Annotated in this window: 48 protein-coding genes, 1 pseudogene and 1 riboswitch (1 of these 50 only partly in view); of the genes and pseudogenes, 32 read left to right on the top strand and 17 right to left on the bottom strand. The window is 72.3% G+C overall.

The genetic code is table 11. From position 1 onward, the window contains the following. Positions 1-439: 439 nt before the first annotated feature. Positions 440-1,327, bottom strand: coding sequence for an RNA polymerase sigma-70 factor (locus AC07F0_RS33635; protein WP_478983725.1), 888 nt, complete (start codon positions 1,325-1,327; stop codon positions 440-442). Positions 1,328-1,629: 302 nt separating this feature from the next. Beyond that, a riboswitch (FMN riboswitch) is annotated at positions 1,630-1,760 on the top strand. Between the two features lie 144 nt (positions 1,761-1,904). On the opposite strand from AC07F0_RS33635, the gene AC07F0_RS33640 reads away from it, so the two are divergent. From AC07F0_RS33640 to AC07F0_RS33680, 9 genes are all read left to right on the top strand, one after another. Beyond that, a complete protein-coding gene (locus AC07F0_RS33640; protein WP_478983726.1) occupies positions 1,905-2,513 on the top strand; it encodes a riboflavin synthase in 609 nt (202 codons plus the stop codon). Further along, positions 2,510-3,154, top strand: coding sequence for a nicotinamide mononucleotide transporter family protein (locus AC07F0_RS33645; RefSeq protein WP_478983727.1), 645 nt, complete (start codon positions 2,510-2,512; stop codon positions 3,152-3,154). Before AC07F0_RS33640 ends, AC07F0_RS33645 begins: the two co-directional genes overlap by 4 nt. Further along, the gene (locus tag AC07F0_RS33650) at positions 3,151-4,440 is read left to right on the top strand and encodes a bifunctional 3,4-dihydroxy-2-butanone-4-phosphate synthase/GTP cyclohydrolase II (RefSeq protein WP_436726012.1); all 1,290 of its coding nucleotides are present in this window, start codon (positions 3,151-3,153) and stop codon (positions 4,438-4,440) included. Before AC07F0_RS33645 ends, AC07F0_RS33650 begins: the two co-directional genes overlap by 4 nt. A gap of 20 nt (positions 4,441-4,460) precedes the next feature. Further along, positions 4,461-4,946 (top strand): 6,7-dimethyl-8-ribityllumazine synthase, encoded by a 486-nt coding sequence (gene ribH / locus AC07F0_RS33655; RefSeq protein ID WP_356578558.1) that lies wholly within the window; start codon positions 4,461-4,463, stop codon positions 4,944-4,946. 34 nt (positions 4,947-4,980) lie between these two features. Next, entirely contained in the window at positions 4,981-5,253 is a 273-nt protein-coding gene (locus tag AC07F0_RS33660) for a phosphoribosyl-ATP diphosphatase (protein WP_436726013.1), read from the top strand. Between the two features lie 45 nt (positions 5,254-5,298). Then, on the top strand, positions 5,299-6,147 hold the full coding sequence (gene hisG, locus AC07F0_RS33665) for an ATP phosphoribosyltransferase (protein ID WP_020273518.1): 849 nt from the start codon (positions 5,299-5,301) through the stop codon (positions 6,145-6,147). 13 nt (positions 6,148-6,160) lie between these two features. After that, positions 6,161-6,616 (top strand): PH domain-containing protein, encoded by a 456-nt coding sequence (locus AC07F0_RS33670; protein ID WP_478983728.1) that lies wholly within the window; start codon positions 6,161-6,163, stop codon positions 6,614-6,616. A gap of 238 nt (positions 6,617-6,854) precedes the next feature. Then, positions 6,855-8,186, top strand: a complete 1,332-nt coding sequence (locus AC07F0_RS33675) for a hemolysin family protein (RefSeq protein ID WP_478983729.1) — start codon at positions 6,855-6,857, stop codon at positions 8,184-8,186. Next, entirely contained in the window at positions 8,183-9,259 is a 1,077-nt protein-coding gene (locus AC07F0_RS33680; RefSeq protein ID WP_478983730.1) for a hemolysin family protein, read from the top strand. Before AC07F0_RS33675 ends, AC07F0_RS33680 begins: the two co-directional genes overlap by 4 nt. Before the next feature lie 123 nt (positions 9,260-9,382). Here AC07F0_RS33680 and AC07F0_RS33685 read toward each other — a convergent pair whose 3' ends face one another. Both AC07F0_RS33685 and AC07F0_RS33690 read right to left on the bottom strand, forming a co-directional pair. Further along, entirely contained in the window at positions 9,383-11,245 is a 1,863-nt protein-coding gene (locus tag AC07F0_RS33685; RefSeq protein ID WP_478983770.1) for an AAA family ATPase, read from the bottom strand. 432 nt (positions 11,246-11,677) lie between these two features. After that, the gene (locus tag AC07F0_RS33690) at positions 11,678-12,334 is read right to left on the bottom strand and encodes a uridine kinase family protein (RefSeq protein WP_478983731.1); all 657 of its coding nucleotides are present in this window, start codon (positions 12,332-12,334) and stop codon (positions 11,678-11,680) included. 224 nt (positions 12,335-12,558) lie between these two features. On the opposite strand from AC07F0_RS33690, the gene AC07F0_RS33695 reads away from it, so the two are divergent. From AC07F0_RS33695 to AC07F0_RS33705, 3 genes are all read left to right on the top strand, one after another. Next, positions 12,559-13,938 carry a peptidase C39 family protein gene (locus tag AC07F0_RS33695; protein WP_478983732.1) on the top strand — a complete coding sequence of 460 codons (1,380 nt, stop codon included), beginning with the start codon at positions 12,559-12,561 and terminating at the stop codon, positions 13,936-13,938. 105 nt (positions 13,939-14,043) lie between these two features. Continuing rightward, positions 14,044-14,184 carry an SCO1431 family membrane protein gene (locus AC07F0_RS33700; protein WP_355856427.1) on the top strand — a complete coding sequence of 47 codons (141 nt, stop codon included), beginning with the start codon at positions 14,044-14,046 and terminating at the stop codon, positions 14,182-14,184. A 96-nt stretch (positions 14,185-14,280) separates the two neighbouring features. Continuing rightward, complete coding sequence (locus AC07F0_RS33705) at positions 14,281-14,937, top strand: TetR/AcrR family transcriptional regulator (protein ID WP_478983733.1); 657 nt, start codon at positions 14,281-14,283, stop codon at positions 14,935-14,937. A 51-nt stretch (positions 14,938-14,988) separates the two neighbouring features. Here AC07F0_RS33705 and AC07F0_RS33710 read toward each other — a convergent pair whose 3' ends face one another. Further along, positions 14,989-16,257 carry a glycoside hydrolase family 18 protein gene (locus AC07F0_RS33710; RefSeq protein WP_478983734.1) on the bottom strand — a complete coding sequence of 423 codons (1,269 nt, stop codon included), beginning with the start codon at positions 16,255-16,257 and terminating at the stop codon, positions 14,989-14,991. Positions 16,258-16,588: 331 nt separating this feature from the next. On the opposite strand from AC07F0_RS33710, the gene AC07F0_RS33715 reads away from it, so the two are divergent. Next, positions 16,589-17,761, top strand: a complete 1,173-nt coding sequence (locus AC07F0_RS33715) for an acyl-CoA dehydrogenase family protein (RefSeq protein WP_478983735.1) — start codon at positions 16,589-16,591, stop codon at positions 17,759-17,761. Positions 17,762-18,189: 428 nt separating this feature from the next. Here AC07F0_RS33715 and AC07F0_RS33720 read toward each other — a convergent pair whose 3' ends face one another. Further along, positions 18,190-18,624 carry a hypothetical protein gene (locus AC07F0_RS33720; protein ID WP_478983736.1) on the bottom strand — a complete coding sequence of 145 codons (435 nt, stop codon included), beginning with the start codon at positions 18,622-18,624 and terminating at the stop codon, positions 18,190-18,192. A gap of 269 nt (positions 18,625-18,893) precedes the next feature. On the opposite strand from AC07F0_RS33720, the gene AC07F0_RS33725 reads away from it, so the two are divergent. The 4 genes from AC07F0_RS33725 (at position 18,894) to fxsA (ending at position 23,023) form a co-directional block, all read left to right on the top strand. Then, the gene (locus tag AC07F0_RS33725; RefSeq protein ID WP_010046337.1) at positions 18,894-19,334 is read left to right on the top strand and encodes an Lrp/AsnC family transcriptional regulator; all 441 of its coding nucleotides are present in this window, start codon (positions 18,894-18,896) and stop codon (positions 19,332-19,334) included. Positions 19,335-19,411: 77 nt separating this feature from the next. Next, positions 19,412-21,013 (top strand): amidohydrolase, encoded by a 1,602-nt coding sequence (locus AC07F0_RS33730; RefSeq protein WP_478983737.1) that lies wholly within the window; start codon positions 19,412-19,414, stop codon positions 21,011-21,013. A 535-nt stretch (positions 21,014-21,548) separates the two neighbouring features. Next, entirely contained in the window at positions 21,549-22,352 is an 804-nt protein-coding gene (locus AC07F0_RS33735; RefSeq protein WP_478983738.1) for a polyprenol monophosphomannose synthase, read from the top strand. A gap of 95 nt (positions 22,353-22,447) precedes the next feature. Then, on the top strand, positions 22,448-23,023 hold the full coding sequence (gene fxsA, locus AC07F0_RS33740; RefSeq protein ID WP_478983739.1) for an FxsA family membrane protein: 576 nt from the start codon (positions 22,448-22,450) through the stop codon (positions 23,021-23,023). A 124-nt stretch (positions 23,024-23,147) separates the two neighbouring features. Here the strand turns inward: fxsA and AC07F0_RS33745 are convergent, their stop codons facing one another. The 4 genes from AC07F0_RS33745 to yczE all read right to left on the bottom strand — a co-directional run bounded on the left by AC07F0_RS33745 (position 23,148) and on the right by yczE (position 26,602). Further along, a complete protein-coding gene (locus tag AC07F0_RS33745) occupies positions 23,148-23,522 on the bottom strand; it encodes an RNA polymerase-binding protein RbpA (RefSeq protein WP_003977404.1) in 375 nt (124 codons plus the stop codon). A gap of 266 nt (positions 23,523-23,788) precedes the next feature. After that, on the bottom strand, positions 23,789-25,135 hold the full coding sequence (locus AC07F0_RS33750; RefSeq protein ID WP_478983740.1) for an MFS transporter: 1,347 nt from the start codon (positions 25,133-25,135) through the stop codon (positions 23,789-23,791). Between the two features lie 49 nt (positions 25,136-25,184). Then, entirely contained in the window at positions 25,185-25,952 is a 768-nt protein-coding gene (locus tag AC07F0_RS33755) for a glycerophosphodiester phosphodiesterase family protein (protein WP_478983741.1), read from the bottom strand. Beyond that, a complete protein-coding gene (gene yczE / locus AC07F0_RS33760; RefSeq protein ID WP_478983742.1) occupies positions 25,949-26,602 on the bottom strand; it encodes a membrane protein YczE in 654 nt (217 codons plus the stop codon). The genes AC07F0_RS33755 and yczE overlap by 4 nt, the downstream gene beginning before the upstream one ends. Before the next feature lie 98 nt (positions 26,603-26,700). On the opposite strand from yczE, the gene AC07F0_RS33765 reads away from it, so the two are divergent. After that, positions 26,701-28,200 carry an SCO1417 family PLP biosynthesis transcription factor gene (locus AC07F0_RS33765; RefSeq protein ID WP_478983744.1) on the top strand — a complete coding sequence of 500 codons (1,500 nt, stop codon included), beginning with the start codon at positions 26,701-26,703 and terminating at the stop codon, positions 28,198-28,200. A gap of 66 nt (positions 28,201-28,266) precedes the next feature. On the opposite strand, the gene AC07F0_RS33770 is transcribed toward AC07F0_RS33765, so the two are convergent. Together AC07F0_RS33770 and AC07F0_RS33775 are read right to left on the bottom strand one after the other, a co-directional pair. After that, complete coding sequence (locus AC07F0_RS33770) at positions 28,267-29,997, bottom strand: hypothetical protein (RefSeq protein ID WP_478983745.1); 1,731 nt, start codon at positions 29,995-29,997, stop codon at positions 28,267-28,269. 52 nt (positions 29,998-30,049) lie between these two features. Continuing rightward, positions 30,050-30,244 (bottom strand): hypothetical protein, encoded by a 195-nt coding sequence (locus tag AC07F0_RS33775; RefSeq protein WP_030843336.1) that lies wholly within the window; start codon positions 30,242-30,244, stop codon positions 30,050-30,052. 299 nt (positions 30,245-30,543) lie between these two features. Here AC07F0_RS33775 and AC07F0_RS33780 point away from each other — a divergent pair, with 299 nt between their 5' ends. The 6 genes and pseudogenes from AC07F0_RS33780 (at position 30,544) to AC07F0_RS33805 (ending at position 36,133) form a co-directional block, all read left to right on the top strand. Continuing rightward, the gene (locus AC07F0_RS33780; RefSeq protein WP_478983746.1) at positions 30,544-30,936 is read left to right on the top strand and encodes an ankyrin repeat domain-containing protein; all 393 of its coding nucleotides are present in this window, start codon (positions 30,544-30,546) and stop codon (positions 30,934-30,936) included. Positions 30,937-31,235: 299 nt separating this feature from the next. Continuing rightward, the gene (locus AC07F0_RS33785) at positions 31,236-32,654 is read left to right on the top strand and encodes a HEAT repeat domain-containing protein (RefSeq protein WP_478983747.1); all 1,419 of its coding nucleotides are present in this window, start codon (positions 31,236-31,238) and stop codon (positions 32,652-32,654) included. Positions 32,655-32,863: 209 nt separating this feature from the next. Next, complete coding sequence (locus AC07F0_RS33790) at positions 32,864-33,856, top strand: glycosyltransferase (protein WP_478983748.1); 993 nt, start codon at positions 32,864-32,866, stop codon at positions 33,854-33,856. Next, positions 33,853-35,103, top strand: a complete 1,251-nt coding sequence (locus tag AC07F0_RS33795; RefSeq protein ID WP_478983771.1) for a glycosyltransferase — start codon at positions 33,853-33,855, stop codon at positions 35,101-35,103. The genes AC07F0_RS33790 and AC07F0_RS33795 overlap by 4 nt, the downstream gene beginning before the upstream one ends. Then, positions 35,090-35,428: a hypothetical protein gene (locus tag AC07F0_RS33800; RefSeq protein WP_478983773.1), complete on the top strand. Its 339-nt coding sequence runs from the start codon at positions 35,090-35,092 to the stop codon at positions 35,426-35,428. The genes AC07F0_RS33795 and AC07F0_RS33800 overlap by 14 nt, the downstream gene beginning before the upstream one ends. Next, a pseudogene (locus AC07F0_RS33805) lies at positions 35,353-36,133 on the top strand (SGNH/GDSL hydrolase family protein). The gene AC07F0_RS33800 and the pseudogene AC07F0_RS33805 overlap by 76 nt, the downstream one beginning before the upstream one ends. A 33-nt stretch (positions 36,134-36,166) precedes the next feature. Here AC07F0_RS33805 and AC07F0_RS33810 read toward each other — a convergent pair. Genes AC07F0_RS33810 through AC07F0_RS33830 form a run of 5 tightly spaced genes read right to left on the bottom strand, consistent with a single transcriptional unit; the run spans position 36,167 to position 40,563 of the window. Beyond that, positions 36,167-37,036: a 5-oxoprolinase subunit C family protein gene (locus AC07F0_RS33810; RefSeq protein ID WP_478983749.1), complete on the bottom strand. Its 870-nt coding sequence runs from the start codon at positions 37,034-37,036 to the stop codon at positions 36,167-36,169. Beyond that, the gene (locus AC07F0_RS33815) at positions 37,033-37,659 is read right to left on the bottom strand and encodes a 5-oxoprolinase subunit B family protein (RefSeq protein WP_478983750.1); all 627 of its coding nucleotides are present in this window, start codon (positions 37,657-37,659) and stop codon (positions 37,033-37,035) included. The genes AC07F0_RS33810 and AC07F0_RS33815 overlap by 4 nt, the downstream gene beginning before the upstream one ends. Next, positions 37,656-38,414 carry a LamB/YcsF family protein gene (locus AC07F0_RS33820; protein ID WP_436726035.1) on the bottom strand — a complete coding sequence of 253 codons (759 nt, stop codon included), beginning with the start codon at positions 38,412-38,414 and terminating at the stop codon, positions 37,656-37,658. Before AC07F0_RS33820 ends, AC07F0_RS33815 begins: the two co-directional genes overlap by 4 nt. A 17-nt stretch (positions 38,415-38,431) precedes the next feature. Further along, positions 38,432-39,265 carry a putative hydro-lyase gene (locus AC07F0_RS33825; protein WP_478983751.1) on the bottom strand — a complete coding sequence of 278 codons (834 nt, stop codon included), beginning with the start codon at positions 39,263-39,265 and terminating at the stop codon, positions 38,432-38,434. Continuing rightward, positions 39,262-40,563 (bottom strand): MFS transporter, encoded by a 1,302-nt coding sequence (locus AC07F0_RS33830; RefSeq protein WP_478983752.1) that lies wholly within the window; start codon positions 40,561-40,563, stop codon positions 39,262-39,264. Before AC07F0_RS33830 ends, AC07F0_RS33825 begins: the two co-directional genes overlap by 4 nt. A gap of 171 nt (positions 40,564-40,734) precedes the next feature. Between AC07F0_RS33830 and AC07F0_RS33835 the strand changes: the two genes are divergently transcribed. The 4 genes from AC07F0_RS33835 to AC07F0_RS33850 are packed head-to-tail and all read left to right on the top strand — an operon-like array spanning position 40,735 to position 48,601. Then, entirely contained in the window at positions 40,735-41,430 is a 696-nt protein-coding gene (locus AC07F0_RS33835; RefSeq protein WP_478983753.1) for a GntR family transcriptional regulator, read from the top strand. Between the two features lie 58 nt (positions 41,431-41,488). Beyond that, positions 41,489-43,015 (top strand): hypothetical protein, encoded by a 1,527-nt coding sequence (locus AC07F0_RS33840; RefSeq protein ID WP_436726039.1) that lies wholly within the window; start codon positions 41,489-41,491, stop codon positions 43,013-43,015. Positions 43,016-43,046: 31 nt separating this feature from the next. Next, the gene (locus tag AC07F0_RS33845; RefSeq protein ID WP_436726040.1) at positions 43,047-43,928 is read left to right on the top strand and encodes a hypothetical protein; all 882 of its coding nucleotides are present in this window, start codon (positions 43,047-43,049) and stop codon (positions 43,926-43,928) included. A 35-nt stretch (positions 43,929-43,963) separates the two neighbouring features. Then, positions 43,964-48,601, top strand: coding sequence for a hypothetical protein (locus AC07F0_RS33850; RefSeq protein WP_478983754.1), 4,638 nt, complete (start codon positions 43,964-43,966; stop codon positions 48,599-48,601). A 164-nt stretch (positions 48,602-48,765) separates the two neighbouring features. Here AC07F0_RS33850 and AC07F0_RS33855 read toward each other — a convergent pair whose 3' ends face one another. After that, positions 48,766-49,368 carry a hypothetical protein gene (locus AC07F0_RS33855; RefSeq protein ID WP_478983755.1) on the bottom strand — a complete coding sequence of 201 codons (603 nt, stop codon included), beginning with the start codon at positions 49,366-49,368 and terminating at the stop codon, positions 48,766-48,768. Between the two features lie 378 nt (positions 49,369-49,746). Between AC07F0_RS33855 and AC07F0_RS33860 the strand changes: the two genes are divergently transcribed. The 4 genes in view from AC07F0_RS33860 to AC07F0_RS33875 are tightly spaced (at most 24 nt apart) and all read left to right on the top strand, a layout consistent with a single transcriptional unit that may run on beyond the window. Further along, a complete protein-coding gene (locus AC07F0_RS33860; protein WP_478983756.1) occupies positions 49,747-52,848 on the top strand; it encodes a sensor histidine kinase in 3,102 nt (1,033 codons plus the stop codon). Then, positions 52,845-53,279, top strand: a complete 435-nt coding sequence (locus AC07F0_RS33865; protein ID WP_020275952.1) for a roadblock/LC7 domain-containing protein — start codon at positions 52,845-52,847, stop codon at positions 53,277-53,279. The genes AC07F0_RS33860 and AC07F0_RS33865 overlap by 4 nt, the downstream gene beginning before the upstream one ends. Before the next feature lie 9 nt (positions 53,280-53,288). Further along, positions 53,289-53,684, top strand: coding sequence for a DUF742 domain-containing protein (locus AC07F0_RS33870; protein ID WP_478983757.1), 396 nt, complete (start codon positions 53,289-53,291; stop codon positions 53,682-53,684). A 24-nt stretch (positions 53,685-53,708) separates the two neighbouring features. Beyond that, on the top strand, positions 53,709-56,946 hold the 5' portion of the coding sequence (locus AC07F0_RS33875; RefSeq protein ID WP_478983758.1) for a hydantoinase B/oxoprolinase family protein. It continues 413 nt past the right edge of the window; only the first 3,238 of its 3,651 coding nucleotides appear in the window; the start codon lies at positions 53,709-53,711; its stop codon lies off the right edge, out of view.

Raw genomic sequence — 56,946 nt, forward strand, 5'->3', positions numbered from 1 at the left:
ATCCGCGTCCCCGCGCCGGTGACCCGCGACCGGCTCGATGTTCCGCGGGCCGCGCCGGCGATCTGCGACCGGCTCGACGTTCCGCGACCGTGCCTGGTGTTCGTGGTTCGTGCCTGGCGTGACTGGTTTCCGGGTCGGCGATCCGCGTCCCCGCGCCGGTGACCCGCGACCGGCTCGATGTTCCGCGGGCCGCGCCGGCGATCTGCGACCGGCTCGACGTTCCGCGACCGTGCCTGGCGTTCGTGGTTCGTGCCTGGCGCGACTGCGTCCCGCGCCGGTGATCCGCGACCCGCCCAACGCCCCCCGACCGCGCCCTTCGATTCCCGCCTGGTGCCCGGCATGACCGGCATCCCGTGCCCGGCGACCCACGTCCCGTGCCAGACGACTCACGGCCGGTGTCCCGCTCCCGCCGGTTATCCCACACCCCCGCCCCGACGGCCTACGGCCGGCTGAGCTGGCGTCGCGCGAACGCCAGTTTCTCCGGGTTGACCACGGCCCGCACGCCCACGACCAGCCCGTCGCGCACCTCGAACGCTGCCAGGCCGACGAGGGTGTCGCCCGACCAAGTGGCAAGCCCCGGCGCGCCGTTGACCTCGGTGACGGTGAACTCCAGGCCCACCGAGAACTTCGGGCCCCCGCCCGACAGGAACTGCGCGACCCTCGGCCCGCCCTCGATCGGCCACCGGGCCGCGGTGACCTTGCCGCCCCCGTCGCTCCACCAGGTCGCGTCGGCCGCGAGCAGCTTCTCCAGCCCGGCCAGGTCGCCCTCGCGGGCCGCCGTGATGAACGACGTGACCAGCTCCTCCTGCCGCTCGGACGCGGCCTCGAACCGGGCCTGCGGCTCGCCAACCCGCCGTACGGCCCGCCGGTACAGCTGGCGGCAGTTGGCCTCACTCAGATCCAGCACGCCGGCGATCTCCCGGTGCCCGTAGCCGAACGCCTCCCGCAGCACGTACACCGCCCGCTCGGCCGGCGTGAGCCGCTCCAGCAGCACCAGCATCGCCATCGAGACGGAGTCCCGCTGCTCGGCCGACTCCAGGGGGCCGAGCGTGCCGTCCGCGGTCACCACCGGCTCGGGCAGCCAGGTGCCGACGTACGTCTCGCGCCGGGCCCGCGCCGAGGTCAGCCGGTTGAGGCAGAGGTTGGTGACGACCTTGGCGAGCCAGGCCGCAGGATGCTCGATCTCCGCGCGGTCCGCGCCGCTGAAGCGCAGATAGGCGTCCTGGACCGCGTCCTCCGCCTCCTGCGCGGAACCCAACAGCCGGTAGGCGAGGGAGAACAGCCGGGGCCGGTGGGTCTCGAACTCCTCGGCGAGCGTGGTGGTCATACGCCTCACCCTGCCAGAAGACCGTCCGTGCGGCGTGGGAAGGCCCGACGGCGGGCAAGGGCCGTCGTCACCGCCGCCGGGCCGGTCTGCGAGGGATGCGCACGACCCTAGAAAGGACTAGACCACAGCGTCAATAGGTGTGTACCAACGCGAGGGCCCATCGAGCAAGGGGGAGCGCACGCACGGGAGTTGCCTCGCCCTGTCGCGCTCGGGAGGGGCGGTGACACGTTCTGTGAGGCACCCCACACCGCTCGCCCGTCTGGACGTCGATCAGGCGTGGCACACTGGCCTTGTATCAGCAGCAGCGCACTCCGGGGTCGGTGAAAGTCCGAACCGGCGGTTACAGTCCGCGACCCGGTCGCCTCCAGCGGCCGGTTGACCAGGTGAAATTCCTGGACCGACGGTTAAAGTCCGGATGGGAGGCAGTGCGCGGCGAGCGGGCATACGTGCGCGCCGCCCAAGAAGTCCGCCCTCCGGGCGGACTCCGTCCGGCGTCGTTCCCGGTGTCCTCGCTCGTAGATCTGTCGTCATCGACAGCCCCGGAGTCCGTGCCCGAAGAGGCAGGAGGACCCGGGAAGTGTTCACCGGAATCGTCGAAGAGCTGGGCGAGGTCACCGCCGTCGAGACCCTCGACGACGCCTGTCGCTTCCGCCTGCGAGGCCCCGTCGTCACCCAGGGCGCGAAACACGGCGACTCCATCGCCGTCAACGGCGTCTGCCTCACGGTCGTCGACCACGAGGGCGACGAGTTCACCGCCGACGTGATGGCGGAGACCCTCAACCGCTCCAGCCTCGGCGCGCTCAAGGCCGGCTCCCGCGTCAACCTCGAACGCCCCATGGCCGTCGGCGAACGCCTCGGCGGGCACATCGTGCAGGGCCATGTGGACGGCACTGGCGAGATCCTGGAGCGCAAGCCCTCCGACAACTGGGAGATCGTGAAGATCTCCCTCCCCGCGGACCTCACCCGGTACGTCGTCGAGAAGGGCTCCATCACCGTCGACGGCATCAGCCTCACCGTCGTCGACGCCGGCCCCGACTACTTCACGGTCAGCCTCATCCCCACCACCCTCGACCTGAGCACGCTCGGCCACAAGCAGCCCGGCGACCCGGTCAACCTAGAGGTGGACGTCATCGCCAAGTACGTCGAGCGGATGCTGGGCGACCGTGCGCAGGGGGCGGCCCAGTGAACTGGCTCAACTCCGAGGCCTTCACGCTCTTCGGCCAGCACATCAAGTGGTCGGACATGATCGGCAACGTGATCGGTCTGGTCGGCCTCGCCCTCGGCTGGCGGCGCTCGCTGTGGACCTGGCCCGCCCAGTTCGTCTCCGGCCTGGTCCTCTTCGCCGCCTTCGCCACCGCCCACCTCTCCGGCAGCGCAGGCAAGCAGATCGTCGTGATGCTCGTCGCCACGTACGGCTTCTGGCAGTGGAACCGCGGCCGGCAGCAGGCGCAGGACGGCTCCATCGCCGTACGGTTCGCGACCTGGCGCGAGCGCGGGGTGCTGGCCGGCGCCGCCGCCCTCGGCACCCTCGCGGTCGGCGGCCTGTTCACGGCCTTCCCGACCCTGTCCTGGGACCCCTGGCCGGACGCGTACATCTTCGTCGGCACGATCGTCGCGATGTACGCCCAGGCCCGCGGCATGGTCGAGTTCTGGTTCGCCTGGCTGCTGGTCGACCTGGTCGGCGTCCCGCTGAACTTCGCCAACGGCTTCGCCTTCTCCGGCTTCGTCTACGTCATCTACGGCGCGCTCGTCCTGTGGGGCCTGCGCGACTGGTGGCTGCGCTCCCGCGCGGCAGCGCAGCCCGCCCTGGAAGGAGCGCCGGCATGAGCACGGCACCGATCCTGTACGGCACCGACGGCTTCGAGGACCTCACGCTCGACCCGGTCGAGCAGGCCATCGCCGACATCGCGGCCGGCCGCCCGGTCGTGGTCGTCGACGACGAGGACCGGGAGAACGAGGGCGACCTCGTCATCGCCGCCGAGAAGGCGACCCCCGAGATCGTCGCCTTCATGATGAGCGAGTGCCGCGGTCTGATCTGCGCGCCCATGGAGGGCGACGAACTCGACCGGCTGCGCCTGCCGCAGATGGTCGAGGACAACACCGAGTCGATGAAGACGGCGTTCACGGTCTCCGTCGACGCCTCCGCCGCGCACGGCGTGGGCACCGGCATCTCGGCGGCCGACCGCGCCACCACCCTCCAGCTGCTCGCCGACGGCGCAGCCCAGCCCGACGACTTCGTCCGCCCCGGCCATGTCTTCCCGCTGCGCGCCCGGCCCGGCGGGGTCCTCACGCGCAACGGCCACACCGAGGCCGCCGTCGACCTCGCCCGCCTCGCGGGCCTGCGCCCGGCCGGCGCCATCGTCGAGATCGCCGGCGAGGACGGCACGATGCTGCGCCTGCCCGAGCTGATCCCCTTCGCCCGCAAGCACGGCCTGACGATCATCTCCATCGAGGACCTGATCGCCTACCGCCGCGGCAGCGAACCCACCGTCCGCCGCGAAGCCAGGACCCAACTGCCCACGGCTCACGGCACCTTCACGGCCTACGGCTACCGCTCCACCGTCGACGGCGTCGAGCACGTCGCCCTGGTGCACGGCGAGATCGGCGACGGCCAGGACGTCCTCGTCCGCGTCCACTCCGAATGCCTCACCGGCGACGTCTTCGGCTCCGCCCGCTGCGACTGCGGCCCCCAGCTGGACGCCTCGCTGGCCCGAATCCAGGCCGAGGGCCGCGGAGTCGTGGTCTACCTGCGCGGACACGAGGGCCGCGGCATCGGCCTGATGTCCAAGCTGCGCGCCTACGAACTCCAGGAGCGCGGCCGCGACACCCTCGACGCCAACCTCGAACTCGGCCTGCCCGCCGACGCCCGCGACTACGGCGCCGGAGCCCAGATCCTCGCCGACCTCGGCGTGCGCGGCGTCCGCCTGCTGACCAACAACCCCGACAAGACGGATGCGCTCACCCGCCACGGCATCGTGGTGAAGGCGCGCGTGCCGATGCCCGTGAGCGCCGGCGAGCACAACCTCCGCTACCTGCGCACCAAGCGGGACCGGATGGGCCACGACCTGCCCTGGCTGGACACGACCACCGTGCCGGCCTGCGGCAACCAGTAAGAGAGCACAGAGGGAGAGACGTGAGCGGCAAGGGTGCACCGGAGCTGTCCGTACGCAATGTGGGTGACCTCAGGGTCGCCGTCGTCGCGGCACAGTGGCACGAGAAGGTGATGGACGGTCTGGTCGACGGCGCCCTGCGCGCCCTGCACGACCTGGGCATCGACGAGCCGACCCTCCTCAGGGTCCCCGGCAGCTGGGAGCTCCCTGTCGTCGCCAAGGTCCTCGCGGGCCGCGGCTACGACGCGATCGTCGCCCTCGGCGTCGTCATCCGCGGCGGCACCCCCCACTTCGAGTACGTGTGCCAGGGCGTGACCCAGGGCCTCACCCAGGTCTCCGTCGACACCGGCGTCCCCGTCGGCTTCGGCGTGCTGACCTGCGACACGGAGGAGCAGGCCCTGGACCGCGCCGGCCTGGAGGGCTCCAACGAGGACAAGGGACACGAGGCGGTGACGGCGGCGGTGGCGACCGCGGCCACCCTCCGCTCAGTATCCGAACCCTGGCGCTGACGAAAGGCACCTGTGGCATAGGCTGAGCGTCACCATGTCCAAGAAGACGTTCGAGGAGCTCTTCACCGAGCTCCAGCACAAGGCCGCCCATGGCGACCCCGCCACTTCCCGCACCGCAGAACTGGTCGAGAAGGGCGTCCATGCCATCGGCAAGAAGGTCGTCGAAGAGGCCGCCGAGGTCTGGATGGCCGCCGAGCACGAGGGCAAGGAGGCGGCCGCCGAGGAGATCTCGCAGCTGCTGTACCACGTCCAGGTGATGATGATCGCCCGCGGCATCTCCCTCGACGACGTCTACGCCCACCTGTAAGCCGCCCCGTTCCCGTAAGACACCCACGCGAAGGAAGCCGACCTCATGCTGCGCATCGCCGTCCCCAACAAGGGTTCCCTGTCAGGCCCTGCGGCGGAGATGCTGCATGAGGCCGGCTACCAGCAGCGCAGGGAGTCCAAGGAACTGCGGATCGTCGACCCGACGAACGAGGTCGAGTTCTTCTACCTCCGCCCCCGCGACATCGCGATCTACGTCGCCTCCGGCCAGCTGGACATCGGCCTCACCGGCCGGGACCTGCTCATCGACTCCGGCGCCGACGCGGAGGAGATCCTCGCCCTCGGCTTCGCCCGCTCCACGTTCCGCTACGCCGGCAAGCCCGGCACCATCAGCGGCCTGGCGGACCTGGCGGGCAAGACCGTCGCCACCTCCTATGAGGGGATCGTCGCGGCCCACCTCGCCGAGCACGGCATCGACGCCTCCGTCGTCCACCTCGACGGCGCCGTCGAGACCGCCATCCAGCTCGGCGTCGCCCAGGTCATCGCGGACGTCGTCGAGACCGGCACCTCGCTGCGCAACGCGGGCCTTGAGGTCGTCGGCGAGCCGATCATGCAGTCCGAGGCCGTCGTGATCCGCCGCACCGGCGCGGACGGCGACGACCCCAAGGTGCAGCAGTTCCTGCGCCGCCTCCAGGGCGTCCTGGTCGCCCGGACGTACGTGATGATGGACTACGACTGCCGTGTCGAGCAGCTGGAGAAGGCCGTCGCCCTCACCCCAGGGCTGGAATCGCCGACCGTGTCCCCGCTGCACAACGAGGGCTGGGTCGCCGTCCGCGCGATGGTCCCGGCCAAGGAAGCGCAGCGGATCATGGACGACCTGTACGACATCGGCGCCCGGGCCATCCTGACCACGGCCATCCACGCCTGCCGTCTGTGAGGGGCGCGCACTGATGTCCGATCTGCCCACCCTGCCCGTCACCTTCCGGCCGGGCAGCACTCGTGCGGTGCTGCTCAGCGCGGCCGTCGCGATCCTCGTGGTGATCACGGCCGTCGCGATGCTGCTGGAGCAGCTCAGCCCCGCCGAGCGCCTCAGCTTCATCGTCACGGCGCTGTTGCTGGACGCGGTGCTGCTTCTGCTGGCGCGGCCCAAGGTCGTCGCCGACGAGTCCGGCGTCACTGTGGTCAACCTCACGAACAAGCGCCGGCTGGAATGGGCCGAGATCCTTCAGGTGACCCTCCGGCCGGGCGACCCCTGGGTGTTCCTCAACCTCAGCGACGGCACCAGCCTGCCCGCGCTGGGCATCCAGCCGGGCATCGCCCGGCAGCGCGCGATCGCCGACGCCCGTGCCCTGCGGGCGCTCGCCGAGGCGCGTTCCGTCGCGGACCCCGAGCGGCCTCAGGGCTGACTCGGGGGATCCTCACGGCGGCCACCACTGCCGCACCGGGCCGTGTCTTGATTAATCTGTTGGCGGAGGCGCGAACGGATGCGCCCCCGCCCCTGTTGCCCCGCCCGGTGCGCCAGGGGCTCCTGCTAACCGAGGAGTGACCCCCTCCGGCGATGGACGGATCGTCCTGCAGTACCTGCGCCGCCCCCTGCCGACATAGCGCGGACCGTGTCCGCGACCGTGCGGAGGCGGCGGCATCATGACCATCCCCCTGCTGCTTCTGGCAGCCGCGTTCCTGCTGATTCTGGCCAACGGATTCTTCGTGGCGGCCGAGTTCGGACTCGTGACGGTCGAGCGGCCGGAGGCCGAGAAGGCCGCCGCCGAGGGCGACCGGCGCGCCCACCGCGTGGTCGAGTCGCTCAAGGAGCTGTCCTTCCAGCTCTCCGGCACCCAGCTGGGCATCACCATCACCTCCCTCGTCGTCGGCATGCTCGCCGAACCGGCGCTCGCCGAGCTGCTGCACGGCCCGTTCACCTCGATCGGCGTCCCCGAGGGAGCCGTCTCCGGTGTCACGGTCGTCGTCGGCATGCTGCTGGCCTCCGCCGTGCAGATGGTGATCGGCGAGCTCCTGCCCAAGAACTGGGCGGTCTCCAGGCCGCTCCAGGTCGCGCGCTTCGTCGCCGGCCCGCAGCACGTCTTCGCACGCCTGTTCCGGCCGGTCATCGCCGGCCTCAATGCCGTCGCGAACCGACTCGTGCGCGCCCTGGGCATCGAGCCCGCCGAGGAGCTGGCCTCCGCCCGCACCCCCGGCGAGCTCGTCTCCCTCGCCCGCCACTCGGCCCGGGCCGGCGCCCTGGAACAGGACACGGCCGACCTCTTCGTGAGGACCCTGTCACTGGGCGAGCTGACCGCGCAGCACGTGATGACGCCGCGCGTGAAGGTCAGCGCCCTGCAGTCCTCGGCCACCGCCGAGGACGTGGTCAACCTGACCCGGGCCACCGGCCTGTCCCGCTTCCCCGTCTACCGGGAGAGGATCGACGAGGTCGTCGGCATGGTCCATCTCAAGGACGCCCTGGCGGTACCCGTGCAGGACCGGCTGCGCACCCCCGTCGGCCGCATCTGCCGCCCGGCGCTGCTCGTCCCCGAGACCCTGCCGGTACGGCCGCTGCTCGCCCGCCTGCGCAGCGAGCAGCCCATCGCGGTCGTCGTCGACGAGTACGGCGGGACGGCCGGTGTCGTCACGCTGGAAGACATCGTCGAGGAGATCGTCGGCGAGGTCCGCGACGAGCACGACGGACACGACCTGCCCGAGCTGGCCTCCGCGCCGCCGGAGGACGGCAGGCCCGCCTGGGACGTCGACGGCAGCTGCCGGGTCGACATCCTCCGGCGCATAGGCCTCGAGGTACCCGAAGGCCCGTACGAGACCGTCGCGGGCCTGATCGCCGATCTGCTGGGCCGTATCCCGGCCGTCGGCGACAAGGCGGAACTGCCCGGCTGGCGGCTGTCGGTACGCCAGGTCGGTCATTACCGCGCCGAGCGGGTGCGTCTGGTCAAAACGGCCCCTGTCGTCGTGATGGAGGCCGCCCGATGAGCGTGCTCCAACTGACCTTCGCCGCACTCCTGGTGCTTCTCAACGGCTTCTTCGTCGGTGCCGAGTTCGCGCTCGTCTCCGTACGGCGCAGCCAGATCGAACCCCTCGGCACCGCCCGTTCCCGGCAGGTCCTCTACGGCCTGGAGCGGCTGCCGCAGATGATGGCGGCGGCCCAGTTCGGCATCACGATCTGCTCCCTCACCCTCGGGGCGGTCGCCGAGCCGACCGTCGCGCACCTCCTGGAGCCGGTCTTCGAGTGGGTCCACCTGCCGCATGGCATGATCCACCCGCTGACCTACGTCATCGCCCTCGCCGTCGTCGTCTTCTTCCACCTCGTCATCGGCGAGATGGTCCCGAAGAACCTGGCGATGGCGGCCCCCGAGAAGGCCGCGCTGTGGCTCAGCCCCGGCCTGGTCTGGTTCGCCCGCTTCTGCAAGCCGATCACCGCCGCGCTCGGCGCCGTCTCCCAGGGCATCCTGCGGCTCTTCCACGTCGAGCCCAGGGACGAGGTCGAGGCCGTCTTCACCAGCGAGCAGCTCAACCGGCTCGTGGAGGACGCCGGCCAGGCGGGCCTGCTCGACCCAGAGGAGGCCGAAAGCCTGGAGGACGCCCTGGAGCTGGGTTCCCGCCCGGTGACGGACGTCCTGCTGAAACGCGAGTCACTGGTGACGGTCAGCCCGTCGGTCACCCCCGGCCGCATCGTCGAGCTCACCGCCCGCACCGGGTACTCGCGATTCCCGGTCGTCGCGGACAACGGTGCGTTCATGGGCTACCTGCACGTCAAGGACGTCCTCGACCTGGAGCACTCGGACCGGGCCGTACCGCAGCAGTTGTGGCGCTCCATGACGACGCTGCGGTCCGAGCTGCCGTTGGACGACGCGCTCACGGTGATGAGGCGGGCGGCGACGCATCTGGCCCAGGTGGCCGACGCGTCCGGGAAGGTGCTGGGGCTGGTCGCGCTGGAGGACGTGCTGGAGCTGCTGGTGGGGGAGGTGCGGGATCCCGCGCACCGGGAGGTGCGCGAGGTGAGGCTGACCGAGCCGAGGTCGGGCGAGGAGGTACTGGCGACGTAGCCGGGCGGGTGGGTGCGCGGCCCGGTGTAGCGGGGTGCCGCCGCGCCCACCCGTGTCGCCCTGGGGCACCTCCCAGGCCCTTGAGGCACTGGGGGAGGCACGACTGCCGGCAGTTGGGGGCCGCTACATGGCCGGTGGATCCTGCGGCCCCCGCCCGGACAGCACCTCTCCGTACGCCTGCATCAGATCCGGCAACCGCAGCGTCGCCAGGTCCTCCCTGCCCAGCACCCCGGGACAGACGGACAACCGAAGATCCCGGTACGCGCAGCTCTTCTCGTACAGAGTCCGCAGGAACCGCCCGTTGCCCAGCTCGTCGATCCACCCCTGGTCCACCACATGCCCGGCGATCGACCGCAGCTCGTCGAGGGCCTCCTCGTCCCACAGGTCGCCGTTCTCCGCCGCGAGCACCTTGCCGATCTCGGTGAGTTCGAGGGGCCGGTAGGAGGGGAAGTCGACGCGGGTGGTGAAGCGGGAGGACAGCCCGGGGTTGGCGGCGAGGAGGCGGTCCATGCCCTCGGGGTAGCCGGCCAGGATCACCACGAGGTGGTCGCGGTTGTCCTCCGCCCGCTTCAGCAGCACCTGGAGCGCCTCGTCGCCGTACGCGTCGCCCTTGCCGTAGCCCGAGTTGGACAGCGAGTACGCCTCGTCGACGAAGAGCACGCCCCCGAGCGCCGAGTCGATCAGTTCGTTCGCCTTCACGGCGGTCTGCCCGAGGTACTCGCCGACCAGGTCGGCCCGCTGGGCCTCCACGAGATGGTCGCCGCCGAGCAGGCCGAGCGCGTAGAACACGCGGCCGAGGATGCGGGCGACGGTGGTCTTGCCGGTGCCGGAGGGGCCGGAGAAGACGAAGTGGCGTTTCGGCGGCTGGACCGGCAGGCCCTGCCCGGCCCGGAGCCGGGCCATGTTCAGCTGTGCCGACAACGCCTTGACCTGGCGTTTCACCGGCTCCAGACCTACCATGCGCTCAAGCTCGGCGAGTGCCTCCTCGAGTAAAACCGGGTCGGTGGGCCCCGCGGGCAGCGATGGCGCCGGGCCGGTCCGTGAGCGCACCGAGGGGTCGGTCACCGGCGGCAGGGGAGCGGAGACGGGCGGTGCGGGATCGGGCAGTCTCAGGTCACGGCCCTCGGTGCCGAAGAGCGGGTCGAATCCCTCCGGTCCGTCCACGGCGTCCTGGCCGGCGCCGGTGAGGGTGATCGCCGCGAGGTCTGTGGCCTCGTCGTAGCCGTCGCCCTCGGCGATCGCGGCGAGCCGGGCCGCGGTGTCCATGAAGGCGGGGTCGACCCGGTGCACCGCCCGGTACAGGGGGAGCGCGGCGGCGCTGCGGCCGGTGCCCTCGTGCGCCCTGGCCAGCCAGTAACGCAGTTCCTTGCGCTGGGGCTGCTCGCTGCGGCAGCGCATCAGCGCGGCGGACAGCAGTGGTTCGGCCTGCCCGTACATCTCCAGGCGGACCCGGGCCATGCCGCCGAACAGGCCCGCCTCGATGCCGAGCATCGGGTCGTCGAGGAGCGGGTCGGTGTGGCGGACCAGCTGCTCCCAGTCCTTGACCAGATAGGCGCGGCAGGCGTGCAGGAAACGGACCTGGGCGTCGGTGTCCACCGGCGGCAGCCCGGCAAGGGCGCGGTCCAGCTCGGGGACGTGGCGGCCGTCCAGCCAGTGGGAGGCGTGCGCGAGCAGCAGATCCCGGGGGCTCTCCAGTACGGGCTGCACCCACCAGCCCAGCCAGTACCAGGAGTTGAGGGCGCGACGGTAGCGGGTGCGCTGCTCGCCGAAGCGGTCCCGGTGGCGGAACATCCTGAGCAGTGCGGTCGTCGTGTCGACGCGCAGCGCGTGCAGCCCGAGCCAGGCGTCGGCCATCCCGGAGTCCATGCGCACGGCGGCGCGGAACTCCTCCTCCGCCTGCGGATAGGCGCCCATGGTGTAGGCGTCCACGCCTCGCAGCCAGGCGAGATCGGCCGGGGCCTGTGGGCCCTGCGTGCCGAAGTCCATCACGTCCCCCACGAACCGTGCCCCCGTCGGTATGCCAACGAGCCGTCCCCCGGTCGGCTTCCCTGCTCGAACCGCTGTGCCACGGACCGGAGTTGCAAGGTGTGCGAAGCAACCGTCCGTAGGTCGCAACGAGGGCATCGTACCCGCGCGGGCGGCGCCTCCGTAGGGTGCCGCACGAGGCGTTCGGCGAGGTGGGAGCGGATGCGGCACACTCCCGCACGGTGACCCAGGGTGAGCACATGGCGCCGCGCGGCGCCCGGAAAACCGGAAGAAGACAGAACGAAGCCCCCGATCACGGGGGAACAACCGGGGGCTTCGCGTCTGTGGGCGGCTTCGAATGGCCGCACATTGAGAACGTAAGTCCTGTACGGGCCCCCGGTCAAGCGGAGTTGATGCACTCCGGCAACTTGTCCCGCAAGGCCCTTCACAGGTTCAGCACACTGCGGGCGGCTCGTCACCGTGCGTGAGGGGCTGGTTCGGTCCAACAGTCCCAGCAGGTCCCGGAACCACCTCAAACCCCTTCTCTCGCTGGCGTACCAGGAGGTCGGCGAACGGCCGCGAGGGGTCGCCGGCGAAATGCCGGCGTTCCGCCGGTACCCATGCGTCCCAGAACTCCCGCTGCTCCTCCCCGTCCCGGGACCGTCCTCGCGCCCAGGCCTCCTCACGGGGCAGCTCCATCCACAGCAGCAGGGCCAGGTGGGGCCGCAGCGCCCGGCGTCCCGCGCCCACGCCCTCGACGAGAACCACAGGAGCGGGTGGCAGGGGGCGCGGCGCACCGAAGCGGCGGGCTCGCCAGTCGTAGGGGGCGTAGCGCGCGGTCCGGCCCTGGGTCAAGGGCGCGATCACCTGGTCCAGCAGGCGTCCGGTCCAGTCGAACAGTTCGTCGTGGGTGGCGATGTCGTCGAGGCGCAGCACCGGCGCGCCGCCCAGCGCCACGGCCAGCTGCCCGGCGAACGTGGTCTTTCCGGAGCCGGCGTGCCCGTCGACGCCGACGAGACGGACCGGGCCGCAGGAGGGCGTAAGGCGGCGGATCCGGGAGGCCAGGTCGCGGACGGCGGGGCCCGGTGGGGGGCGGAAGGTCGGATTCATCTCGCGCAGCACTCTAACGACGGTGTCCACGGCGCCTGTCAGTGGTCGACGCCAATATTGGCGGGCGTGGCGCGGGCCGAAGTGCTGGCGGGGCTCGGCGGGCTGTGCTCCTATGTGGCGCATACATGTGTGCTGGCGCCCCATGTGGTGCCTACGCGTGTGCGACCGACCGTGCAATGGACCTGCCCCGCCCCTGCCCGACTCCGACTTCCGGGGGTCCCGCCATGCGCAGAGCCGAACAGCCGTCCCGCAGAACCGTCCTGGCCGCCGCGGTCGCCGCCGCCGTCACGGCAGGCGCGGGCCCGGCGACCGCCGACACCGAGGAGCCCATGACGACCGACACCGCAGAGCCCGCCCGCGTGGTCCCGGCCCGGACCGTGGACAACCGGGCCTGGACCTCCTACGGCGACTGGAGTGGCGGCACCGCCCGGGGCACCCGCGCCGTCGCGGGCGCCCGCCCGGGCGTGGTGATCGCGAAGCCCGCCGGAACCACCGGCTACACGGACCCGCACACCGGCACCACCGCCCGCTGGGAGTACGGCACCTGGACGTCCCCGGCCCACCGGCTCACCGTCCCCGCGACGGAGGCGATCGTCTCCTGGAACGCGCACACCCCGTCCGGTACCTGGCTCCAGACGGAGATCAAGGCCACCTACACCGACGGCACCAGCACTCCCTGGTACGTGATGGGCCGCTGGGCGGCCGGCGACCAGGACATCCGGCGCACCTCGGTCGACGACCAGAGCGACGGCAAGAGCACCGTCTGGACCGACACCCTGGCGATCGACGACCCGTCGACGGGCCTGCGCCTCGCCTCGTACCGGCTGCGCCTCACCCTCTACCGCACGCCCGGCACCAAGGCCACGCCCACGGTGTGGCGGCTCGGCGCGATGGGCTCCGACGTTCCCGACCGGTTCACCGTTCCGGCGTCCGCGCCCGGCCTCGCCGGGGAGCTGGCCGTCCCGCGGTACTCGCAGGAGATCCACAAGGGCCAGTACCCCGAGTACGACAGCGGCGGCGAGGCCTGGTGCAGCCCGACGTCCTCCCAGATGGTCATCGAGTACTGGGGCGGCCGGCTCACCCCGGAGCAACTGGCCTGGGTGGATCCGTCGTACGCCGATCCCCAGGTGTGCCACGCGGCCCGCTTCACCTACGACTACCAGTACGCCGGCTGCGGCAACTGGCCCTTCAACGCCGCCTACGCGGCCACGTTCAAGGACCTCCAGGGCGTGGTCACCCGGCTCGGCTCGCTCACCGACCTGGAGACGCTGATCGCGGCCGGCATCCCGGCCATCACGTCCCAGTCCTTCCTGAAGGAGGAGCTGAGCGGCGCCGGGTACGGCACCGCCGGGCACCTGATGACCGTCATCGGCTTCACCGCCGACGGCGACGTGATCGCCAACGATCCCTTCTCGGAGTCCAACGAGGCCGTGCGGCGCGTCTACCGGCGGCGGGAGTGGGAGAACATCTGGCTGCGGACCAAGCGGTACAACGCCTCCGGCAAGGTCGTCTCCGGCACCGGCGGCGTCTGCTACCTGTACTTCCCGGCCCGCCCGACCGCGGCCCAGCGCAAGGCGCTGACGGCCGTGGGTGTGCGCGTGTGACCAACCTCTCGGCCACGAAAGCCGCTCCCGATGGCAAAGTGGACTGGCCCTCCGAGGAACCGATCCTCGGGGGAGTCCGTCCGCATCACGAATCAGCGAGAATTCATGACCGCTCACTCAGCCACCGCAGCCGGCGTCCGCACCGGCGGTCCTCAGGACGACGGCCCGAAGATCGTCGAGCATGTCGCGGGCTGGACCCTCGTCGTGGTCGTCGCGATGCTCGTGACCCAGCTCGGGCTGCTGTGACCCGACGCGTGGTGCTGTGACCTGACCCACGACCCTGCTCTGCGGCCTGCCATACTGCGGATGTCCCGCCGCCGCCCGTTGGAACCAGGGTCGAAATTGAATATCAGTCAACAGCCTGCCGTGCGTCCCAGAGCCCGCGGCACCGAGCGCTCGCTGGCGCGCCGTGCCGAACTCATCGCGATCGGGCGGAGGTTGTTCGCCGACACGTCCTACGACGCCCTGTCGATGGACGACATCGCCCGGCAGGCGCACGTCGCCAAGGGGCTGATCTACTACTACTTCCAGTCCAAGCGCGGCTACTACCTGGCCATCATCCAGGACTCGGTCACCGACCTGGTCACCCTGGCGGCGAGCGGACACGAACTGCCCCCGGTCGACCGCGTCCAGCGCACCATCGACCTCTATCTGCGCTACGCCGAGCACAACCAGGCCGCGTACCGCACCATCGTCAGCGGCGGCGTCGGCTTCGACACCGAGGTGCACGCCATCCGAGACGGCGTCCGCGAGGCCATCGTCGCCACCATCGCCGAGGGGGCGTACGGCCGCGTCGACATCACCCCGCTGGCGCGCATGGGCCTGCTCGCCTGGGTGTGCGGTGTCGAGGGCACCACCCTCGAATGGATCGACCGCCCCGAACTGCCCCGCGAGACCATGTGCGACCTGTTGGTGAAGGGGCTCGGCGGCGCCCTGCGCGCGATCGAGGAACTCGACCCCGGCTACCCGGCCCCGCAGGCCGCCCGCCAGGGCGCATGAGCGGGGGGCGGAGGGATCCGTCACGGCCCCTCCGCCCCCGGTCGACCAGGCCTACTTGATGGCCTTGATCAGCTCACCGTTCGCCGTGTCGCCGCTCAGCTCCCAGAAGAACGTGCCGCCCAGCCCCTGCTGGTTCTTGTAGTTCATCTTGGTCGCGATGGTCGCCGGCGTGTCATAACTCCACCAGTCGCTGCCGCACTTGGCGTACGCCGTGCCGGCCACCGTCCCCGTCGCCGGGCACTTGGCTTTCAGCACCTTGTAGTCGTCGATGCCCTGCTCGTACGTGCCCGCCGCCGGGCCGGTCGCGGTGCCGCCGGGCGCCGACTGGGTGACGCCGGTCCAGCCGCGGCCGTAGAAGCCGATCCCGAGCAGCAGCTTGGAGGCGGGGATGCCGAGACCCTTGAGCTTCGCGATGGTCGCCGAGCTGTGGTTGTCCGCCTTCGGTATGCCGGAGTACGAGGTCAGCGGGGAGTGCGGGGCCGTCGGTCCGGCGGCGTCCCAGGCGCCGAAGTAGTCGTACGTCATCGGGTTGTACCAGTCGACGTACGGGGCGGCGCCCGCGTAGTCCGCCGCGTCGATCTTGCCGCCCGGGGTGGCGTCGGCGGTGATCGCCGCGGTGACGAGGTTCTTCGGACCGAACTTGGCGCGCAGCGCCTGCATGAGGTTCTTGAAGGCCGCCGTGCCGCTGGTGTCGCAGGTGGCGCCGCAGGCGTTGGGGTACTCCCAGTCGATGTCGATGCCGTCGAAGACGTCGGCCCACTTGGAGTTCTCGACCAGGTCGTAGCAGGACTGCGCGAAGGCGGCCGGGTTCTTCGCGGCCTCGCCGAAGCCGCCGGACCAGGTCCAGCCGCCGAAGGACCACAGCACCCTGAGGTTCGGGTGCTTCCGCTTCAGCTCGCGCAGCTGGTTGAAGTTGCCGCGCAGCGGCTGGTCCCAGGTGTCGGCCTTGCCGTCGACGGACTCGGCGGCGGTGTAGGTCCGGTCGGTGGCGGCGTAGGCGTCGCCCATCGCGCACTTGCCGCCGGTGACATTGCCGAAGGCGTAGTTGATGTGCGTGAGCTTGGCCGCCGAGCCCGACGTCTCGATGTTCTTGACGTAGTACTTGCGGTCGTAGGTGCCCCATTCGGTGAAGTACCCGATGACCTTGGAGCCGGCGGCCCTGACCTGGGGAGCGGCCTTCGTACCGGCGGCGGCCTCCTGAGCCGGGGCCGCCGCCGTCGCGGTGGAGATGCCCGCGCCGGCGAGCAGGCCGGCGCCGAGAACGGCACAACAGGCCGCTGTCACGACGGCCCGGAATCGGGAGCGTTGGGGGTTGTGCATCCGGTGTCTCCTCGGGGGAGAGGGGAGCGCGCGCCGATTGGCATGAACGCGGTGAATCGGTGGTGCGAAACAGTAGGAGGACTAGACCAGTCAGGTCAATGGTTCGGACCAATTTCGCTCGCCGTGGCACACTCGGGTATTTCTTGAAGTAAGCGGTCGTTAACTGGTGACGGGATGCCTCTGATCGGGCATACTCACAGCGCAGAGCCGCTGGTCAGCAGCTTCCGAGACCCGGGGCTGCAAGCATCGGCCAGGCACCAGAACGACCCGGCGGCGCCGCCCCCACCCACGGGCCCGTCCGCCAGTGCCCGACAGGGAGGAGAGCGTCGCCATGCCCGACCGCGCCCCGCAGCCGGTGGACCGGCAACTGCCCACGGAGGAGGCCCGGGACCTGATCTCGCTCGTCCGCGACATCGCGCAGCAGGAGATCGTCCCGAAGGCGGCCGAGGAGGAGGACGCCGGCCGCTTCCCGCGCGAGCTGTTCACCCTGCTCTCGCGCTCCGGCCTGCTCGGCTTGCCGTACGACTCCGAGTACGGCGGCGGCGACCAGCCCTACGAGGTCTACCTCCAGGTCCTGGAAGAACTCGCCGCGGCCCGCCTCACCGTCGGCCTCGGCGTGAGCGTGCACTCCCTCGCCTCCTACGCGCTCGCCGCCTACGGCACGAAGGAGCAGCAGGTCGAGCACCTGCCCGCGATGCTCGGCGGCGGCATGCTCGGTGCCTACTGCCTCTCCGAGCCGCACTCCGGCTCGGACGCGGCCGCCCTGCGCACCAGGGCGGTGCGCGACGGCGACGCCTGGGTGATCACCGGCACCAAGGCCTGGATCACGCACGGCGGGATCGCCGACTTCTACACGGTCATGGCGCGCACCGGCGAGGAGGGCCCGCGCGGGATCACCGCGTTCCTGGTGCCCGGCGACGCGCGGGGGCTGAGCGCCGCACCGCCCGAGAAGAAGATGGGCATGAAGGGCTCACCCACCGCCCAGGTCCACTTCGACGGCGTACGCGTCGGTGACGAACGGCGTATCGGTGAGGAGGGGCAGGGTCTTGCGATCGCCCTGTCCGCGCTCGACTCGGGGCGGCTCGGCATCGCGGCGTGCGCGATCGGCGTGGCGCAGGCGGCGCTCGACGAGGCGCTGGCGTACGCGACCGAGAGGCGCCAGTTCGGCAAGCCGATCGCCGACTTCCAGGGGCTGCGCTTCATGCTCGCCGACATGGCGACGCAGATCGAGGCGGGCCGCGCGCTCTACCTGGCGGCGGCGCGTCTGCGGGACGCGGGCCGGCCGTTCGCCCAGCAGGCGGCCATGGCCAAACTGCACTGCACGGACACGGCGATGCGGGTCACCACCGACGCCGTGCAGATCCTCGGCGGCTACGGCTACACCGCGGACTTCCCGGCGGAGCGCTACATGCGCGAGGCGAAGGTGCTGCAGATCGTCGAGGGCACCAACCAGATCCAGCGGATGGTCATCGCCCGCCATCTCGTGGGTCCAGGGGGACGCTGAACTGGTCGAGGCCCCGCCAGGGCGCCGAGAGCCGCATCCACTCCGGGTCGTGCCGGCCCGGGAGCGTGCGGCCGCGCTCGGCCCAGGCCTGCATCAGGTCACGGTAGATCGGCGGGTCCTGATAGTGCGGCCCGGCAGGCCGAACCGATTCTGCGGGCGGCGGGACGAACAGGAGGCGTTGACGCCCGGTCGCTGAGGAGATGGGGGTCATGCCCGGGCAACGCGGAAGAGGCCGGACAGGTCACCCCAGGGCGGAATCGGGCGTGCGTTCAGAGGCCCAGGGGTGCCCGGTTCCGGAGCCGGGTCTGGGTCCTGGAATCGGGCCCCGGGCCTGGATCCGGACGCACTGATCCCGCACCACGGCGGACTGCGAGCCGTGGTGCGGGGCAGTCACTGGGACGAGGCGAGCGGGCGAAGAGGGCCCGCGCTCAGGCCGCTTGGCGGCGCATGACGGCGACCCTGATGGGGCGTGAGCCCGGGCCGCCGACGTGCGAGAAGGGCTGGGTCCGCCAGTCGAGGCCCTGAGGGAGCGTCAACAGCAGGGCGGTGTCCTGCTCCTGAGGTTCGACGGACTCGTCAGCGGGGCGGGCATCCGTGGCCGCGCGGCCGGTTCCGGCACAGACCGTGAGTCCGAACGGGTTCCACGGCGAGGCGCACAGCGCGTGCTCCGGCAGGACCTCCTCGTCCGCCAGGAGGGCGATGGGCTGAGCGCAGTCCGGGCAGATGACCCGGTACATCTCGAACGTGTCGTAGGCGTCGAGTTCGTCGTCGAAGGTGTCGGGTTCGACGCCCTCCGGCTCGGGCTCGACGACGAGCTGCTGCCGCTTGGGTGCGGTGCGACCTGGGCGCTTAAGACTCTGCATTGGGTTCTCCCCCTCGGGCTGGGCCGTATCAGGCACTGCGGCCTCGACCACAGCAAGCACTTCCCGTCCCCCCTGGGCGGTAATCACGACAACATTACGGAGACTGTTCGAGGCCTGTGGCGTTCGTCACATGCCGCACGCAGGTGCCCACCGCGGCCGGTTTGTCCCCCCGGGCGGCTGACAGTCGCCGCCGGCCGGATCACGAACCGGGCATGCCCCGGGCCGCTCAGGTATCGGAGGAGATCAACCGCACTGTAGGTTCTAGCGCCATGGAGGAGCTGGACCGACAGATCGTGCAGCTGCTCGTCAAGGACGGGCGGATGAGCTACACCGACCTGGGCAAGGCCACAGGCCTGTCCACGTCGGCCGTGCACCAGCGGGTGCGCCGGCTGGAACAGCGTGGCGTCATCCGCGGCTATGCCGCGGTCGTCGACCCGGAGGCCGTCGGTCTGCCCATGACCGCGTTCATCTCGGTCAAGCCCTTCGACCCCAGCGCACCCGACGACATCGCGGACCGCCTCGCGGACGTGCCCGAGATCGAGGCGTGCCACAGCGTCGCGGGCGACGAGAACTACATCCTCAAGGTGCGGGTCGCCACGCCGCACGAGCTGGAGGAACTGCTCGCGCGGGTGCGGTCGTTGGCCGGCGTGTCCACACGGACGACGGTGGTGCTGTCCACGCCCTACGAGGCCCGGCCGCCGCGGATCTGATCGCCGGGCCTCCCCTTTCGGCCGTCGGGGTCACCCCTGGTCGAAAGCGGTCGGAGTGAGGCGCGAGACTGGTCCTCATGAGTGAGTCCAGTGCCCCGCCGAAGACCGTCCTGCTCCGTCGCGGAGAGGTTCACAGTCCTGCCGATCCGTTCGCGACCGCGATGGTCGTGGAGCGGGGACAGGTCGCCTGGGTCGGTTCGGAGGGAGCCGCCGACGCCTTCGCGGACGGGGTCGACGAGGTGATCGACCTGGACGGGGCGCTGGTCACCCCGGCGTTCACGGACGCCCATGTGCACACCACTGCCACCGGCCTCGCGCTCACCGGCCTCGACCTGTCCGCCGCCCCCTCCCTCGAGGCCGCCCTGGCCCTCGTACGGGACTTCGCCGCCGCCCGGCCGCACGACCGTGTGCTGCTCGGGCACGGCTGGGACACCGCCCGCTGGCCCGGCGGCCGTCCCCCGACGCGTGCCGAACTCGACGAGGCGACCGGACACCGGCCCCTCTACCTCAGCCGGATCGACGTCCACTCCGCGGTCGTCACCACGGCCCTGCTCGACATGGTCCCGGGCATGCCCCGCGCGGACGGGCCCCTCACCGCCGATGCCCACCACGCCGTCCGCGCCGCCGCGTTCGCGGCCGTGACGCCCCGCCAGCGCACCGACGCCCAGCGCGCCGCCCTCGCGCACGCCGCCTCGCTCGGCATCGGCACGATCCACGAGTGCGGCGGCCCGGAGATCTCCTCCGAAAACGACTTCACCGGCCTGCTGCGCCTCGCCGCCGAGGAGCCCGGTCCGCGGGTCGTCGGCTACTGGGCCGAGGAGGACGTCACCAAGGCCCGGGAACTGGGCGCGGCCGGCGCCGCGGGCGACCTGTTCGCCGACGGCTCCATCGGCTCGCACACGGCCTGCGTGCACCAGCCGTACGCCGACGCCGACCACACCGGCCGGGCCTATCTGGACACCGCCGCCGTCGCCGCCCACGTCGTGGCCTGTACCGAGGCGGGCATCCAGGCCGGCTTCCACGCCATCGGCGACGCCGCGGTGGACTCCGTGGCCGAGGGTGTGCGGGCCGCCGCCGAGAAGCTCGGTCTCGCCCGCGTCCGGGCCGCCCGTCACCGGATCGAGCACGCCGAGATGCTCACGCCCGAGACCGTCGCGGCCTTCGCCGAGCTCGGTCTCACCGCCTCCGTCCAGCCCGCCTTCGACGCCCTGTGGGGCGGCGAGGACGGCATGTACGCGCAGCGGCTGGGGGTGGAGCGGGCCCGTACGCTGAACCCCTACGCGGCGCTGCTGCGCGCCGGTGTGCCGCTCGCCTTCGGCTCCGACAGCCCGGTCACGCCCCTCGACCCCTGGGGTACGGTGCGCGCCGCCGCCTTCCACCGCACGCCGGAGCACCGCATCTCCGTGCGCGCCGCGTTCACGGCGCACACGCGCGGCGGCTGGCGGGCCGTCGGACGGGACGACGCGGGAGTCCTGGTGCCGGGCGCGCCCGCCGACTACGCGGTGTGGCGCACCGGCGAACTCGTGGTCCAGGCCCCGGACGACCGGGTCGCGCGCTGGTCGACCGATCCCCGCTCCGGCACCCCGGGACTGCCCGACCTGACCCCGGGCCGTGACCTGCCCGTCTGCCTGCGGACCGTGGTGGGCGGACACACGGTGTTCGTACGGCCGGGCGAGTGATCTACGGGGGTGGCGCGCATGCGATCGTGCGCCGCGCCCCCCGGGTACGACCTGCGTATCCTCCGCGCTGACCAGGGCTTTACCGGACGATGCGCAGGTCAAACGGCTGTTGACAGGCGGCCGCGGGGGGCCGGTAGGTTCGGCCGGGTCCACCACCGGACGCCCGACCGGGGAACGTCCGCCCACTCGCCGCAGCGCCGCCGGGTCAGGGACGGTGTGCCGCACCGGGGCACCGCCACTGGGAGCCAGGCTCAGGCCGGCGCAGCGCCGAGGGAACGTTCCGGCCGGTCGGGGAGGTGTGACCCCGGGTGGGGCCCGGGCGCTCAGTAGACAACGGCTTTCGGTCGATTCGCAGCCGGCGGATCCCAGGTCGGCCCGAAGGGCGCCGGGCCCCCATCCGCCGTACGGTCGCGCCCGGAGGCGCACTCTTACCCGCGTCTTGCGGATTCGACACCACCATTCGAACGTCCTGTCACGTCACCGCAGGCCGGGCCCACTATGGTGGACCCCTGCGTACGGACATGAAGGGGCATCAGTGAACGACGGCGACGGAACCCTCGCGGCAGGAGCCCAGGGGAGGAAGTTCGGCCCGCTCGGCACGGCCTTGGTGATCATCCCGACCTACAACGAGGCGGAGAACATCAAGAGCATCGTCGGCCGGGTGCGCGAGGCCGTCCCCGAGGCGCACGTCCTCGTGGCCGACGACAACAGCCCGGACGGCACGGGCAAGCTGGCCGACGAGCTGACCGCCGACGACGACCACGTCCACGTGCTGCACCGCAAGGGCAAGGAAGGCCTGGGCGCCGCCTACCTCGCGGGCTTCCGCTGGGGCCTGGAGCGCGACTACGGCGTGCTGGTCGAGATGGACGCCGACGGCTCCCACCAGCCCGAGGAACTGCCCCGTCTGCTCACCGCCCTGAAGAGCGCCGACCTGGTGCTCGGCTCGCGCTGGGTGCCCGGCGGCCGGGTGGTCAACTGGCCGAAGTCCCGCGAGGTGATCTCCCGCGGCGGCAGCCTCTACTCCCGGCTCGCGCTCGACCTGCCGCTGCGCGACATCACCGGCGGCTACCGCGCCTTCCGCCGGGAGACCCTGGAGGGCCTCGGCCTCGACGAGGTCGCCTCGCAGGGATACTGCTTCCAGGTCGACCTCGCCCGCCGCGCGGTCAGGGCCGGCTATCACGTCGTGGAGGTGCCCATCACCTTCGTCGAGCGTGAACACGGCGACTCCAAGATGAGCCGCGACATCCTCGTCGAGGCGCTGTGGCGGGTCACGGCGTGGGGCGTGGGGGAGCGGGTCGGCAAGGTCACGGGACGCGGCGGCAAGCCGTCGAAGCCGTAGCGGACACCCCGCGCCCTCTCCTCGCCCGCCGCTCGCGGAAAACACCTGATCGGGGCCTTATCCCGCGCTGAGCCGGGCCCAGGCACACTGGAGACATGACGACTGGCGCTCAGACCCCCGGTAATCCCGCACGGCCCCGGCGCTCCCGGCTGCGTACGTTCCTGCCGCTGGGGCTCGCCGCCTGGCTCGTCCTGGAGATCTGGCTGCTCATGATGGTCGCGGGGGCGTCGAGCGGGCTGGTGGTGTTCCTCGTCCTGGTGGCGGGGTTCGTCCTCGGCTCGGTCGTCATCAAGCGGGCCGGCCGGCGGGCCTTCCGTAACCTCTCGGAGACGCTGCAACAGCAGCAGAGCGGCGTGATGCCCGCGTCGGTCAGGCCGAACAGCGAGGGCAACGGCCTGATGATGCTGGGCGGGCTGCTGCTGATGATCCCCGGCCTGGTGACGGACGCGGTGGGTCTGCTCCTGCTGCTGCCCCCGGTCCAGAAGGCCGTGAGCCGCACCGCGGAGCGCACCTTCGAGCGCAAGCTCCGCGAGGCCGACCCGGGCAGCCTGGGCGGCGCCTTCCAGCAGGCACGTATGCACCGCCCCGACGGCAAGGTCGTCCAGGGCGAGGTCATCAGGGACGGCAGGGGCGACGCGCCGCGGGAGCCACGCCCGCCGCTGACGCACTGACCCGCGAGACTGCGGCCGCATACCGACCGCAAGATCGCATGACAAAAACCGCGGGCGCCATACTTCACGTACGGCGCCCGCGGTCCTTGACGCGCTGTAACTTTCGGCCAGGCCCCGGAGGGACTTACGCCGACTTGCGGCTGTCTCGGGGATGAACCGCGATGTTCATCGCCCCGGAGCGCAGAACCGCCAGGCGCTCCTCGAGGACCTCTTCGAGTTCCTCACGGGTGCGCCGCTCCATCAGCATGTCCCAATGCGTACGCGCGGGCTTGGCCTTCTTCTCTTCAGGGCCATCGCCGTCCACGAGGAGTGCCTGGGCCCCACAGACCTTGCACTCCCACTCCGGCGGGATCTCCGCCTCGACCGAGAAGGGCATCTCAAACCGGTGCCCCTTCTCGCATGCGTACTCCACGGCCTGGCGCGGGGCCAGGTCGATGCCGCGGTCCGTCTCGTAGCTGGTCACCACGAGGCGCGTGCCGCGAAGAGCTCGCTCACTCATGAATCGTGCCTCCCGGGCTTGTCGCCCACAGGACAGGTGTCGCTGTCGTCGTCATCCGGTCAACGTCCGGTCGGCGGTAAAGATTCCCGTTCCGAGTCCCGTTCCGGGTCATGCGTCGCCGTCGTAGCCGCCCTTGTTGTACCCACCAGCGCCCGGTTTGTCACATCTGCTAGCAGATGTAACCCAGCGTTTCGGCATCTTTGACGCGCAGTAACGGTACGCCTGGCAGGCCAAACGCGTACACTACAGCCCTTTCGCGCTGAGTGCTAAATCCTGTCAGGAACCGGATTCCCCGCTTCTTCGATCGCACGCCGCACCGGAACCCGCGCGAGCAGGGCGAACCCGATGACGAAGAAGCCCACCAGCGAGATGATCGCGTCCCGGTAACTCCCGGTCAGCTGATAAGTGAGCCCGAACAGCAGTGGCCCGAGCCAGCTCATTCCGCGGTCGCTCATCTCGTACGCGGAGAAGTATTCGGCCTCCTTGCCGGGCGGGACGAGATGGGAGAACAGGGACCGGGACAGTGCCTGACTGCCGCCGAGGACCAGGCCGATGCCGGCGGCCAGGACGAAGAACCACGCGGGTGCCCCGGCCGGCAGGAAGAACCCGGCCGCCAGCGTCACCGTCCACGCCACCAGCGAGCCGAGGATCGTGCGCTTGGCCCCGTAGGTCCGGGCCAGCCTGCCCATCGTCAGCGCTCCCACCACCGCCAGCACCTGCACCAGCAGCACGGCGCCGATCAGAGTGGACTGCCCGAGGCCGAGTTCCTCGGAGCCGTAGACCGAGGCCTGGGAGATCACCGTCTGGATGCCATCGTTGTAGACGAGGTACGCGAGCAGGAAAGCGAGGGTCAGCGGGTGCCGGCGCATGTCGCGGACGGTCGCCGCGAGCTGCCGGAACCCGGGAAGGGGTGCCTCCCGCGCGGTGGACCTGCGATCGCGCAGCCGGGTCAGCGGGATGAGGGAGAACGCGCCCCACCACAGGCCGGCCGAGGCCAGGCAGATGCGGACCGCCGTGCTCTCGGAGACGCCGAAGCCGTCGTGCCCGGTGTAGAGGACCAGGTTGACGACGAGAACCAGCGAGCCCGCCGCGTAGCCGAAGGCCCAGCCGCGGGAGGAGACCGCGTCCCGCTGCTCGGGCGGGGCGATCTGCGGCAGGTAGGAGTTGTAGAGCATCATCGCCACGGACTGCGCGGCGTTCGCGACGATCAGGAGCGCCCCGCCGAGCAGGTAGCGGTCGCCGTCCAGGAAGAACATCGCCGTCGTGGCCGTGGCCCCCAGGTAGGCGGCGGTGGCGAGCAGGGGCTTCTTGCGGCCGGTGCGGTCGGCGGCGGCGCCCACCAGGGGCATCACCAGCACGGCCACGATCACCGACAGGGACACCGAGTACGCGAAGAAGGACCCGGCGCGCACCGGGATCCCCAGAGGGTGGACGTACCCGTCGGCATCGGCCGCCGACTCGGCGACCGACGTCAGATAGGGGCCCAGGAACACGGTGAGCACGCTCGTCGAATAGACGGAGCAGGCCCAGTCGTAGAAGTACCAGCCGCGCTGCTCGCGCCTGAGTCCCGCGGCCCCGTCGGCCGCCTCCGGACGCGCGGTGTCGGTGCCCACCCGTGCCCTCGCCTCCCCGGATACGCGCAGGGGCGACCGGCCGGGGGTCTCAGACCCAGACGCCGCGGTCCTCCATGACCTTGCGCAACGTGTCGATGTGATCGGTCATGATGCCATCCACGCCGAGGTCCAGGAGCCGGTGCATGCTCTCCGGGTCGTTGACGGTCCACACGTGCACCTGGAGCCCGCGCGCGTGGGCGGCGCGGAGGAAACGGTGGTCCACGACCTGGATGCCGGACTGGATCTCGGGCACCTGCGCGGCGACCGCCGAACGGCGCACCGCCGCCGGCAGCCCCCAGGAGCGCAGCCGCAGGTTGAGCACCCCCCGGGTGCCGTACGAGGTGGCCAGGCGCGGGCCGGCCAGCCGCTGGGCGCGCACCACGCGCGCCTCGGAGAACGAGCCGAGGCAGATCCGGTCCCAGGAGTTCGTCCGGCCGACCAGGTCGAGGAAGGGCAGCAGGGCGGCCTCCGCCTTGACGTCGACGTTCCAGCGGACGTCCGGGAAGGTCTCCAGGAGCTCCTCGAAGAGCGGCACCGGCTCCTCGCCCGCCACGCGCGCGTGGCGCACCTCCTGCCAGGGCAGGTCGGCGATCTGGCCCGCGCCGTCCGTCATCCGGTCCAGGGTCGCGTCGTGGAAGGCGACGAGTGCGCCGTCCCGGGTGGCGTGGACGTCGGTCTCGATGTAGCAGTAGCCCGCCTCGACGGCGCACCGGAACTGCCGCACGGTGTTCTCCAGGCCGTCCGCGGCCCCGCCCCGGTGGGCGAAGGCGATCGGACCGGGATGGTCGAGGTAGGGATGGCGTATCCGCGGGGTCACGGACGCAGTATCGCTCCTCGGGGTTGACCTGTGGCAACGACCGTGCTGCCGCCGGATGCCGCGGGAACGGCGAACACGCGCAGGAACAGCTGGGCGAGCGGGCCGATCGCCACCGCGTACAGGAGGGTGCCGACCCCGACGGTGCCGCCCAGCGCGAAGCCGGTCGCCACGACCGTGAGCTCGATGCCCGTGCGCACCAGGCGGATCGAGACGCCCGTGAGCTGGTGCAGCCCCGTCATCAGACCGTCGCGGGGGCCCGGCCCGAAGCGTGCCGCGATGTACAGGCCGGTCGCCGCGCCGTTCAGGACGATCCCCGCCGCCAGCAGGCTCACGCGAAGCGCCCAGCCGTGCGCGTCGGGCACCAGGGCCAGTGTCGCGTCCATCGCCATGCCGATGACCAGCACGTTGGAGATCGTGCCCAGGCCCGGCCGCTGGCGCAGTGGGATCCAGGCGAGCAGCACCGCGGCGCCCACGATGGTCAGTACGACACCGATCGACAGTCCGGTCCGCTCGGCGAGGCCCTGGTGCAGTACGTTCCACGGCTCCAGTCCGAGGCCCGACCGGACGAGCAGCGCCGAACTCGCGCCGTACAGAGCGAGACCGACGTAGAGCTGCGTCAGTCGTCGAGCGAGCCGCCGCTGCGTGGACATGATGTGCCCCCCTGGTGGTAGTGGACTGATGCATGACACCCTGTGGCTTGGATGGAGAGGTCATCCATGGCCAATCCGGGGAAGGTGGACTGATTCTCATGGCACAGTGGACCTCGGCCGTGGGTGCGGCGCAGCTCGCGCGGCTGCTCAATTCCCAGCAGGACCGCCCGGCGGGGCCCGGCACGCGCCGGCCGCCCGCCTATCGCGCGCTCGCCGACGGGATCCGTCTGCTGGTGCTCGAAGGGCGGGTCCCCGTGGCAGCCCGGCTGCCCGCCGAGCGGGAGCTCGCCCTCTCCCTGTCCGTCAGCCGTACGACGGTCGCCGCCGCGTACGAGGCGCTGCGCAGCGAGGGGTTCCTGGAGTCCCGGCGCGGGGCGGGCAGCTGGACCGCCGTACCGGCAGGGAACCCGCTGCCCGCGCGCGGGCTGGAACCCCTGCCGCCGGAGGCTCTCGGCTCGATGATCGACCTGGGCTGTGCGGCGCTTCCGGCCCCCGAGCCGTGGCTCACCCGGGCCGTGCAGGGCGCGCTGGAGGAACTGCCGCCCTACGCGCACACGCACGGCGACTATCCCGCCGGGCTGCCCGCGCTGCGGTCGATGATCGCCGAGCGCTACACCGCGCGCGGGATCCCGACCATGCCCGAGCAGATCATGGTGACCACCGGGGCGATGGGTGCGATCGACGCGATCTGCCACCTGTTCGCCGGGCGGGGCGAGCGCATCGCCGTGGAGTCGCCCTCGTACGCCAACATCCTTCAGCTGATGCGGGAGGCGGGGGCCCGGCTCGTGCCCGTCGCGATGGCCGAGGGGCTCGCAGGCTGGGACATGGACCGCTGGCGGCAGGTCCTGCGGGACGCCGCGCCCCGGATCGCGTACGTCGTCGCCGACTTCCACAACCCGACCGGCGCGCTCGCCGACGAGGACCAGCGGCGGCAGCTGGTGGACGCGGCCAGGTCCGCGGGAACCGTGCTGATCGCCGACGAGACCATGAGCGAGCTGTGGCTCGACCCGGACGTACAGATGCCGCGGGCGGTGTGTGCCTTCGATCCGGCCGGGTCGACGGTGATCACCGTGGGGTCGGCGAGCAAGGCCTTCTGGGCCGGGATGCGCATCGGGTGGGTGCGGGCCGCACCGGACGTGATCCGCAGCCTGGTCGCGGCGCGGGCGTACGCGGATCTCGGCACGCCGGTTCTGGAGCAGCTGGCCGTGAACTGGCTCTTCGGCACGGGGGGTTGGGAGCAGGCCGTGGAGATGCGGCGGGAGCAGGCGCGGGAGAACCGGGACGAGATCGTGGCGGCGGTGCGGCGGGAGTTGCCCACGTGGGAGTTCGAGGTGCCCCGGGGCGGGCTGACGCTGTGGGTGCGCACGGGCGGCCTGTCCGGCTCGCGGCTCGCGGAGGCGGGAGAGCGGGTGGGCCTGCGGGTGCCGTCCGGACCGCGGTTCGGGGTCGACGGGGCGTTCGAGGGGTATGTGCGGTTGCCGTTCACCGTGGGGGGTGCGGTGGCCGAGGAGGCGGCCGCGCGGCTGGCTGCGGCGGCGCGGATCGTGGAGGACGGGGGTGCGGGGGCCGGCGAGTCGCCGCGGACGTTCGTGGCGTAGGGCCGATCCCCGCAGCTGCGGGAGTCGGCCTGACTGACCGCGGCTAGGCGTCCGTCAGCTGCACACCTAGGACGTCTTCGTGGGTTTTGTCAGTACGGGGACCGGCTTTCGTTCCGCCGGTTCCGTCAGTACGGGCACTGGCTTGGACGCCACGGGCTCCTGCACCGCCACCGGCTCCGGTTCCGACGGCTCCGGTTCGACCTGCCCCGGCTCGACCAGCTCCGGCTCGACCAGTTCCGGTTCCCCCTGCGACGGATCCGGGTCGGGCACCGTCTCCCCGTCCGCCGGTGTCGTGCGGGGCGGCAGGAGGTCCAGCACCGCCTGGCGGAGGGCGTCGGACGTCGCGTCGTCGTAGGGGTCGGGTGTGGCCGGGACCTGGAGGCGGTGGACCGGGCCCGTGCCCAGGCGGGCATAGCCGCGGCCGGGCGGGACCTGGTCGACGGGGGTGGTGTGCGGGGGCGCGCCCAGGACGGACTCGACCTGGGCGGCCGTCGCCGGGCCGAGGACCACGCGCGCGCGGGTGTGCTGCCGTACGGCGTCGGTGAGGGTGTCGAGGCTGTCGAGCTGGTCGGCCACCACCACCGTCACGTTCGCCGGGCGGCCGTGCCGCAGGGGGACCTGGAGGAGGGACTGCGGATCCTTGCGGTCGTCGGCGGCGGCCAGGTGGGTGAACGCCGTCGGGCGGTCCAGGAGGATCCACAGGGGGCGCTTGGTGTCGTCGGGCGGCGGGTGGCCCGCCTGGTGGGCGCGGTTGGCGGCGATGAGGCGGCGCTCGGTCTCGGCCGCGGCCCATTCCAGGCTGGCCAGCGCACCGGTGAGCCCGCACTCGACGGCCAGGACGCCGTCCCGACCGGTCAGGCAGGCGTACTCGCCGGTGCCGCCGCCGTCGACGATCACCACGTCGCCGTGCTGGAGGGCCTGCAGGGCGATGGACCGCAGCAGGGTGGAGGTGCCGCTGCCGGGCTGGCCCAGGGCGAGCAGATGGGGCTCGGTCGAGCGCAGGCCCGTGCGCCAGATGACCGGCGGGACGTCTCGCTGCTGGTCGCCGCAGGTGAGGGGGAGCGTGCGCCGGACCTCGGTGGGGTCGGTGAAGCCGAGGACCGTCTCGCCGGGAGTCGTGACGAAACGCTGGGCTGTGATGTCGACGGGCAGCGGCAGGAGCACGGTGACCGTCAACTGGTTGCCCTCCTCGTCCCACGTGAAGTGGTATTCGCGGCCCCGGCCCGACTTGGCCGCGAGCAGGTGCTCGATCCGGGCGCGGGCCTCGGCCTCGCCGTCGGTGAAGTACGCCGGGTAGCGGACCACCAGGTGCGAGATCCGGCCGGCGCCGTCGAACGCGTAGGTGGGGAAGACCTTGTCCCACGCACCGCCGTGGACGTACAGCGGCTCGGGGTCCTCGGCGGCGGAGAAGTACGGAACGAGGGCTTCGTAGAGCGCCTTGAGGCGTTCTGTCTGCGACTCGTCGGGCCCGTCGGACGCGGCCGGAGCGCGGTCCCGGCCCTTCCAGGCGGCGGCCGCCATCAGGGTGACGGCGGCGCACAGCGGTCCGTACGGCAGCAGCGCCACGACCAGGAGCACGGACGCGACCAGGAACAGCAGCGCCCCCCGTTTCTCCTTGGGCGTCTCGGTCCATCTGCGCCGTCCGGCCGCTGCCAGCCGGTGCAGACCGCGCGTGATCGTGATCAGCGGGTGAAGCACATCGGTGGCGCTGTCGGCGGCCGTCCGGGCCAGCTCCCGGCTCCGGGCGAGCTGTGCGCTGCCGTTGCTCAGAATGCGGGGGAGGGGGCGCCGGGCCACTGCTGCCTCCAGGGAGTGCGTACGGGCGGGATGCGCACGGGGAGCGGGGTCGTCAGAACTTGATTCCGCCGAGGAGGCTCGCCAGGCTCTCGCCGCCCGCCTTGATGCTCGGGGCGATGGCCGTGCTCGCCAGGTAGAAGCCGAACAGCATCGCGACCACCGCGTGCGATGCCTTCAGCCCGTCCTTGCGGAAGAAGATGAAGACGACGATGCCGAGCAGGACCACGCCTGAGATGGAGAGGATCATTTGAGTTCTCCTGGTTCGCGGGGACAGTCACCATGAGTACTTCCAGGCTCACAGGATGTATCCATACGATAAAAGGTGCAACTGGGTGAAATTGGGACTATTCCCCCCGGTTGGCGGAGCGGTCCCCGGCCCGGTCGCGCTGGGCTGTTGCGCTCGGCGAGGTCTGTGGTGATCTTTACCTCGGGCACATCGGGTCATGTGCCGCGCGAGCCAGTACCCTGGCGATTCACTCGTACGGCTGCACCGCTCGCAGGCGTACGCACCCGACGAGACGTGTGAAGTGAGAGGCGGTCCGGCCGATGACCGAAGTCCCCGACCCCGAGGTCGTGGAGCTGGCGACCAAGATCTTCGATCTGGCCCGGCGGGGACAGACGGAGGCGCTCGTGGCGTATGTCGACGCCGGTGTTCCGGCCAACCTCACCAACGACCGCGGCGACTCGCTCGTGATGCTCGCCGCCTACCACGGCCACTCCGAGGCGGTGCGCGCGCTGCTCGCCCGCGGTGCCGAGGCCGACCGGGTGAACGACCGAGGCCAGACCCCGCTCGCGGGAGCGGCCTTCAAGGGCGAGACGGACGTCATCAAGGCCCTCCTGGAGGGCGGTGCCGACCCGTCCACAGGCACCCCCTCGGCGGTCGACACCGCCCGGATGTTCGGCCGGACGGAATTGCTCGAACTGTTCGGCGAGCACTGAGCCGACCAGTCTGACCTGGAACGACAACGAAAACGGGGGAGGCGGTACAGGGCCGCCGAAATTTCGGTCGCGGCAGATGGACTGCCGAGTCATCATGACGACGTGGTTCACGGACGTGATGGCTGGGCAGATGTTGCCGCACCGCGCGGACCGTGACCCGGTCCGCAAGGGCCACCGACGAGAGGCAGAGGAAGATGGTCTACAGCAAGCAGGAAACGGCGGGCACTCCGACGTGTTGTCGCGCGGCCAGGTAGTACACGTCCCCGGTTGCGTCGACGCTTGATGTGAGGCTGTTTCCCATGTTCGATCCGGTCATAGCGCCCAGCGGTACGCTGCTCGGCCTGCTCCAGCGGGGCCGCGGCGACGGCACACTGCACGCGCTCACCGCCCCGCGCACCGAGGCGCTCGCGGCGCTGAACCACTGCGTGCTGCGCGATCCCCGCCACGACTGGCAGGTGGAGAACCGCTCCCTCTACTACGCCCGGCTCTTCCTCGATCTGAACGGCGAACTGGACGAGATCGAGGCCCACCTCTTCGGCGCCGAGGACGTCCTGGACACCGAAGAATCACGCACCGGGCTCGCCCTCGCCGTCCTCGGGCACCTCGCCTCCTACGGCAGGCGGGACGCGCTCGAACTGCTGCGCAGGTACGCCGCCCACGGCTCCAACTGGGCCTGGGCCCTCGACGAACTGGCCCTCAGGGACGACGACGCGGGCCTGCGCGCCCTCGCCGCACCCGTCCTCGCGCGGTTCCCGGCCGATCCGGAGGGCGACGCCGAGCTGGCCGCGACCGTCCGGGACGCCTTCGAGCCGCGGCCGTGGCGGCTGTGGGCCGAGGATCCGCGCGAATCCATCGCCACACGCGTGCGTGCCGCCCACGAGACGGGCTGTTTCGACCGCTGGCAGCGGCAGATGCGGCCGGCCGGCCCGCGCCCGGGGTGGAGTGTGCAGGCGGTCTTCGAATGGGCCCAGCACGGCCTCGAACGGGGAGCGGCGCTCCATGTCCCGGCCGCCCGCTGTCTCACCGCCGTGGCGGGACCCGACGACCGGGCCGAGATCATCCAGGCCGCGAAGGACGGCGGTGACGGAGCCCGGTGCACCGCCCTGCGTTACCTCGCCGACGGCAACGATCCCGACGCCCTCGGCCTGATCGAGGGAGCCGTGGCCACCGGCTCGACGGTCGTCGTGGACGCCGCCGTCGAGGCCTTCGAACGCATGCGCTCGCTCGCCGCCGTGAACCAGGCGCGCGGCTGGGCCCGGCGGCCGGACGCGCTGGGCGCCGCCGCCGGACGCGTCCTGGCCTGCCGGGGCGGGGCGCAGGACCGCGACCTGGTCCTCGCGGCACTCCGCGAAGCCGTTCGGGGTGACGGCCCCGACGCACCGACCCTGTGGACCCTGGTCGACGGCACCGGACGGCTCGGCATCGCCTGCGCCGCACCCGTGCTCCGCCACATCTACCGCGAGACCGCCTCCTCCCATCTGCGCGGCCGGGCCGCCCGTGCGCTCGCTGCCACCGACCCCTCCTTCGCCACCGGCTTCGCCGTCGAGTGCCTGTGGGACTGCGAGGAGACCACCCGGGAGATCGCCGCCCGGCACGCCGAGACCGGAGACACCCGTGTCGTCGAGCGACTGCGCCGGCTCGCCGCCGACCCGGCCGAGGAGGCCGAGGTCCAGACGGCCGTCCGCAGCCGGATCGGTCCCGAGGAGACCGCTGTGTGAGGCCCCTCCGCGTGAGCGAGTGACTCCCTTGGTGCAAGGGCGCCAGGGCGGAATCAGGCCGCCTGGGTGAACGCGGGATGACTCGCGGGTCAGGAACGCATGGACGCGGCCTGACCTGCGCGGGTGCGGCTCAGAACGCTCATGGGACGTTCCTCGGCCGGAAAGATCCACGTTGACGCGGCCACGTCCGGCACGGCGACAACACCGGTATGCGTGTCGTCATCGTGACCGAATCCTTTCCCCCCGATGTGAACGGCGTGGCTCACTGCGCGCTCCAGACCGCCCGGCACCTCGTCGATCGCGGTCACACTCCCGTCGTCGTCGCCCCGGCCCCCGCGCCCGGGAACAAGCCCGACGCCGACGTGCCGTGCCCTGTCGTCCACGTCCCCTCCCTCCCGCTCCCCGGCTACCCCCAGGTCCGCGTAGCCCTCCCCAGCCGCCGCCTGACCGCCACCCTCGTCGAGCACCGTGCCGATGTCGTCCACCTCGCCAGGATCCGCTCCGTGCACGGCGCCGCCGACCTCACCCTCGCCCCGGCCAGCGCGGCCCTGCGCGACCTGGAGACCCACGGTGTGCCCCGGGTCGAGCTGTGGCCGCGCGGCGTCGACACCGGACGTTTCCAGCCCGACCGCCGCGACGAGGCCCTGCGTCGCGAACTCGCCCCGAACGGTGAGCTGATCGTCGGCTACGTCGGCCGGCTCGCCCCCGAGAAGCACGTCGAACTCCTCGCCGGGGTCTGCGGCATCGAGGGCGTCCGGGTCGTGGTCGTCGGCGACGGCCCGAGCCGGCCCGGCCTGGAGCAGGCACTGCCCGGCGCGGTCTTCCTCGGCCGCCGCACCGGTGACGATCTGGCCCGGATCTTCGCCTCGCTGGACGCCTTCGTGCACACGGGTCCCTTCGAGACCTTCTGCCAGACCGTGCAGGAGGCCATGGCCAGTGGCCTGCCCGTCGTGGCGCCCGCCGCGGGCGGGCCGCTGGACCTTGTCGCCCACGGGCGCACCGGCCTGCTGGTACCGCCGCGCGACGCGAGTGCCGTACGGGACGCGGTGCGGGCCCTGGCCGCCGACGCCGGGCTGCGGGCCGCCTTCGGCGCCGCCGGGCGGGCCACGGTCGAGGGCCGCACGTGGGCGGCCGTCGGGGACCAGCTGATCGGGCACTACGCGGACGTGCTCGCCGCGCGCAGGACGGTGGTGGCGGCATGAGCGACTCGCGTCCGGGCAACAGCAGCGGCCAGTCGCTTCGGATCGTGCGGCTCGCCAACTTCGTCGCGCCCGCGTCCGGCGGCCTGCGCACGGCGCTGCGTGAACTCGGCAAGGGCTTCAAGGCGGCCGGGCACGAACCCGTCCTCGTGATCCCCGGCGAGCGCGTGAGCGACCGGGAGACCGAGCAGGGGCGGGTGATCACCCTCCCCGGGCCGCTGCTGCCCGGCACCGGCGGCTACCGCGTGCTCGCCGACAAGCGACGGGTGGCCCGGCTCCTGGAGGAGCTCGCGCCGGACCGGCTGGAGGTGTCCGACCGTACGACCCTCAGGTGGACCGGCAAGTGGGCGCGGCGCGCCCGGATCCCGGCCGTGATGGTCTCCCACGAGACCGCCGACGGTGTGCTGCGCACCTGGGGCCTGCCCGAGGGGGCCGCCCGGCGTAGCGCCGACGCCCTCAACGTCCGCACGGCCCACACGTACGCGCGCGTGGTGTGCACCACCGAGTTCGCCGAGCGGGAGTTCGTGCGGATCGGGGCGCGCAACGTCGTCCGCGCCCCACTGGGCGTCGACCTGGTGCAGCGCCACCCCGCGCTGCGCGACCCGGGGCTGCGGGCGCGGCACGCGCGCGTGGACGAGACGTTGCTGGTGATGTGCTCGCGGCTGTCCGTGGAGAAGCGGCCCGGCACGGCGCTGGACGCCCTGGAGGCGTTGCGGCGGCGCGGGCGCCGGGCGGTGCTGGTGGTGGCCGGGGACGGACCGCTGCGCGCCCGGCTCGAACAGCGGGCGCGGGAGACCGGCCTGCCGGTCACCTTCCTCGGGCACGTCTCCGACCGCGGACTGCTCGGCGCGCTCCAGGCGTCCGCCGACGTGGCGCTGGCACCCGGGCCCGCCGAGACGTTCGGGCTCGCCGCGCTGGAGGCCATGGCGTGCGGCACGCCCGTGGTGGCGAGCGCGTCGTCCGCGCTGTCGGAGGTGATCGGCGCCGCCGGGGCCGTCGCGGCGGACCACGGGGAGGCCTTCGCGGGCGCCGTGGACCTGCTGCTGGAACGCCTGGAGACCGACCGGCGCGAGGGGGCACGCGCGCGTGCGGAGTGCTTCGGGTGGGACGCGGCGGTCGACGCGTTTCTCGCCGCGCACGACGCGGCCGTTCCTGTGCGTCCGTTGGTGCCCGGGGCGTGGCATGAGACCCGTGCGGTTCGGGCGGCCTTCCCGGTTCGACGGGGCCCCGACGTTCGTGGCCCTCGGTGACTCGCTGACCGAGGGGGTGGGCGATCCCGTCGGCGACGGGGCGTGGCGCGGCTGGGCCGCGCTGCTGGCCGCCGGGCTCGCCGTGGGCCCTGCCGGGTTCGCCGAGGGATCCGCGGGGTTCGCCGAGGGATCCGCGGGGTTCGCCGAGGGATCCGCGGGGTTCGCCGTGGGCCCTGCCGGGTTCGCCGAGGGATCCGCGGGGTTCGCCGAGGGATCCGCGGGGTTCGCGAGGGATCCGCGGGGCTCGCCGTGGGCCCTGCCGGGCTCGCCGAGGGATCCGCGGGGCTCGCCGAGGGACCCGCCCGGTTCACCAACCTCGCTGTGAGCGGGGCGCAGACCCGGGATGTGCTGGAGCGGCAGTTGCCTGCCGCGTCGGAGCTGCGGCCCGACCTCGTGTCCGTCGTCATCGGCGTCAACGACACCCTGCGCTGCACCTTCGACATCCAGGCCGTGGCGGCCCGGCTCGACCGGGTGTACGCGACCCTCACCGAGCAGGGCGCGGTCCTGCTCACCGCCTGCCTGCCCGACCCGGGCGCGATGCTCGGGCTGCCGGGGCCACTGGCCCACCCGCTGGCGCGGCGGCAGCGTGCCGTGAACGCGGTCGTCCATGACCTGTCCGACCGGTACGGGGCTGTGCACCTGCACGCCTGCGAGGGCGACTGGATCACGGACCGCGCCCTGTGGAGCGCGGACCGGCTGCACCCCGGGGAGCGCGGGCACCGGCAGCTGGCCCTGCGCTTCCACGCGCTGCTCGCGGAAAACGGCCTCGCGACGGGGCCCGCGCCCTCGCCCGAGCCCGAGTTCGCCGTCCCTACAAGGTCGGCGAGCCTGTGGTGGCTGACCACGGGCCGGTACCGGCTGGGTGGCCCGCCGGTGCACCGATCTGCTGCCCCAGCTCCTGACCCTCGCCGCCGACGAGCTCCGGCACCGGGCCCGGGGCACGAGCGCCCGGCTCGATCTGCGGGCCTCCGCGGCCGTGTCCGCCGCGCTGGCCGCGCTGTCGGTGGCGGAGCAGCCGGACCCGGCATGACGGAGCGGCGGCGACCGGCGCGGACCCGCCGGTTCAGCGGCGCCGTACGGCCACGAAGCGGACCGGCGTGCCCGGAACCGCCTGGGCGGCGGCCGGGAGGTCGGCGGCGCGGACCACCGCGATCACCGGGTAGCCCCCGGTGGTCGGGTGGTCGGCGAGGAACACCACCGGCCTGCCGTCGGGAGGAACCTGGACGGCGCCCAGCACCATGCCCTCGCTGGGGAGTTCCCCGGGCCGTGCCCGCTCCAGGACGGCCCCCTCCGTGCGCAGCCCGATGCGGTTGCTCGCGGGGGACACCCGGTAGGGACGGGAGACGAAGGTCCGTACGGCCTCCGGCGTGAACCAGCCGTCGCGCGGTCCGAGTGTCACCCGCAGGACCAGCTCGGCCGGTGGAGCCGGCTGCGGGGCGACGTCCACGCGCGCGTGCACGCCCGTCGGCCGGCCCAGGGGCAGCACCGTGCCGTCCGTGAGAGGCGGCGGGCCGAGCCCCGACAGCAGGTCCGTCGAGCGGCTGCCGAGCACCGGGTCGACGGTGATGCCCCCGCAGACGCCCACGTAGCTGCGCAGGCCCGACACGGCGGGCCCGACCTCCAGCAGTGCCCCGGCGGGCACGCGCACCGGCGCGCCCCAGGCGACGGGCCGTCCGTCCACCGTGACCCGGCAGGGCGCTCCCGCCACGGCCACGGTGACGGTGGAACGGGGGCGTACGGCACAGCCGTTGACGGTCGTCTCCAGCACGGCCGCCTCGGGCGGATTGCCCGTCAGCCGGTTGACGAGGTCCGCCGCAGGCCGGTCCAGCGCCCCGGAGCGGGGCACACCGAGGTGGGCGTGCCCGGGGCGCCCCAGGTCCTGCACGGTGGTCAGGGCCCCGGCCCGGACGACGGCGAGCGCGCGGTCGGTCACGGGTGACCCACCGGCTCGACGGGGACGAACCGCACACGCGTGCCCGGCGACAGCAGCGCGGCCGGCACGCGCGCGTGGTCCCACAGGACGGCGTCCGTCGTGCCGATCAGCTGCCAGCCGCCCGGCGACGAGCGCGGGTACACGCCCGTGTACGGGCCCGCCAGCGCCACGGAACCCGCCGGGACGGCCGTGCGCGGGGTGGCCCGGCGCGGGACGTCGTAGCGCGGCGGCAGGCCGGTGAGATAACCGAAGCCCGGGGCGAAGCCGCAGAAGGCGACCCGGAACTCCGTGCCCGAGTGGAGGCGGGCGACCTCCCGCTCGGGCACGCCCCAGTGCGCGGCGACGTCGGCCAGGTCCGGGCCGTCGTAGCGCACCGGGATCTCGACCACGGCACGCGCGCGCGGGGGAGCGGGCGGCAGGTCGGCGGCGGTCAGTTCGGCGGCCACCCGGGCCGGGGCGTCGAGGCCGTCGAGGAGGACCGTGCGGGCCGCGGGCACGATCTCGCGGGCCGCCAGCGAGCCCTCCGCACGACGGCGCAGCAACTCGGCGTGCAGGGCCTGAGCTTCGTGGCCCGAGGAGACCTCGACGAGCAGGGCGTCCTCGCCGACCGGCAGGACCTTCATGCGAAGGCCTCCACCCGGACGCCCGACGCCTCCAGCCGCTCCCGTACCCGGCGTGCCAGCTCCACCGCGCCGGGTGTGTCGCCGTGCAGGCACAGGGAACGCGCGCGTACCTCGATCCGTGTCCCCGAGTGGGAGACGACCTCGCCGGAGCGGGCCAGACCCAGCGACCGCTCCACGACGGTGTCGGGGTCGGTGACCACGGCGCCCTCCAGGGAGCGCGGCACGAGCGTGCCCGCGTCGGTGTACGCGCGGTCGGCGAACGCCTCCGTGACGACCGGCAGTCCGGCCTTCCCGGCCAGCTCCAGCAGACGCGAGCCGGGCAGGCCCAGCACGGCGAGGGTGGCGTCCGCGAGGAGCACGCCGTCGACGACCGCGGCGGCCTGCTCCTCGTCGTGCACGACCCGGTTGTAGAGCGCGCCGTGCGGTTTCACGTAGGCCACGCCGGCGCCCGCCGCGCGGGCGAAGACCTCCAGGGCGCCGATCTGGTAGGCCACCTCGGCCGCCAGTTCGGCGGGCGGCACGTCCATCGCGCGCCGCCCGAACCCGGCCAGGTCCCGGTAGGACACCTGGGCGCCGATCCGGACGCCGCGCTCGGCCGCCAGCTCACACACCCGGCGCATGGTGACCGCGTCCCCGGCGTGGAAGCCGCACGCCACGTTGGCGCTGGTGACGACCGACAGCAGTTGTTCGTCGTCGGTGAGCCGCCAGTGGCCGAAGCCCTCGCCGAGGTCGGCGTTCAGGTCGATGCAGGCCATGAATCAAGTGTCTCCTGTCAGGCCACGCGGTACTGCTCGTCGCGGGCGTCGGTGAGGAACATCTGCCCCGGGGCGTGCGTGAGGGCGAACGGCGGGCGCGATGCCATCACGGCCGCCTGCGGGGTCACTCCGCAGGCCCAGAACACCGGGATGTCGTCCGGTTCGGCGGCCACCGGGTCGCCGAAGTCGGGGCGGCCGAGGTCGTCGATGCCGAGCGCCGAGGGGTCGCCGCAGTGTACGGGGCTGCCGTGCACCGCCGGCAGCAAACTGCTCTCCCGGATCGCCGCCGCCAGATGCGGGGGCGGCACCGGTCGCATGGACACCACCAGCGGTCCGTGCAGCCGCCCCGCCGGACGGCACTGCCGGCTGGTGACGTACATCGGGACGTTGCGGCCCTGCTCGACGTGGCGGATCGGCACACCCGCCTCGCTCAGCGCCCACTCGAAGGTGAAGCTGCACCCGATCAGGAACGACACCAGGTCGTCCCGCCAGTACGCGCGCACATCCGTCGGCTCGTCCACCAGCTCGCCGTCCCGCCACACCCGGTAGCGGGGCAGGTCGGTGCGCAGGTCCGCGCCCTCCGCGAGCACGGTGGTCCAGGACCCGGCGTCGGTGACGTCGAGGACGGGACACGGCTTGGGGTTGCGCTGGCAGAACAGCAGCATGTCGTAGGCCCAGTCGGCGGGCACCGAGATCAGGTTGACCTGGGTGTGGCCCGCCGCGACCCCGGCGGTGGGGCCCGTGAGGCCCTCCCGGAAGCGGACGCGGGCCGTTCGCGGGCTCCACGCGCGCGCGTGCTCGTCGACGAGGACGACGGGACGGTCCCCCGTCTCGGCGCTGGTGCGGTTCATGTGAGCTCCTTCCCGCGCGTCTCCGGCAGCCCGAGCAGCGCCAGGGCCGCGATGCCGTACCCGATCGCCCCGAAGACCAACGCGCCGCCCACGCCCCAGCTGTCGGCCAGGAACCCGACCGTCGTCGGGAAGACGGCACCCACCGCGCGCCCGGTGTTGTACGTGAATCCCTGCCCCGTGCCGCGCACCGCCGTCGGGTACAGCTCGCTCAGGTACGAGCCGAAGCCGCTGAAGATCGCCGACATGCAGAACCCGAGGGGGAAACCGAGCACCAGGATCAGGGTGTTGGCGCCGCTCGGGATGTGCGTGTACGCCAGGATGCAGATCGCCGACAGCAGGGCGAAGAGCCAGATGTTGCGCCGCCGGCCCAGCTTGTCGGTGAGGTAACCGCCCGTCAGGTAGCCGATGAAGGCGCCCGATATCAGGAACGTCAGATAGCCGCCGGTGCCGACGACCGACAGGTCGCGCTCGGACTTCAGGTAGGTGGGCACCCAGGTGGCCAGCGTGTAGTAGCCGCCCTGGACGCCGGTCGAGAGCAGCCCCGCGAACATGGTCGTCCGCAGCAGGCCGGGCTTGAAGATCGCCGTGAACGAGCCCTTCTCCGCGCTCTGTTCACGAGCGGCGGCCGCCTCGGGCGCGTCGTGCACACTGCGCCGCACCCAGATGACGAGCAGCGCGGGCAGCGCCCCGGTCCAGAACATGATGCGCCAGGCCAGATCGTCGCCGGCCACCGAGAAGATGACGGTGTAGGCGATCACGGCCATGCCCCAGCCCACGGCCCAGGAACTCTGGATGGCGCCGAGTGTGCGCCCCCGGTGCTTGGCGCTCGCGTACTCGGCGACGAGGATCGCGCCGACCGCCCACTCGCCGCCGAAACCGAGGCCCTGGAGGGCCCGGAAGACCAGTAGCGTCTCGTAGTTGGGCGCGAAGCCACAGGCGACGGTGAAGACCGCGTAGGTGATCACCGTGAGCATCAGCGCCTTCACCCGGCCTATGCGGTCCGCGAGGACGCCCGCGAGGGCGCCGCCGATCGCGGAGACCACCAGGGTCACCGTCGTGAAGAGGCCGGTCTGGCCGCTGCTCAGCCCGAAGTAGGCGGAGAGCGCGACCATGCTCAGCGGCAGCGTGAAGTAGTCGTACGAGTCCAGGGCATAGCCGCCGAAGGCCCCGGCGAACGCGCGCCGGCCGCGCGGGCCCAGGGCGCGCAGCCAGCCGAACGCACCGTCGCCGGCGGGGTGTTCGGTCGCAGCGGTGCGAGTGTCGTCGGTCAGGGCCTGTGGTGGAGGAGTCGTGCTCATGGGCACCTCGAAGGAGGGACGGAGGGTGCTTCGGACTGAGCTGCGGGGGGTGCTGTGGGGATGAGTCCGGCCGCGTCGGGAGCGAGCCGTGCCTAGCACCGTAGAGTATTGTTCAACGATCCTTCAATACCCATGTTGGTTCGTTCTTGAAATCTGCGATTGAATTCCGGCATGGCAGAGCAGTTGAGAGACCTCTCCGGTGACCGGGCTCTCCTGGGGCGCACCAGCACCGCCGAACGCGTCTCGGACATCCTCAGGAGCCGGATCGCCGAGGGCTACTTCCCGCCCGGCACCCGGCTGTCGGAGGACACCATCGGTGGCGCGCTCGGCGTCTCCCGCAACACCCTGCGCGAGGCGTTCCGGCTGCTCACGCATGAACGCCTGCTCGTCCACGAGCTGAACCGGGGCGTTTTCGTCCGGGTCCTGACCGTCGAGGACGTCGAGGACATCTACCGCACCCGCCGACTCGTCGAGTGCGCGGTCGTGCGAGGTCTCGGTGAGCCGCCCTACGGGCTCGACGGGCTGGCCGGCGCCGTGGAGGAGGGGCGGCGGGCGGCGCGGGAAGGCGACTGGAAGGGCGTGGGCACGGCCAACATCCACTTCCACCGGGAGCTGGTCGCCCTGGCGGCGAGCGAGCGCACCGACGAGCTGATGCGGAGTGTGTTCGCCGAACTGCGCCTCGCCTTCCACGTGGTGGACGAACCGCAGCGACTCCATGAGCCGTACATCGCACGAAATGTCTCGATTCTCGAGGCCCTTCAGGCGGGGAACCGGGACAAGGCCGAGCGTCTGCTCGCCGGTTACCTCGACGACTCGCTGGAACGGGTCGTCGAGGTGTACCGGCGGCGGGTCGGCGAGGACGGCTGACGAGGGCTGACCCGCCTCGTTTGGGACGTTGTCAGACCCAGGACCTAGTCTGTGCACCGTGACTTCGCCTGCATCGACGGACAGCGTTCCGCCCCAGCTCAGCGCGGGGCCGCGCCCCGCCCCGGGGCCGGCCGCCGACGAGGGCCTGGCGCGGCGCCTGCGCGCGCTCGCCTGCACCGCGCCGCTGCATGACCTCGACGCGCGCAAGGCCAACCTCGCCGGTGAGTACTCGGTGTACGGCATGGCGGAGGTCGCCCTCGCGGCCATCGACCTCGTCACCCTCAACATGGACTTCGACACAGGCGCGGACCACGACCAGATCGTCGCCCGCCTCGTCCCGCGCATCGCCGCCCAGGCACCGCAGCGGCCCGCCGCCGAGCACGAGCGGGTGGCCCGCTGGGTCCTGGAGAACCTGATCAACGTCGGCAGCGTCGACCGCGGCTTCCGCGCGGTGTACGGCACGTTCGGGGCGGACGGCACGTATGTGCGCCGTGACTACGACTTCAAGCTGATCGAGGAGGTCCCGGGCCCGGGCGGCACGGTCTACCTGCGCACGACGGACGAGGCGGTCAACGTCCTCGTCGGCGCCCTCGACACGGACGTCACCAGCGCGCAGATCGCCGCCGAGGTCAAGCTGGAGGTGCTGATCAGCCGCGGCCGGCTCGCCGACGCCCAGCTCGCGGCCGAACAGGCCCGCTACCGCACCGTGCAGTACTCGGAGACCCTGCGCCGCGCCCTGGAGGCCACCCGGCGCAACGTGCGCGCGGTGGACTGGCTCACCACCGTGCCCGACATGATCGCCGAGGCCCTGGAGCACGTGGCCGACCGCTACCGCCACGAGAACGCCATCCTCACCAACATCCGCAAGGCCCGCGACGAGTCCGAGGACCCCGAGCACAAGCGCCGCGCCGCCGAGCTCGTCGACATCGTCAAGGACTGCATCCGGCGGCACACACAGCTGCAGTCCCGGCTGCTCGAGGCCGGACCGCTGTTCCGCGCCGAGCAGGACCGGCAGGCCTTCGCCACCCCGGCGACCACCTCGGGGATAGACCTCTACGGGCACCTCGTCTCGCCCGTCCTGCCGCTGCCGCTGGAGCAGGCCGTGCGGGTCACGGACGCCTTTTTCGGGCGTGGCACCGGGTTGCGTACGCCGGTGTCCGTCCGGGTCGGGGACCTGGTCGACATACTGCTGACGCCGCCGGTGGAGCGGGAGCATCTGGGCGCGGAAATGCCCGAGCCGGACCTCATCGCCACGCCCGACGACAGCCGGTTCAGCGAGGAGCAGATGGCGGCGGCGCAGGAGCTGCTCGACCTGCCGGCGGACGCACCCCGCCGGTTGTCCGGGTTGCTGGCCGAGGCCCGGCGGCAGGATCCCGAGCTGCCGTATCTGGTGGCCCTGCTGGCGGTGCACGCGGCCAGTCCGCCGGTCGGTACCGCCTACCGCCAGGGCGAGCAGAAGCTGCTGTTCGCCGTGGACGACGGGACCGAGCTCGATGATCCGGAGTTCGGCGGGGCGGATCTGATCGTCGGTACCGCGCTGCTGGACGCGGCGGGGATGGCGGCGGACCGGACGGAAGCAGCATGAGTCAGTACGAGTGGCACAAGGAGTCCCGACCGTGAGCGAGCATGTCGAGTGGAGTGAACCGGAAGCCCAGGCCCCGACGGCCTCGGCCGCCGTCACGCCCGCCGACGCCGCCGACGCGGCGCGGCTCGTGTCCTTCGGGCTGCAGCCCAAGCTCCAGCCCGCACGTGACCAGGAGTACGCGGACCTGCTGCGGCGCTACCGCGAGGATCCGCCCTTCGCGCGGCTCGCCGACGCCGTGGCGACCGGACTGGGGCTGATCGTGCTGGAGGTGTCCCCGCGGGCGGGCATGGCCGTGACCGCCGCCGAGGACTCGGTGTTCGCCGTCCGCATGGGCGACTACGCGCGTCGTACGTCCGCCGACGGCGGCGACCGGTTCCTGCACGGGCTCGCCCATCTCGCCGTCGCCGCCATGGCGTTCCCGCGCCCCGAGGACCTCGCCGACGACGGCTACATCGGCCGCGTCACGGTCAACGGCGTCGACGCCTTCGTCCGCCAGGCCTGCCGCCGACTGGAGGAACGCGCCGCCGAACAGGGCGAGAACACCGACCCGGCCACCGACGCGCCCGGACTGGAGGCCGCCTGGCGGATCTGGGTACGGCGCAGCTCGACCGGGGCCACCAAGGACGCGCGCCGGCTCGCCGGTTCGACCACCGGCATCGTCGCCAAGGCCGTCGCGTTCCTCACCGACTCCGGTTTCCTCCAGCGCACCGGCGACGACAACGGCGGCACGTACCGCACGACCGCCCGCTACCAGCTCCAGGTCCGCGACATGGCCGGCAGCGCCGCCCTGGCCGAGCTGCTGGAACTGGGCGTCGTCCCGGTCACCGACGGCACACCGACCCTGCTGCCCCCCGAGGAGAGCGACGACCTGGAGCTGGTCGCCGACGCCGGGCTGCCGTTCCACTCCTCCTGAACTCCCCACCTCACGAAGCCTTACGAGAGTCCGCCATGTACGAGCTGTCCCGGGTCCGCCTCTACTCCATCGGGCCCGCCGGTGCGCGCTACGCCGACACCGTGCTTGACCTGCGCGGCGTGGGCGAGCCCGTGCCCGATCCCGCGCCCACGCAGGCGGAGTTCTTCGAGGAGGAGCCCGTCGGCCCGCCGCGCCGGCCCGCGCCCGCGGGCGTGCTCTTCCTGGAGAACGGCGGCGGCAAGTCGGTGCTGCTCAAGCTGATCTTCTCCGTGATGCTGCCGGGGCACCGCAACACGCTCGGCGGCGCCAGTTCCGGTGTGCTGCGCAAGTTCCTGCTCGCCGACGACTGCGGCCATGTCGCGCTGGAGTGGCAGCATGTGCTGACCGGCGAGTGCGTCGTCGTCGGCAAGGTCAGCGAGTGGCGTGGGCGGCAGGTCTCCAACGACCCGCGCAAGTTCGCCGAGGCCTGGTACTCCTTCCGGCCCGGGCCCGGGCTGAGCCTCGACAACCTGCCCGTGGCCGAGTCCACCGCCGTACGGGCCCCGGTCGAGGGCCAGTCGGGCGCGCGCGGCCGGCGTCGCACCATGAAGGGCTTCCGCGACGCCCTCATGGAGGCGGGAAAGACGTACCCGCACCTGGAGGTGCACTGGGAGGAGATCCACGACCGCTGGATCGAGCACCTGGGCGATCTCGGACTCGACCCCGAACTCTTCCGCTACCAGCGGGAGATGAACGCCGACGAAGGTGAGGCCGCAGGTCTCTTCGCGGTCAAGAAGGACGCCGACTTCACCGACCTGCTGCTGCGCGCCGTCACCGACACGCGTGACACCGACGGGCTCGCCGACCTGGTCAGCGGCTTCGGCAACAAGCTGGGCAGGCGAGCCGAGCTGATCGCCGAACGCGACTTCACCGCCGGGTCCGTCGACCTCCTCGGGCGGATCGTCGAGGCCGCCGAGGCCCGCTCCCGCGCGCGTGACGTCCACACCGCGGCCGAGCGCCGTACCCGGACCCTGGCGCGCAGGCTGTCCGCGCGCGGCGTGCGGGAGCGGGTCCGGGCCGCCGACCTCGCGCAGCGGGTCACCGCCGCCGCATACGCCGTCACCCACGCCGAGGCGGCCCGCGAACGCAGCGCGCTGATCTCCGCCGAACTCGCCTACCGGCACGCCTCGCTGGCCCTCGCCGCCGCCGAGAAGTCCGCCGCCGCCCAGAAGCGTGAACTCGCCGACGCCCGCACGCTGTACTCCGCGTGGCAGGCGGCCGAGGCCGTACTGCGCCACCGCGCCGCCGCCGACCGCGTCGCCCGCGTGTCCGCCGCGATCCAGGAGGCGGAGCGCGACGCCGCCCCGGCCCTGGCCGCCCGCTCCAAGGCCGCCGTCGACCTCGTGCGGGCCCTGCACGCGGCCGCGGAGAACGCCGAGAACCACGCCAATGAGGAAGAAGAGCGCTCCGCCGCCCTCCAGGAGGTCAGCGACGCCGCCTACCGGGACTCCACCGCCGCCGCCACGCAGGCGCAGCGGGCCCGCAGTGAGGTCGGGCACCTCAAGCAGCGCCTCGCCGAGGTCGAGCAGGAGACCGCCGAGGCGGTCCGGGCCGGCTGGCTCGACGACAGCGCGCCCGACGCCGACCCGGCCCGGGCGGCCCTCGCCGCCAGCGACGCCGAGAAGACCGCCGTCGCGGCCTGGGACGCGGCCCGCGAGGCCTCCCACCGGGCCACCGAGCACGCGCGCGAGGCCGGCGCCGCCGAGACCCGCGCCGAACTGACCGCCGCCCGCGCGGCGGACGCGGCGACGGCGGCCGAGCGGTCCTACGAGGCCGAGCGCCGCACCGCCGAGGCACTGGCGGGGGAGGAGCGGCTGGCGGAACTGCTCAGCCTGACCTCCGAGACCCGTCCGGGCATCCCGCAGCCCCGCCACGGCACGGACAGCGAGCCGGCCACCCGGCCCGCCTCCGGCGAGCAGGGGCTCAGTCCCGAGGAGCTCGACCGGTTCGCCGACGACCTGCGCGACCTGCTCGACGACGCCGTCGGCTCCGCCGAACGGCAGCTGTTCGACCTGCGTACGGCCGCCGCCGACGACTCCCGGATCCTCGGCGCGCTCGGTGACGGCGGGCTGTTGCCGCCCGGCCCGGACGTGCTGGCCACGGTCGAGTTCCTCGGCGAGCACGGCATCCCCGCGCTGCCCGGCTGGCGCTATCTCGCCCAGGCCGTCGACCCGGCCGACCACGCGCGCGTGCTGGCCGCCCGGCCCGAACTGGTCGACGGTGTGATCATCACCGACCCGGACTCCCACGCACGCGCCCGGGAGGCGCTGGGCGACGCGGCGCTGCTGCCCCGTTCCGCCGTGGCCGTCGGCACGGCCGCCGCCCTGCTCGCCCCGACCCCCGCCCCGGACACCGACAGCGGTGACGTGTTCCTCGTCCCGCCGAACCCGGCCATGCACGACGAGCACGCCGCCGACGAGGAGCGGCAGGCGCTGCGCGCCCGGGCGGCCGAGCGGGACGAGGAGATCCGCGCACTCGCCGCCCGGCTCGGCAAGGACCGGGAACTGGCCGCCCGGCTCGCCTCCTGGCGCACCGGTTGCCCGGCCGGCCGACTGGCCGAACTGGCGCAGGCCGCACACGACACCCGCGCGTTCGCCGAGGAGTCGGAAGCCGAGCTGGCCGAGGCGCGCACGGTGCGGGCCGAGGCCGACGAGGCCGCCGCGGAGGCCGCACGCGTCCGGGACGAGCGGCAGGAGGCCGCCCAGAAGGCCCGCCGCTCCGCCGACGCCCTCGCCGGGCTCGCCTTCCGGCTGCGTGAGCGGGCCGGCTGGCAGGTCAAGCTGCGCGAACTGGCCGACGAGGCTGCCGAGTCCGAGGCGAGCGCCCAGGCCTGCCTGGAGCGGGCCCGGGCCGCCGACGAGGATCGGCGGGCCGCCCAGCGCGCCGCCGACGACGCCCGCCGCACCGCCCGCGCCCTGCGCGCCGAGCGCTCCGAGATCGCCGGCGCCCCCGACGACGTACCCGAGGACGACGCCCAGACCCCGAAGGCCTCCCTGCCCGCCCTGCGCGAGGCCTACCGGGCGGCGTCGCAGCTGTACGAGAAGGTCGGCGTCGGCGCCGACCTGCGGGCCGAGCAGGCCCGCGCGGAGAGCGACGAGAGCGCGGCCCGCGCGGAGCTGGACCGACTGAGCAACAAGGTCCGTACGCGGGCCGAGCAGCTCCTCGAATCCCCCGACGGTTCCGACGGACCCAGCCGTCAGGCCGCCGCCGCCCGCGCCGAGGAGCTGGTGCAGCTCCTGGAGACCCGTATGTCGAGCGCGAGCGAGCAGCTCGGGCGGTTGCGCGGCGAGGCCGAACGGCTCGCGCCCGAGGACGGTGAGGCGCACACCGACCTGCCCGAGGACCGCCGGCCGCGCGACGCCGAGCACGCGCAGGCCCTGCTGCGCACCGCCACGGCCGAACTCGCTTCCCACACCGAGGCGCTGAACCAGGCACGCGAGGCGCACGCCGAACTCCTCGACGCCCACCGCGCCGCCGAGGACGCGGCGAGCGGCTTCGACGAGATCGCCGCCATGCTCCGCGACCTGCTGCGCGAGCACACCACGGAGGAGGAGCAGGAGGAGACCGAGCCGTACCCCGGCAGCCCGGAGGAGGCCCGGCAGTCGGCCGCCGAAGCCCGCCGCTCCCTGCGCGGCTGCGCCGCCGACCTGTCCGCCGCCGAGGCCGCCGTCCGCGAGGCCAGCGACATCCTCGTCCGGCACGCCAATTCCACGCGCTACGAGCAGGTCCGCACCCCGGCACGGCAGCAGATCCGCGAACTGCCCGCCTCCGCACTGCCCGAACACGCCCAGAAGTGGGCCGACGCCTTCGCGCCCCGGCTCCGGGTCCTGACCGACGAGCTGGAGCAGCTGGAGCGCAACCGCGACTCGATCGTGGACCGCCTGCGCGGCCTGGTCGAGTCGGCCCTGGCCACCCTGCGCTCCGCCCAGCGCCTCTCCCGCCTCCCGGAGGGCCTCGGCGAATGGTCGGGACAGGAGTTCCTCCGCATCCGCTTCGAGGAGCCCGACCAGGCCACGCTCACCGAGCGGCTGGGCGAGGTCATCGACGAGGCGACCCGGGCGGCCGTCAAGAAGAACTCGGACCTGCGGCGGGACGGCATGTCCCTGCTGCTGCGGGGCGTCGCCGCGGCCCTCCAGCCCAAGGGCGTCGCCGTCGAGATCCTCAAGCCCGACGCGGTGCTGCGCGCCGAGCGCGTCCCCGTCGGGCAGATGGGCGACGTCTTCTCCGGAGGTCAGCTGCTCACCGCCGCGATCGCCCTGTACTGCACGATGGCCGCGCTGCGCTCGAACGACCGGGGCCGCGACAAGCACCGGCACGCCGGCACGCTGTTCCTCGACAACCCCATCGGCCGCGCGAACGCCACGTACCTGCTGGAACTCCAGCGGGCGGTGTCGGACGCCCTGGGTGTCCAGCTCCTCTACACCACGGGCCTGTTCGACACCACGGCGCTCGCCGAGTTCCCCCTGGTCATCCGCATGCGCAACGACGCCGACCTGAGGGCCGGCCTCAAGTACATCAGCGTCGAGGAACACCTCCGCCCGGGACTGCCGCAGCAGCCCCAGGCGGGGGAGGCGGTACACAGCGAGATCACGGCGACCAGGATGTACAAACGCCCCGCGTCCACGACGCCCTAGGGGTGCGCGGAACTGCGCGACCAGCCGCAACCGTCGCGCGGCCGCCCCCGGCCAGGCGCTGTCGGCCGTCGGAGCGGTGACGAACAGTAACCGCGCCCGAGGGCAGGTACCAGTGGTGTGGGGTTGTGGCCTTGCAGAGCGCGGCCCGGGTCCTCAGCCGCTCCTCACGAGTGGGACAACTGCCCGGCCCCGCCCCGTCGGCGTATCCGCTCCTGCGCCCGCTCGTCGGCGCGAGCCTGCCGTCGGGCCCGGCGGCGCTCGCGTCGCAGGGCCCGTGCCGTGCTGCTCGGCGTGGACACCACGCCGTTGCGCTGGTTCCACACCTGACGCGTCACCCACACGTCGAGAGCTCCCCAGGTCGCCACGATCGTGCTGACCACGCTGCTGATCACCATCGGGAACGCCAGCCAGGACCCGGCCATCGTGCACAGGAAGGCGACCATGGCCTGAATCAGCGTCAGAGCGATGAGGAGTACCGAGCGCACGGCGGCCGTCCGTACCGGATCCGGCAACCGGCGCCGCCGCGCCGGCTCTTCGACCCACAGGGGCCGGTAGTACTGCTGCTCGCGCACGTCACGGCCCTGCTGAGCCGGCATCCCCGCCTCTCGAGCCGTGCTCTCCGGCTCGTCAGCCGGGTTGTCGCGATCAGCCACCTCGGCATCCTGATGCGCTGTCACTTGCGCCCCGGCCGCCCTGGGCGCCCCGCTCCGCTCCGCCGTGCCCGTCACCGTGTCACTCCCCACCGCCAGCAGACTGCTCGCTCGCATCCGAAGACCCGTGCTTCCCAGTGGCTGCCCGGCTTGCGCTGTTTTACGCCGCCCGGATGCAGGATGCGGCTCCTGTGGCCGATTCCGCCCCCATTTCCCGTAGAGAAGGACGAACAACGCGCCACGAAGATTCCCAGAAAACGAAAAATTTCAGCCAACCGTTCAGGCTCTCCACGGTCCTTGGCCCGCACGGCTGCCATCGGTTTCGGGGAGACAACTCCCGCAATGCCCGGACAACTCCACATGCCGCGTCGCTGGCGCGGAAGTTCACCTTCCGGACCGGCCTTCGAGTTCCCTGGGCGTCGGTAGTAGGCTCGCGCCGTTTGTTGACGCACATGTGTACCCCCGGTAGCCCGGGGGCCCGAGCTGGGGGAGGCCATGCGCTTTCGCGGGAAGTCCATCCGCCGGAAGATCGTGGCGCTGCTTCTCGTGCCGCTGGTGTCCCTGACCGCGATCTGGGCCTTCGCCACGGTGCTGACGGGACGTGAGGCGGGCGACCTGTTCAACGTGTCGTCCGTGGTGGAGAAGATCGGCTACCCCATCGAGGACACCGTCCGTGTCGTCCAGGAGGAACGCCGTCAGACCCTGGTCTACCTCGCCGACCCCCGTGCCTCCGACGGGCTCGCCGCGCTCCGGCGCAGCCGGACCGCCACCGACAAGGCCGTCGGCAGCATCCGTGAGAACGCCCGGAATCCTGACGTGCGCGACGCGATGGGAGCGGACACCGACGAGCGGCTGACCGCGGTCCTGGACGCCTTCGACGGCATCGAGTCGCTGCGCCGCAGTGTCGAGGACGGCACCGTCAACCGCTCCCAGGCCCTCGACCTCTACAACCGGCTGGTCGACCCCTGCTACGTCCTGCTCGCCAACCTCCACGTCGTCGACAACGTGGAACTGGACAAGCAGTACCGCGCGCTGGTCAACCTCGCCCGTGCCCGCGAACTGCTCTCCCGCGAGGACGCCCTCCTCGGCTCCGCCCTGATCGTCGGCGAGGTCTCCCGCTCCGAAGAGCGTGACATCTCCGACCTCGTGGCCCAGCGCACCCTGATGTACGACACCAGCCTTCCGCTGCTGCCCGTCTCGGAACGCGACCGCTACCAGAGCTTCTGGAAGAACGCCTCCACCGCTCCGCTGCGCGTGGCCGAGGAAGCGGCCGTCTCCTCCGCCGACGGAACACCGCGCGGCGTCACAGCCAAGAGCTGGGACAGCGCCGCCGGCAACGTGCTCGACGAGCTCGGCACGCTCAACGACCAGGCCAACGACCGCTATCAGAGCCGCGTCGAGCCGGTGGCCATGGGTGTCATCGCCAAGGCGGTCATCGCCGGCGTACTCGGCCTGCTCGCTCTCCTGGTCTCCCTCTTCCTCTCCGTGCGCGTCGGCCGCACCCTCATCCGTGATCTGCGACAGCTGCGTCTGGAGGCCCACGAGGCGTCCGGAGTACGGCTGCCCAGCGTGATGCGCCGCCTCTCGGCGGGCGAGCAGGTCGACGTCGAGACCGAGGTCCCGCGCCTGGAGTACGACAAGAACGAGATGGGCGAGGTCGGCCAGGCCCTCAACACCCTGCAGCGCGCCGCCGTCGAAGCCGCCGTCAAGCAGGCCGAGCTGCGCGCCGGCGTCTCCGAGGTCTTCGTCAACCTCGCGCGCCGCAGCCAGGTCCTGCTCCACAAGCAGCTCACCCTGCTCGACGCCATGGAGCGCCGGACCGAGGACACCGAGGAACTCGCCGACCTGTTCCGACTCGACCACCTGACGACCCGCATGCGCCGGCACGCCGAGGGCCTCGTGATCCTCTCCGGCGCCGCGCCCTCCCGGCAGTGGCGCAAGCCCGTCCAGCTCATGGACGTCGTACGCGCCGCCGTCGCCGAGGTCGAGGACTACGAGCGCATCGAGGTCCGCCGCCTCCCGCGTATCGCCGTCACCGGCCCGGCCGTCGCCGACATCACCCACCTCGTGGCGGAACTCCTGGAGAACGCCACGGTCTTCTCGCCGCCGCACACCGCCGTCCAGGTCCTGGGCGAGCGGGTTGCCAACGGCTTCACCCTGGAAATCCACGACCGCGGCCTCGGCATGGCCGCCGAAGCGCTCCTGGACGCCAACCTCCGGCTCGCCGAGACCCCGGAGTTCGAGCTGTCCGACACCGACCGGCTCGGCCTGTTCGTGGTCAGCCGTCTCGCCCAGCGGCAGAACGTCCGCGTCTCCCTGCAGCCCTCCCCGTACGGTGGCACGACCGCCGTCGTCTTCCTCCCGGATGCTCTGCTGACGGACGACGTCCCGGACACGAACGGCATCGGGTTCCGGCTCGACCGGCCCCAGCTGGCCAAGGAGAGCGAGCCGCAGGACAGCCGCCGCGCCGCGCTGTCCCAGGGGCCCGCGCATCGGCCCGGCCTGCCGGCCTCCCTCCTGGACGGACCAGTGGAGCTGGAGGCCCCCGTCGACCTGGACGCCATCGACGACTTCCCCGGCGCGCTCGACGACGAGAGCAGCGAACACGGCGCCCTGTTCCGCCCCCGGCCCCTCACTCGCGCCCAGGACGAGGTCGCCGGCCGCCGCCCCGATCCGCAGCAGGCAGCCGACCCCCGCAGCGCCCACGACCGGACCGACACCGACGACGACCCGGGCGCCCCGCTCCAGTTGCCGCGCCGCCACGCCCCGAAGCTGGTCAGCTCGCACGGGCGCCCGGTCACCGAGCAGCGCCCTCGGCGGGGGAAGGCGGACGAGGAGACCACCGCGGGCACCGGCCGAGCGGAGCCGGGCGGTGCCTCCCCGCTCCCTTCGCGTCGCCGGGGCGACGACTCCGCGAGCGGCGCGGCCACGGGCCGGTCCGGGCCGGAGCCCACGCTTCCGGTACGCCGCCGCACCGAAAGCTCCTCGACCGGCAGCAGGTCAGGCGAAACCCAGCCGGACGCACCGCCGCCCCTGCCGGCCCGCCGTCGGGGGGCGGAGTCCGGCCGCCGCGGCATCGGCGCGGCCGGCCGGAACGACGACCGCACCGCCTCACCGGCCTCGTCCGGGACCGGGCCGCAGCCGACCACACTCCCCACGCGGACACGCCGCGCGGAGATCGCATCGAGCGGCCCGGACGGCTTCGACCGTTGGCAGGACGCCAGGCAGGACTCCACCGGCGGGCCCGCCCGCCACCAGGCGACCGGCTCCGGTGCCAGGCCCCAGGACACCGGGTCGACTCCCGGCACCGGACGACAGGGGCAGGCTCCCGGGTCCGCACCGGAGGAGCCTCGCTCCGGCACCGCGCCGCTGCCCCGGCGCGTCCGCCAGGCCAACCTGGCACCGCAGCTGAAGCGAGGGTCCGAGCCGCGTACGCAGGGCAGAGCCGAGCCCGTCGAGCGCGACGCCGACGAAGTACGCAGCCGTATGGCCTCGCTCCAGCGCGGCTGGCAGCGCGGCCGCGAGGAGAACGCAGCGGGCGACGCCGCCCACAGCGGCACAGCACGACAAGGAACGACAGAGGGGGACGGTCGATGACCGCACCGAAGGCCACCGGCCACACCGCAGCCAACAAGGGGGAGCTGAACTGGCTCCTCGACGACCTGGTGGACCGCGTCGCGAGCATCCGCAAGGCCCTCGTGCTCTCCGGCGACGGATTGCCGACCGGGGTGTCCAGGGACCTGACCAGGGAGGACAGCGAGCACCTGGCCGCCGTCGCCTCCGGCTTCCACAGTCTCGCCAAGGGCGTGGGACGCCACTTCGAGGCCGGCAACGTCCGTCAGACGGTCGTCGAGCTCGACGACGCCTTCCTGTTCGTGACGGCCGCCGGCGACGGCAGCTGCCTCGCCGTCCTCTCGGACGCCGACTCGGACGTCGGCCAGGTCGCCTACGAGATGACGCTCCTGGTGAAGCGGGTGGGTGTGCATCTGGGTGCCGCTCCGCGCACCGATCTGCCCGCAGGCGGGTAGTGGGATGACATGAGCGCTGACGGTCAGGGAAGAAGCCGCTGGTTCGACGACGAGGCCGGACCGGTCGTCCGTCCGTACGCCATGACGCGCGGCCGCACCAGCAGCCAGGGCCAGCACCGCCTGGACCTGATCGCGGTCGTCGTCACGGAACCGCACGCGGACGACCCGGAAGCGGACCACATGCTCTCCCCGGAGCATGTGGACATCGTCGAACTGTGTCGTGACGTCCCGCAGTCGGTCGCCGAACTCGCAGCGGAACTCGACCTGCCGATCGGGGTGGTACGGGTCCTTGTCGGAGATCTCGTGGACGCGGAATTCGTCCATGTGAACCGGCCCGTACCCCCTGCCGAACTGCCGGACGAGAGTATTCTGCGCGACGTGATCAACGGCCTCCGGGCGCTGTGAGCAGCGCGGAAGCGGGGTACTGACGTGACAGGCTGGCAGTTCTGGGTCGACCGAGGCGGCACCTTCACCGACATCGTCGCGCGTCGCCCGGACGGCCGGCTGCTCACCCACAAGCTGCTGTCGGACAGTCCGGCCCGCTACGCCGACGCGGCCGTCGAGGGCGTCCGCACGCTGCTGGCCGGCTCCGACGACCCTGTCGACACCGTGCGCATGGGCACGACGGTCGCCACCAACGCCCTCCTGGAGCGCAAGGGCGAGCGCACCCTGCTGATCATCACTCGGGGCTTCCGCGACGCCCTGCGCATCGCCTACCAGAACCGCCCGAGCATCTTCGCCCGCCGCATCGAGCTGCCCGAGCTGCTGTACGAACGGGTCGTCGAGGTCGACGAGCGCATGGCCGCCGACGGCGCCGTCCTGCGCGCGCCCGACCTGGACGCCCTCGCCGGGCCCCTCCAGGAGGCGTACGACGACGGGATCCGGGCCGTCGCCGTGGTCTGCATGCACAGCCACCTCCACCCGGCCCACGAACGGGCCGTCGGAGAACTCGCCGCCCGTATCGGCTTCCCGCAGATCTCGCTCTCCAGCGAGGCCAGTCCCCTGATGAAACTCGTCCCCCGCGGGGACACCGCCGTCGTCGACGCGTACCTCTCGCCCGTCCTGCGCCGCTACGTCCGGCACGTCGCCGACGCCCTGGAAGGCGTACGGCTGATGTTCATGCAGTCCAACGGCGGTCTCGCCGAAGCCGGGCAGTTCCGCGGCAAGGACGCCATCCTGTCCGGGCCGGCCGGCGGCATCGTCGGCATGGCACGCATGTCGCAGCTCGCCGGCTTCGACCGCGTCATCGGCTTCGACATGGGCGGCACCTCCACCGACGTCTCCCACTTCGCGGGCGAGTACGAACGCGTCTTCACCAGCCGGATCGCCGGCGTCCGGCTGCGCGCCCCCATGCTCGACATCCACACCGTCGCTGCCGGCGGCGGCTCGGTCCTGCACTTCGACGGCTCCCGCTACCGCGTAGGGCCTGACTCGGCGGGCGCGGATCCGGGGCCGGCCTGCTACCGCGGCGGCGGCCCGCTCGCCGTCACCGACGCCAACGTGATGCTCGGCCGCATCCAGCCCGCCCACTTCCCGACGGTGTTCGGCGCGAACGGTGACGAGCCCCTCGACGACGCGCTCGTCCGGGACCGCTTCACCGCCCTCGCGCGCGAGATCCGCGAGAAGACCGGCGACGACCGCACACCCGAACAGGTCGCCGAGGGCTACCTGCAGATCGCCGTCGCCAACATCGCCTCCGCCGTGAAGCGGATCTCCGTCCAGAAGGGCCATGACGTCACCCGCTATGCCCTCACCACCTTCGGCGGCGCCGGCGGCCAGCACGCCTGCCTGGTCGCCGACTCGCTCGGCATCCGCACCGTCCTCGTGCCGCCCATGGCCGGTGTCCTCTCCGCACTCGGCATCGGCCTCGCCGACACCACCGCCATGCGCGAACAGTCCGTCGAGGCACCCCTGGAACCCGCCTCCATGCCCGGCGTCCTCAAGACCGCCGAGGACCTGGAAGCCGCGGCACGCGCCGAACTCCTCGCCGAGGACGTCCCCGAGGAGCACATCGAGATCACCCGCCGCGCGCAGCTCCGGTACGACGGCACCGACACCGTCCTCACCGTCGAGCTGACGGAGCCTCGCACCATGCGGCACGCCTTCGAAGAACGTCATCGCGCCACGTACTCCTTCACGCTCGACCGTCCGATCGTCGTCGAAGCCCTCTCCGTCGAAGCCACCGGCATCACCGAACCCCCCGATCTCTCCGCTCTCGCTCCCTACGAAGCCACCGCCGACGGCAGCCCCGCGGCGCCGCGTTCCGTCCGCCTCCACACGGGCGGAGTCTGGCGCGACGTACCCCTCCACCGCCGCGAGGACCTTCCCCCCGGCGACACCGTCACCGGTCCCGCGATCATCACCGAAGCCGGCGCGACGACCGTCGTCGACGACGGCTGGCGGACCGCGGCGACCGACGACGGGCATCTGGTCATGGAACGCGCGGCGATTACACAGAGTTCCGATCTCGACACGAAAGTCGACCCGGTTCTGCTTGAGGTCTTCAACAACCTGTTCATGTCCATCGCCGAGCAGATGGGCGCCCGTCTCGAATCCACGGCCCAGTCCGTCAACATCAAGGAGCGCCTGGACTTCTCCTGCGCGCTCTTCGACCCGGACGGAAACCTGGTGGCCAACGCCCCGCACATCCCCGTTCACCTGGGCTCGATGGGCACGAGCGTCAAGGAGGTCATCCGGCGGCGGGGCTCACGTATGCGCCCGGGCGACACCTACGCCGTCAACGACCCGTACCACGGCGGCACCCATCTGCCCGACGTCACGGTGATCACCCCGGTCTTCGACAGCACGCCGCCGACCGACACGGAGAGTGACACCGAGATCCTCTTCTACGTCGCCTCACGCGGCCACCACGCCGAGATCGGCGGCATCGCCCCCGGGTCCATGCCCGCGAACAGCCGCACCATCGAGGAGGAGGGCGTCCTCTTCGACAACTGGCTGCTCGCCGAGGACGGCCGCTTCCGCGAGGACGAGACCCTCCGCCTCCTCACCGAGGCGCCGTACCCCTCCCGCAACCCGAAGACCAACCTCGCCGACCTGCGCGCCCAGATCGCCGCCAACCAGAAGGGCGTCGACGAGGTCGGCCGCATGATCGAGGACTTCGGTCTCGATGTCGTCCAGGCCTACATGCGGCACGTCCAGGACAATGCGGAAGAGGCCGTGCGCCGCGTCATCGACGCCCTCGACGACGGCGACTACGCGTATGAGACCGACTCGGGCGCCGTCATCCGCGTCAGCGTGCGCGTGGACCGCGAGAACCGTGCCGCGACCATCGACTTCACCGGCACCTCGGCGCAGCTGCCCACCAACTTCAACGCCCCCTTCTCGGTCGTCAACGCGGCCGTCCTGTACGTCTTCCGCACGCTCGTCGCCGACGACATCCCCCTCAACGACGGCTGCCTGCGCCCGCTGGACATCGTCGTACCGCCCGGCTCCCTGCTCTCGCCCGAGCCGCCGGCCGCCGTCGTCGCCGGCAACGTGGAGACGTCCCAGGCCATCACCGGCGCCCTCTACGCGGCGCTCGGCGTTCAAGCCGAGGGCTCCGGGACCATGAACAACGTCACCTTCGGCAACGAACGCCATCAGTACTACGAGACCGTCGCCTCCGGCTCGGGCGCGGGCGACGGCTTCCCCGGCGCTCCCGTCGTCC

This window comes from Streptomyces sp. NPDC045955, from assembly GCF_056430805.1.

Excerpts from the sequence above, each read along its gene's own strand:
- AC07F0_RS33775 (WP_030843336.1), bottom strand. The coding sequence starts at position 30,244 with ATGATCCTCTCCATCTCAGGCGTGGTCCTGCTCGGCATCGTCGTCTTC.
- AC07F0_RS33815 (WP_478983750.1), bottom strand. The coding sequence starts at position 37,659 with ATGAAGGTCCTGCCGGTCGGCGAGGACGCCCTGCTCGTCGAGGTCTCC.
- AC07F0_RS33690 (WP_478983731.1), bottom strand. The coding sequence starts at position 12,334 with ATGAATCCGACCTTCCGCCCCCCACCGGGCCCCGCCGTCCGCGACCTG.
- AC07F0_RS33715 (WP_478983735.1), top strand. The coding sequence starts at position 16,589 with ATGCCCGACCGCGCCCCGCAGCCGGTGGACCGGCAACTGCCCACGGAG.
- AC07F0_RS33830 (WP_478983752.1), bottom strand. The coding sequence starts at position 40,563 with ATGAGCACGACTCCTCCACCACAGGCCCTGACCGACGACACTCGCACC.
- AC07F0_RS33725 (WP_010046337.1), top strand. The coding sequence starts at position 18,894 with ATGGAGGAGCTGGACCGACAGATCGTGCAGCTGCTCGTCAAGGACGGG.
- AC07F0_RS33855 (WP_478983755.1), bottom strand. The coding sequence starts at position 49,368 with ATGCGAGCGAGCAGTCTGCTGGCGGTGGGGAGTGACACGGTGACGGGC.
- AC07F0_RS33825 (WP_478983751.1), bottom strand. The coding sequence starts at position 39,265 with ATGAACCGCACCAGCGCCGAGACGGGGGACCGTCCCGTCGTCCTCGTC.
- AC07F0_RS33695 (WP_478983732.1), top strand. The coding sequence starts at position 12,559 with ATGCGCAGAGCCGAACAGCCGTCCCGCAGAACCGTCCTGGCCGCCGCG.
- AC07F0_RS33820 (WP_436726035.1), bottom strand. The coding sequence starts at position 38,414 with ATGGCCTGCATCGACCTGAACGCCGACCTCGGCGAGGGCTTCGGCCAC.
- AC07F0_RS33710 (WP_478983734.1), bottom strand. The coding sequence starts at position 16,257 with ATGCACAACCCCCAACGCTCCCGATTCCGGGCCGTCGTGACAGCGGCC.
- AC07F0_RS33765 (WP_478983744.1), top strand. The coding sequence starts at position 26,701 with ATGGCACAGTGGACCTCGGCCGTGGGTGCGGCGCAGCTCGCGCGGCTG.
- AC07F0_RS33720 (WP_478983736.1), bottom strand. The coding sequence starts at position 18,624 with ATGCAGAGTCTTAAGCGCCCAGGTCGCACCGCACCCAAGCGGCAGCAG.
- AC07F0_RS33635 (WP_478983725.1), bottom strand. The coding sequence starts at position 1,327 with ATGACCACCACGCTCGCCGAGGAGTTCGAGACCCACCGGCCCCGGCTG.
- AC07F0_RS33865 (WP_020275952.1), top strand. The coding sequence starts at position 52,845 with ATGACCGCACCGAAGGCCACCGGCCACACCGCAGCCAACAAGGGGGAG.
- AC07F0_RS33780 (WP_478983746.1), top strand. The coding sequence starts at position 30,544 with ATGACCGAAGTCCCCGACCCCGAGGTCGTGGAGCTGGCGACCAAGATC.
- fxsA (WP_478983739.1), top strand. The coding sequence starts at position 22,448 with ATGACGACTGGCGCTCAGACCCCCGGTAATCCCGCACGGCCCCGGCGC.
- AC07F0_RS33790 (WP_478983748.1), top strand. The coding sequence starts at position 32,864 with ATGCGTGTCGTCATCGTGACCGAATCCTTTCCCCCCGATGTGAACGGC.
- AC07F0_RS33650 (WP_436726012.1), top strand. The coding sequence starts at position 3,151 with ATGAGCACGGCACCGATCCTGTACGGCACCGACGGCTTCGAGGACCTC.
- AC07F0_RS33835 (WP_478983753.1), top strand. The coding sequence starts at position 40,735 with ATGGCAGAGCAGTTGAGAGACCTCTCCGGTGACCGGGCTCTCCTGGGG.
- AC07F0_RS33680 (WP_478983730.1), top strand. The coding sequence starts at position 8,183 with ATGAGCGTGCTCCAACTGACCTTCGCCGCACTCCTGGTGCTTCTCAAC.
- AC07F0_RS33850 (WP_478983754.1), top strand. The coding sequence starts at position 43,964 with ATGTACGAGCTGTCCCGGGTCCGCCTCTACTCCATCGGGCCCGCCGGT.
- AC07F0_RS33730 (WP_478983737.1), top strand. The coding sequence starts at position 19,412 with ATGAGTGAGTCCAGTGCCCCGCCGAAGACCGTCCTGCTCCGTCGCGGA.
- AC07F0_RS33870 (WP_478983757.1), top strand. The coding sequence starts at position 53,289 with ATGAGCGCTGACGGTCAGGGAAGAAGCCGCTGGTTCGACGACGAGGCC.
- AC07F0_RS33785 (WP_478983747.1), top strand. The coding sequence starts at position 31,236 with ATGTTCGATCCGGTCATAGCGCCCAGCGGTACGCTGCTCGGCCTGCTC.
- hisG (WP_020273518.1), top strand. The coding sequence starts at position 5,299 with ATGCTGCGCATCGCCGTCCCCAACAAGGGTTCCCTGTCAGGCCCTGCG.
- yczE (WP_478983742.1), bottom strand. The coding sequence starts at position 26,602 with ATGTCCACGCAGCGGCGGCTCGCTCGACGACTGACGCAGCTCTACGTC.
- AC07F0_RS33660 (WP_436726013.1), top strand. The coding sequence starts at position 4,981 with ATGTCCAAGAAGACGTTCGAGGAGCTCTTCACCGAGCTCCAGCACAAG.
- AC07F0_RS33700 (WP_355856427.1), top strand. The coding sequence starts at position 14,044 with ATGACCGCTCACTCAGCCACCGCAGCCGGCGTCCGCACCGGCGGTCCT.
- AC07F0_RS33675 (WP_478983729.1), top strand. The coding sequence starts at position 6,855 with ATGACCATCCCCCTGCTGCTTCTGGCAGCCGCGTTCCTGCTGATTCTG.
- AC07F0_RS33685 (WP_478983770.1), bottom strand. The coding sequence starts at position 11,245 with ATGGACTTCGGCACGCAGGGCCCACAGGCCCCGGCCGATCTCGCCTGG.
- AC07F0_RS33745 (WP_003977404.1), bottom strand. The coding sequence starts at position 23,522 with ATGAGTGAGCGAGCTCTTCGCGGCACGCGCCTCGTGGTGACCAGCTAC.
- AC07F0_RS33795 (WP_478983771.1), top strand. The coding sequence starts at position 33,853 with ATGAGCGACTCGCGTCCGGGCAACAGCAGCGGCCAGTCGCTTCGGATC.
- AC07F0_RS33670 (WP_478983728.1), top strand. The coding sequence starts at position 6,161 with ATGTCCGATCTGCCCACCCTGCCCGTCACCTTCCGGCCGGGCAGCACT.
- AC07F0_RS33860 (WP_478983756.1), top strand. The coding sequence starts at position 49,747 with ATGCGCTTTCGCGGGAAGTCCATCCGCCGGAAGATCGTGGCGCTGCTT.